Below are 57,671 nucleotides of genomic sequence, written 5' to 3' on the forward strand. Positions count from 1 at the left end.
TGCAAGCTATTCAAAAGATGTCGTTACTTAAATGATGCCCATTTCTTTCCCTACTTTTTCATACTTACGAATTGCTTCATCTAACATTTCTTTCGTATGAGCTGCTGTAGGCATATTACGAACGCGTCCTTTTCCTTTAGCTACAGTTGGGAACACGATAGATTTTGCATATACGCCTTCTTCATTTAAACGTTTACTAAATTCTTGTGTTAATACTTCGTCACCAATAATACAAGGTGTAATTGGCGTTTCACTTTCTCCAATGTTAAAGCCAAGTTCTTTTAACCCTTGTTTTAAATAGCGGCCATTTTCCCATAAACGATCATGTAACTCTGTGCTTTCCATTAAAATTTCAATTGATCGCATACATGCAGCTGCATCAGCCGGTGTTAATGCTGTAGAGAATAAGAATGGACGTGAACGAACTTTTAACCAGTCAATTAAGTTTTGTTTCCCTGCTACATATCCACCAATTACCCCAATTGCTTTTGATAATGTACCAATTTGGAAATCAACTTTATCAGATAGACCGAAATGCTTTACAGTTCCTGCACCTTTTCCAAGTACACCTGAACCGTGTGCATCGTCTACATATGTCATTAAATCTAATTCTTCTGCAATCTCAACAATTTCTGGTAATTTTGCAACATCTCCATCCATTGAGAAGACACCGTCTGTAATTACCATTAATTTATTGTAAAGACCTGATTCTTTCGCCGCGATTGCTTTTTGGCGTAAATCTTCCATATCAGAATGTTTATAAACAATAATTTTTGCTTTTGATAGACGACTACCATCAATAATAGAAGCATGGTTTAATTCGTCTGAAAGAATCGCATCATTTTTATCCATAACGGCTGAAATCGCTGCCATATTACAGTTAAATCCTGATTGGTAAGCAATTGCTGCTTCTGTATGTTTAAACTTTGCAATTGTCTCTTCTAATTTAATATGCAAATCTAAAGTACCGTTAATTGTACGAACAGCTCCTGCTCCAACGCCGTACTTATGAATTGCACCAATTGCTGCTTCTTGCAAACGACTATCTGTTGCTAATCCAAGATAGTTGTTTGAAGATAAGTTAATATATTCTTTTCCGCCAATTGTAATGATCGGTCCATTTGAACTCTCAAGCGGATCAATTACGTTATAAAGCCCCTTTGATTTTAAATCCTCTAAATTTTCTTCTAAAAATTTCGCAAGTGTTTTACTAGACATTGTGAAGCCTCCCATCGTTCATGTAAGCGAATTATTGTCTTAATAGTTCTAATAATCCCTCTACTAGCTTAACACGTTTTCAGGATTTATTATAGAAAAATAGTTTAAAGTAACCGCTTACAATTCTAGATTATATATGATTCATTACAAGAAATCTATCATTTACTTTTCATATTTGGTAGAATAAAAAAAATATTTAAGGGGGCTTCAATCATGGCATTTACTGAATCTGATGTATATAATAACGAAGCATTTTTTGAACAATATATGAAACGAAGATACCGAGAAAATAGCCCAAATGAATCACTTGAAAAACCAGCCTTCTTTCAACTCATTGGTGATGTGAAAGGAAAGAAAATCCTCGATTTAGGCTGCGGTGACGCCAAGTTTGGCGAGGAATTATTAGAGAATGGCTGCCACTCTTACACTGGTATTGAGGGCTCCGAACTTATGTATGAAAAAGCTAAAAAACAACTAGAAAATAAAAATGGAACCGTCCATTGTTTAAACCTCAAAGACTACACATACCCTCCTTCTATTTTTGATTTAGTAACGTCTAGACTCGCCTTACATTATATTGAACATCTTCCTATCATTTTTCAAAATGTGTACGAAGCTTTAAAAACAAATGGAACCTTTACTTTTAGTGTTCAACACCCTGTTATTACCTCTTCATTTGAAAGCTTGCAAACGAGCGGGAAAAGAACGAGCTGGCTCGTCGATGATTATTTTAAAATTGGCGAACGGGTTGAGCCATGGATTGACCAAGAAGTTATTAAATACCATCATACAACAGAAGAGTATTTTACATTGTTACAACAAGCCGGGTTTACGATTACAAACATAAAAGAAGCCACACCAAATCAAACTTATTTTCAGAGTGAAGAAGAATATGAACGACGTTTACGAATTCCCCTCTTCCTTTTATTTTCTTGCCGCAAATAAAAAAGACGATGAATCCTCATCGCCTTTTTTATTTAACTCATTACTTGAGCAACCTCTTTACGTACACGTCTTCCTTTTCCATGCGGGATGCAAAGTGGTGTCCCAAATAACGGATCCGTACTGATTTGACATTCCATTCGGAATACATCACGTACTAGCTTCTCATCTACTACTTCTTCCGGCTTACCTTGTGCATATATTTGTTTATCTTGAATGGCTACAATATTATCTGCATAACGGCATGCTAAATTTAAATCGTGTAATACCATAACAATTGTTCTTTGTTCTGTTTCATTTAATTCGAATAATAAATCTAGCACTTCAATTTGGTGAGTCATATCTAAATATGTAGTAGGCTCATCCAGTAAAATAATATCTGTATCTTGTGCAAGCGTCATTGCAATCCAAGCACGTTGTCGTTGTCCACCTGAAAGAGCATGCACATCACGCTCAGCAAATTCTGTCATACCTGTTGCTGCGAGTGCTTTTTGTACCATTTCCTCATCTTTTTCTGACCATTGCTTCAGCCACGTTTGATATGGATAACGCCCTTGCTTTACAAGTTGCAATACTGTAAGCCCTTCTGGAGCTTGCGGTCCTTGCGGTAAAATTGCCATTTGACGAGCGATTTGCTTCGTTTGCATACTTTGAATGGCTTGATTATCTAGCAAAATGTCACCAGTTGTTGGCTTTAATAATCTAGCTAGTGAACGTAATAAAGTTGATTTTCCACAACCGTTAGAACCGATAAAGATTGTAATTTCGCCTTTTGGAATTTCTAAATTCAACTCATCAATAATAATTGCTTCACCATAAGACAGCGTCAAACGTTTCGTCTCCAATGCTTTTTGCATATTCATCTCCCTTTATGAATTCCGACTTTTATAAAGTAAATAAATAAAATAAGGTGCACCAATTGCTGATGTAAATACCCCTGCTGGAATTTCAAGTGGTGTGAAAACTGTACGCCCGATTAAATCTGCAGCAAGTACTAAAATTGCACCAACAATAGCCGCAACTGGGAGTAATGCACCGTATAAAGAACCAACTAGTCTTCGTGAAATATGAGGTGCCATTAAACCGACAAACCCAATTCCTCCGGCGAAGGCAACTGCGCCACCAATTAAAGCTGTACTCAGTAATAACATGAATACGCGTGACTTCGTTAAAGGAACACCAAGTCCTACCGCAATATCATCCCCTAGCTCTTGCGCATTTAAATGCCTAGCAGCTATAAATGATATTACCGTTAAAATGAGAACCCACGGCGCAAGCACCATAACGTTTTGCCATGAAGAACCGTAAACAGTACCTGTAATCCATACATTCGCTTGACTCGCTTGATAAATTGGCGCTAACAACATAAACAAAGTCGTTGCCGCTTTCGTTAATGCCCAAAAACCAACACCAATTAAAACAAGACTAATCGGTGATAATCCGTCATTTCTCCATGCAAATAAATATACAAAAAGCGCTACAATCGTTGCCCCAGCGAAGGCTGCTAACGGCATATAATGAATGCTTACGGTTAGCGCATTATTTTCATCACTAAATATAGCTAAAAATAATACAACTGCAACACTTGCACCACCTGTAATCCCAATGATATCAGGAGAAGCCAGTGGATTTCGAACGAGACCCTGTAAAATACATCCTGCTACTGCAAGTGCGATTCCTACAAGGATGGCAATTAAAATACGCGGCATACGAAACTTATTTACAACCATATTAGACATCGCATCGCCATTTCCAGTGATTGCTTGCCATACATCATAAGGAGCAATTTTCATGTCTCCCATACCTGCACTCGCAAAAAATAATCCTATTAAAACAACTAGTAAACTGAATAAGACGAGACAAGCTCGTTTATACATTAAAAACGAGAGCCCGCCTTTTCCTATACGAAACGGAATATACTTCTTCATTTGCTAAGCCCTCTCTTACGTGCAATATAAATAAAGAATGGTGCCCCGATAAATGCTGTCATAACCCCTACCGGTACTTCTTGTGGCATAATGACATATCTTGCTGCTATATCAGCTAAGATTAATAGTATTGCACCTAACAACCCGCTATACGGTACTCTCCACCTGTGATCTACTCCAACAAGAAATCTGGCAAAATGCGGAGTAATAATACCAATAAATCCAATCGGACCAGCGACTGCAACTGAACCACCAGACAACAGGACAATAATAAGTAACACGAATGATTTCATTAAAATTGTTCGTTGTCCAAGCCCCTTCGCGACGTCTTCCCCCATCATCAATGTATTTACTTTCCCTGCCATCATAATAGATGCGATCCAGCCTATTAATAAATATGGGAATACAGATTGTAAAATTTCTAACTTTCTTCCTTGCACAGATCCGGCAAGCCAAAATAATACTTCTTCAAGCGCCTTTTCATTTAACACAAGTAATCCTTGTGTTAATGATGAAAATAACGCACTAATTGCGACCCCTGCTAATGTTAACTTAAGAGGCGTTGTCCCTTCTTTTCCTAAAGAACTAGAAGCGAATACAAGGATTGCAGCAACTGCTGCCCCTAAAAAGGCAATCCAAGTAAAAGCTGACAATGATGTAACAGAAAAAACCACAATTGCTACAACTATGAAAAACGCAGCGCCTGAATTTAATCCAATAAAATCTGGAGAAGCAAGTGGATTCTTCGTTAAAGTTTGCATAAGACAACCAGCAATGGCTAAACTAGCACCAACACTAGCTGCAATTAGTGCCCTTGGTAGACGCACATTTTGAATAATAATATGTTCATTGGAACCATTAAAATGGAAAAAAGCATCTAACGCTAATTTCCAACTCGTATTTGTATATCCGAAAATAATACTTCCCCAAATACAAATAATGACTGCAATGATTCCAACAAATAACCCAATCCATTTTGCTTGATATGTTTTTAATAACATGCAGCGTTTCCCCTTCAATGTATAATGATACGTTGTAAGTGTATTTCAACTTAATTCTCATTGTCAACGATAATGAGAACTATTTTCATTGATATGTATTGACAATCAAAAGATAAAAGCTTAATATCATGCTTGCTATTGAAAAAACTTCTCAGTATGTAGGGGGTACATAATGAAATTCGTGCAAAAGAAATCGTTTACAGTATTTGTATTTTTACTAGCCTTTTCACTACTTTTAAGTGCTTGTGGAAAATCAAATACGAAAGAAGAATCAAAAGAAGATACGAAAAAAGAAATGATTACTGTGGAACATGCAATGGGTAAAACAGAAGTTCCCGCTAGTCCAAAACGTGTAGTTATTTTAACAAATGAAGGCACTGAAGCTTTACTCGAGTTAGGTGTAAAACCAGTTGGGGCTGTGAAATCTTGGACTGGTGATCCATGGTATCCACATATTAAAGATAAAATGAAAGATGTAAAGGTTGTTGGTGATGAAGGGCAAGTGAACGTGGAAACAATCGCTTCCTTAAAACCAGACTTAATTATCGGTAACAAAATGCGTCACGAAAAAGTGTACGAGCAACTAAAGGCAATTGCACCTACTGTGTTCTCTGAAACGCTACGTGGTGAATGGAAAGATAACTTCAAATTTTATGCAAAAGCATTAAATAAAGAAAAAGAAGGTCAAAAGGTTTTAGCTGATTACGATAAACGTATGAAAGATTTAAAAACTAAACTAGGCGATAAAGTAAATCAAGAAATCTCTATGGTTCGCTTTATGCCTGGTGATGTTCGTATTTATCACGGTGATACATTCTCTGGTGTTATTTTAAAAGAACTTGGATTTAAACGTCCTGGAGATCAAAATAAAGATGACTTTGCAGAGCGTAACGTATCTAAAGAACGTATTTCAGCAATGGACGGCGATGTATTATTCTACTTCACATTCGATAAAGGAAACGAGAAAAAAGGTTCTGAATTAGAAAAAGAATATATCAATGATCCTCTATTTAAAAATTTAAATGCAGTGAAAAACGGTAAAGCATACAAAGTTGACGACGTTATTTGGAATACAGCCGGTGGTGTAATGGCTGCTAACCTACTATTAGATGATATCGAAAAACGCTTTGTTAAATAATATTTCCTTAACCAGCTCCTCTTCTATGGAGCTGGTTATTTTTCAATTCACTTAAATGTCACATTATTTCATTTTGTATTTTTATTCCCAATATGTTATATTATAAAAGTAAATAGAATATATTTTCTCTATATCAGAATAAATATTTTAATCTAAATTTTCTGATTAATCACTATTTTATTTTCTTTTAGAATTCAATTATTACATTTGAAAACGCTTATCATCTCGTTTTCAGGGCAAAATACAGTAACGGTCGAAGAAAAATAGAACTTTTTCAGAAATTTTCTTTCTATTTCCATATAATTCTATTGACTTCTAAATATTTTGTGAATTAAAATAATTACATAAATATCCGTTATACAGAATTAGGGGGAAACAAACATGGATGCAGCTTTAAAATTAGACAAAGCTGGAGAGCAACAATCACCAAAAAAACATCCACCAGGATTATATTTGTTGTTCTTTACAGAGGCATGGGAAAGATTTAGTTATTACGGAATGCGTGGCTTATTAGTTCTTTATTTAACAACGAGCTTAGTAAGCGGCGGTTTAGGATTTGATAAAGCAGTTGCTGTACAAATATACGGTATTTTCACAATGTTAGTATACTTCACACCAATTATCGGTGGTTGGTTAACTGACCACTTCATTACGAAACGCCATGCCATTACTATTGGTGGTATCATTATGGCAATTGGTAACTTTGTACTATTTTCAATGAACACTAAAACTGGACTATTTTTAGGATTAGGATTATTAGTTATTGGTAACGGATTCTTCAAACCAAATATTTCGACTTTATTAGGTCAATTATATAGCGAAAACGATTCTCGTCGTGATAGTGCCTTCACTATCTTCTACATGGGAATTAACTTAGGGGCTCTTATCGCTCCATTCATTTGCGGTTACTTCGCAGATTATAGATACGGTTTCTTAACAGCTTGTATCGGTATGATCATTGGACAGCTTGCTTTTAATTTCTTAGCACCTCGTTACTTAGGATCTATCGGAACAACTGTTGTCGGTAAACAATCTAAAGAAAAAAATGCAAAAGCAATTGAGAAAAAACCTTTAACAACACAAGAGAAAAAGCGTACAACTGCGATTTTAATTTTAACTTGTTTCGTTGTATTCTTCTGGGCAGGATTTGAACAAGCTGGTAGTTCTTTAACACTTTACACAGATAAGTTCGTGGATCGTACAATTGGTGGATTTACAATTCCAACACCTTGGTTCCAATCTGTAAACCCACTATTCATTATCTTACTAGCATTACCGGTTTCTGCATTATGGATTAAACTTTCAAAAACGAAAAATGGTGACTTAAAAATCCCAACAAAAATGGCATTTGGTATGATTTTACTAGGGATTGGATATTTAGTACTAACTTTAGCTGTATTAAAAACTGGTAGCGATGAAGGTAACATTGCAATGAAAGCAAACTTACTATTCATTGTATTCACTTACATGTTCCATACAATCGGTGAATTATTCTTATCACCAATCGGACTTTCTATGGTAAGTGCAATCGCTCCTGTTAAATTAGCATCATTATTAATGGGTGTATGGTTAGCTGGTACTGGCTTCGCAAACTTATTAGCAGGACAATTAGCTGCTTTCACTCAATCTTTAGGATATTTAGAAGTATTCGCAAGCATCGGTGTTATCGTAATCGTGCTAGGATTAGTACTTCTTATGTTCTCTAAGAAAATTGCACATATGATGGAATAAGAAATAAAAAGACGCTTCTAAACCTTTAGAAGCGTCTTTTCTATTACTTCTCCTCTAAAGCCGTCACGTTCACGTGAACGCTTTCTCCAGGATTAGATACATCATATACTTGAGCAACTCCACTCTGCTCGTCACAGCTCTCAATCCATACTGGTACGCCCTCATATGTAACGTCAATGCTACTTGAAGAAGATAAGATTTGTTTCACACGTTTTACATCCATACTACTATTCCTCCTTTTCCTTACTACACTCCCTTCTATCTTTTCTTTTCCCTTTAGAATATATTCCATATAACAACATGTTAATTGATAGCCTTTTCTTCCTTACATGCTAACATTTACTCTCATATCACCTTTCTGACAAATAAAAAAAGACGTAGATCCCATACGTCTTTTTCCATAATATTCAAATTTTAAGAAAATAATGTTTTTACAACTTCACTTACTTTATCATTATGAATTTGATAATACACTTCTAGTCCTCGTCTTTCAAAGCGCACTACTTTATTTTGTTTTAATTTCGTTAAATGTTGCGAAACCGTTGATTGTGGAATTTCTAACACTTCCTGTAATTGTGTTACGTTACAAGTTCCACGTTGCATTAGTTCCATTACTAGGCGTAAACGTAACGGATGCGCTAACGCTCTTAACATTTGTACATCTTCTTCTGAAATACGACATTCGAATTGATTTTGGCTCATAAAGTTCCCCTCATTTTCGTTTTTATTTTCTTTTTATTTATTTATATATCTGTTCTTATATTTCCTGTTACGACATAACTTTATCAACCTATAAAGCTGAAAATTTTTTCCACCTTTATCAGGAAAGAATTCAGGAAAAATTCCTTGCTGATTTTGAATATTATACTATATGATATAATGAAAAAGCAAAAGTAAGGGCTATGAATACTTTGCTTACAAACGTTGTTTTATCAGGCTTTTTGTTATATTTTCACCTCACTGCAACGTACAGTAATGATATTGTAAAATATCGTCTATAATTGATAACCTTTCGTAACGTATTTGGGTTATATTTAACCTCTTTGTTATGCTAAAAGGAATTTTCAGTAAAAAGAGATACTGTAACATTAAAAATTAACTTATTTCTTTTTAAATTCGTATTCAATAGCTTGAACTGTGATGAAATACTTCCTAATTAAATGCATTTGCTTTCTCTACCTTACTAGATCAACTCGGGCGAGCATGTTACCACCTATCAAAGCTTAAGTATTCCAACACCCTATATACTTGATGTAAAGACGTCATCTAACATATAAAATTAATGATATACGAACAAATAAAACAATATAGAAATAACTTCAAAAAGCAAACTCAAATCTATTGGAGTTTGCTTTTTGTCTACTTTATGAACAAAGCATTTCTTTTAATACTATTATGGAATAATTATACTTTTTTACGTTGACAATAGTGTTGAAGGAGAATATACTAAGCATGTAAGTTGATTGTGAATTGTTTCACAAATAATGTGAATTTCTTCACATAAAATAGATAGGAGTTGTCATTATTATGAGTACTTGGACACAAATTTATGACCCATTAAACAATATTTGGTTATCTGCACTAATCGCAGCACTTCCAATTTTTTGCTTCATCATTTGTTTAATGGGACTGAAAATGAAAAGTTACATGGCTGGTCTTTACAGTGTGATTGTCGCTATTATTCTTGCTATATTCGTTTATAAAATGCCAGCAACCGTAGCTGTAGCATCTGCCGGATTCGGTGTTTTATCTGGATTTTATCCAATTTGTACTATCGTTATCGCAGCAATTTTCCTTTACAAATTAACTGTTAAAACAGAGCAATTCAACATCATTCGTGATAGTATTTCAAGCATTACAAATGATCAACGTTTACAAGTATTATTAATCGCTTATTCTTTCGGTGCTTTCTTAGAAGGCGCAGCTGGTCTAGGGGTTCCAGTTGCTATTACAGCTGCATTACTTGTAGGTATGGGCTTTAATCCATTAAAAGCAGCGGGTATTTGTTTAGTAGCTAACATCGCTGGTGGTGCTATGGGTGCCATGGGTATCCCAGTTACAGTACCAGCACAATTAACTGAGCTAGACGCATTAACTATCGGTCGTCAAACTGTTCTTATTTTACCATTCATTAGTATTGTTTTACCTTTCTTACTTGTTTCAATGGTTGATGGAATTAAAGGTATTAAAGAAACTTGGCAAGGTATTCTTGTAAGTGGTTTTTCTTTCGCTATTACTCAGTTCCTTGTGACTTACTTCTTAGGTGCAGAACTTACTAATATTTTCGCAGCCGTTGTAAGTATGGTTTCTCTAGCATTATTCTTACGTGTTTGGCAACCAAAATCTTCTACTAAAGAAGAAAAACAAGAAAAACAAGAATCTCATACATTCAATCAAATTTTATATGCTTGGTCTCCATTCGTATTCTTAACTGCATTCGTAACAATCTTTAATTTAAAACCAATTAAAGCTTTATTTGCTCCAGATGGTGCACTAGCAAACTTAGTATTTAACATTCAGTTCCCTGGTCTTCATAATGCTGTTATGAAAACTACACCAATTACAAAAGCTGATACACCTTTCGCAGCTGTTTTCAAGTTCGATGTATTCTCTTCTACAACTACTGCAATCGTATTGGCAATTATCGTTTCACTTATCGTGTACCGCGTAAAAGGTAAAATGGTTAAAGAATTAGTAGTAGAAACAATGAAAGAACTAAAAGCTCCAGTATATACAATCTGTAGCGTTATCGCTTTAGCTTACGTAGAGAACTACTCTGGTATGTCATCTACACTTGGACTTGCATTCTCTTCTACTGGTAATGCATTCCCAGTTCTTTCTCCAATCTTAGGATGGATTGGCGTATTCATTACAGGATCAGTAGTATCAAGTGGTTCATTATTCGCACCGCTTCAAGCAGTAACTGCAGATCAATTAAACATCGTTCCTTCTACACTTGTTGCATTAAACGTAGTAGGTGGTACAATGGCAAAAATGGTTTCACCACAATCTGTGGCAGTTGCTTGTGCAGCAGTTGGACTAGTTGGTAAAGAATCTGCCCTATTTAAAACAGCAATGAAATACAGTTTAATCTTCCTAGCTATTATTAGCTTACTTCAATTAAACTCTGTATTTAATATCTTTTAAAAATAAAACACCGATCCAAATGGATCGGTGTTTTTTCACATTACATCTTCTTATTCTTTAATAAAGAAGCTCCAGCAATTTCAGGATGCGTCATTTCGAATGGATCTAAAATAATATCCAATTCTTCTTCTGTCAGTACACCATGTTCTAAACATAACTCCCTAACAGATTTTCCTGTTTCAATTGCTTCACGTGCAATACGAGATGCTGCTTCATAACCAATATGAGGATTAACTGCTGTAATAATTCCAACACTTTTCTCAACATATTGCTTCAGCAATTCTTCATTTGCTGTAATTCCTTTAATACAATATTCAATGAATACACGGAATCCGTTATTCATAATACTAATAGATTGAATTAAATTAAATACGAGTACAGGCTCCATTACGTTTAACTCTAATTGGCCTGCTTCTGATGCTAAGCAAATTGTATGATCATTACCAATTACTTGGAAAGCAACTTGATTAATTACTTCTGCCATAACAGGATTTACTTTACCTGGCATAATAGATGAACCTGGTTGACGAGCTGGTAATTGAATTTCTGCCAATCCAACACGTGGACCAGATGCCATAATACGAAGGTCATTCGCAATTTTAGACATATTCATCATACATACTTTTAATGCCGCAGATACTTCTGTATATGCATCTGTGTTTTGCGTTGCATCAACTAAATGCTCTGCACCAACAAGTGGGAATCCGCTAAATGTTCGTAAATGTTTAACTACTTGTTCAATGTACGTAGGGTTTGCATTTAATCCCGTACCAACAGCTGTCGCCCCCATGTTCACTTCATATAAATGTTGGCGAGACTGTTTAATTCTTTTTATATCACGTTCAAGCACTCGGCTATACGCTTCAAATTCTTGTCCAAGACGAATCGGAACAGCATCTTGTAAATGTGTACGCCCCATTTTAATGACGTGGTCGAACTCTTTTGCTTTTGCACGGAAAGCAGCATGAAGTTCTTCCATTGTAATAAGAAGTTCTTCTAACATCATAAGAGTTGCAATATGAATTCCCGTTGGAAACGCATCATTCGTTGATTGAGCCATGTTTACATGCGTGTTTGGGCTAATTTTCGCATACTCGCCTTTTTCATATCCCATACGTTCTAACGCTCGATTAGCAATTACTTCATTTGTATTCATATTAATAGAAGTTCCAGCACCGCCTTGGATTGGATCCACGATAAATTGATCATGGAATTTTCCATCAACAATTTCTTGCGCTGCTTCTGCAATTTCATGTCCAATGTCTTTAGCTAAGTAACCAGTATCCATATTTGCAAGTGCCGCCGCTTTTTTCACAATTGCCATTGCCGTAATGAGTGACGGATGAATACGATATCCTGTAATCGGGAAGTTTTCTACAGCACGTAATGTTTGTACCCCATAATAAGCTATACTCGGTACTTCCTTTTCGCCTAAAAAATCTTTTTCTATACGTATATCCTTCGTTGCTATCATTTTCATCACCTATACTTTTCATTCTAAATCCTTATCTAAAAAATCCGCCCTCTAAAAATACGAGTATCATTTAGAAGAATTTTTCAGTATCCACCTTCACTATATAGCACCTTTTTTGAAAGCGCAAACATTTATTTTTCTATATATATCTTTTATAAAAATTTATAGAAAATCATTCTTCTACCTTCTTTATTTCCACTCGTTTAATTTGATGCATATCCTTTTCAAGAACTTTAAAAGAAAAGCCGTGTTTTTCAATATTATCTCCTTCAGCAACGATTTGCTTTTGTACCATAATCCAGCCACCGATTGTATCTACATCATCAGCGATTAAGTGTATGCCAAATAAATCATTCACTTCACTAATAAGCACTTTTCCCTCTACGATTTTACACCCTTCACTTATATGCTCTATAGGCGGGTGTTCATCTTCATCGTATTCATCTCGGATTTCTCCAACAATTTCTTCTAAAATATCTTCTAGTGTAACGATTCCCGCTGTACCACCATATTCATCATATAATACAGCTAATGGAATTCGTTTTCTTTGCATTTGTAATAGCAAATCATGAATAGGGATATTTTCTAACACTTCAATAACTGGCCTTGTATATGGCGTAATCGAGCACCCCTCGGCTCGATTACCATCCATATAACGAATAAATAAATCCTTTACATTCACCATCCCGATAATTTCATCTTTATCTTCACCAAATACGGGATATCTCGTGTACTTTTCTTGTGCGATTATTTTAATATGTGTTTCAAATGGTTCGTCCTCATATAAACCTACAACTTCCGTACGAGGTACCATAATTTCCTTTGCTACTCTATTATCAAATTCAAAAATATTATTTACATATTTAAATTCCCTTTGATTAATCTCTCCGCTCTCATAACTCTCGGATAAGATTAATCGTAATTCTTCCTCCGAATGAGCAACTTCATGTTCAGAAGCCGGATGTAATCCGAATAACCCTGTCACAAGCCTTGCAGAACCATTTAAAGCCCAAATAAACGGATACATTACTCGGTAAAAGTAAATAATTGGCTTCGATAATAATAAGCTAACTTGCTCTGCCCTTTGTATAGCGAGCGTCTTCGGAGCAAGTTCACCAATGACAACATGTAAAAACGTAATAACTGCAAAGGCAATAATAAATGAAACTGTACTTGCAATTGCAGGAGATAGGTGTAGTTTTAAAAACAATGGCTCGAGTAAATGTTTTATAGTCGGCTCGCCTAACCACCCAAGTCCTAAAGCAGTAATTGTAATACCTAACTGACATGCTGATAAATACTCATCTAAATTCGAAGTTACTTTTTTTGCTGCTAATGCTCCTCGTCGTTTCTCACTAACGAGTTGATCAATACGACTGCTACGCACCTTAATAATTGCAAACTCAACAGCCACAAAAAATGCTGTTAACGCAATAAGGATGGCTACCATCAATAATTTTAAAATATCCACATATGTCCTTTAGCTTTCTTAGCTAAAGTTACACCTCCTTTAAAAAAGAAGTTTCACTTTAGTTTCTTCATTTATTTGAAAGCAACCCTATATAAAATTCACCAATTTCAAGCCTCATACAATTCTAAAGGCAAGCCATCAGGATCTTGGAAAAAGACAAATTTTTTATCCGTAATTTCATCCATACGTATCGCTTCAGTCTCCACACCGCATTGTTTTAAATGGTTTACAGCTTCTTCTATATTTGTAACAGCAAATGCTAAATGTCTAAGTCCAGCTGCTTCTGGAAAACTTGGGCGCTCAGGTGGACTAGGAAATGAAAATAATTCAATTTGATACTCTTCCCCTACACATAAATCTAACTTATAAGAATCTCGTTCTTTTCTATATACTTCATTTATCGCTTTAAAACCTAATATCCGAGTATAAAAATCCTTTGACAGTTCATAATTCGAACAAATAATTGCAACGTGGTGCACTCTACATATTTTCATGCTCTCTCTATTCCTTTCTTTACCAAAGATGCATATTCTCCCTTGAAATGAAAAACATATATAGCAGAATATCTCTTTTAGGGGGCTTACTATGAAATTTATTACTTTTTTCGTGGGACTTATCGTTGTTTTCTTCCTTGCTTATATTGCTAGCAACAATAAGAAACATATTAAATTTAAACCAATTTTCATCATGCTTATTATACAGTTGATTTTAACCTATTTATTATTAAATACAGAAATCGGCCTCATACTTATTCGGGTCATTTCCAGTCTGTTTACAAAGCTACTCGAGTATGCTGCTAATGGTATAAACTTTGTATTTGGCGGTCTTGCAAATAAAGGTGAAATGTCATTTTTCCTTACTGTATTATTACCAATTGTCTTCATTTCCGTCTTAATTGGTATACTACAACATTTCAAAATACTACCATTTTTTATTCATTGGATCGGTTACTTCCTTAGCAAAATAAATGGTCTTGGGAAATTAGAATCTTACAACGCTATCGCCTCTGCCATTGTCGGCCAATCAGAAGTTTTTATTACAGTTAAAAAGCAATTAGCTCAAATTCCAAAACACCGTCTTTATACACTTTGTGCTTCTGCCATGTCAACCGTATCTATGTCTATCGTAGGTGCCTATATGACAATGATCGAGCCTAAATATGTAGTAACCGCACTCGTTCTCAATTTATTTAGTGGTTTTATTATCGTACTCATCATCAATCCTTACGACGTTAAAGATGACGAAGATATTTTAGAAATTAAAGGCGAAAAGCAAAGCTTTTTTGAAATGCTTGGAGAATACATTCTAGATGGCTTTCGCGTAGCCATCGTTGTCGGCGCTATGCTCATCGGATTCGTCGCATTAATTAGCTGCATTAATGACCTATTCCTCATTATATTCGGTATTACTTTCCAGCAATTAATCGGCTACGTATTTGCACCTGTTGCATTCCTTATCGGTGTACCAAGTTCTGAAATTGTCACAGCTGGTAGCATTATGGCAACGAAGCTTGTAACGAATGAATTTGTAGCAATGATGGACCTTAGTAAAATTTCTAATAGCCTTTCTCCCCGTACAGTGGGAATCATTTCTGTTTTTCTCGTTTCTTTTGCCAACTTTTCTTCTATCGGCATTATTTCAGGTGCAGTAAAAGGATTAAACGAAGAACAAGGAAACGTCGTTGCCAGATTTGGCCTTAAATTACTATATGGAGCTACCCTCGTTAGCATTTTATCTGCAATTATCGTAAGCATTATGTTGTAATTAGGTAAAATTTTATCATTTTCTTATCCCTATCTTTTGTATACAATAACGAATAGATGTCTTATAAATAATCAAGACATCTATTTTTTATACATGTACAATCGCTTTTTTTTAGCGTACAATATTTTTTATGTGTTTGAATGTGCTTCTAGATGTATACACTTTGATAGCTTTAAAGGAGAAAAATGATGAAATCCGATATGAACAAAGACACCCGAGCCAAAAAAGGACACTCAAAGAAAAAACGCCTACTCTGGTTCCTTCTTATTCCATTACTGATTATAGCACTTGGAACAGGAGGTTACTCCTTCCATATATACAGTAAAGCAAAGTCTGTATTAAGTAATGCCTATTCCGAACTGGGCCGCGGGGATAAATCCAGCAAACGTGAAAAAGCCGTGAAACCTATGACTGACAACATTTCCGTACTTATTATGGGTGTTGATGAAAGTGATATTAGGGACAAGAATTACGGAAAAGCAACTCGTACGGATGCGCTATTACTTGCAACAATTAATAAAAACGATAAATCTGTTAAACTTGTCAGCATTCCACGTGACTCACGTGTCTACATTAAATCACGTGATAAATACGATAAAATTACACATGCGCACGTATTCGGTGGTGTGGATAGCACAATTGATACCGTGGAGAAATTTTTAGATGTTCCAGTTGATTACTATGTAAAATTCAACTTTAAATCATTTATCAAAATTGTCGATTCTCTTGGTGGTATTACTGTCGATGTTCCGGTTGAGTTTACAGAACAAAATAGTAAAGACGAAGCAGATGCTATTCATCTGAAAAAAGGACGTCAACATTTAAATGGAGAAGAGGCATTAGCATTAGCTAGAACTCGTCATATCGACAGTGATTATATGCGCGGTCAACGACAACAGCTTGTTTTAGAAGCTATTGCTGCAAAAGCACTTTCTCTTAATTCTATTAATAAAATCGGTGGCCTATTAGACGCTGTCGATAAAGACCTAAAAACAAATTTAACTTTTGATGACATGATGACAATTGCCAAAAATTCAATGGATTCCAACTTAAAAATGGACAAACTGCAAGTAGAAGGTACTGATAAATATATAGGTGGTATTTATTATTACGTTCCAAATGAAACAAGCGTCAATAATATTTCGACAACACTACAAGAACACCTCGGTGTTACGAATAAAAATGAACATAAAAAATTATAATAAAAAGGCTGCTAGATCTTTCTAGTCAGCCTTTTTATTATAATTTTCAACATATTTCTCGTGCATATTGTGACAAAAAGAGACAATTATTACAACAGTGTAACGTTTTTTATAAAAACATTACACACATAGTGGAAATAATAGTATACTAGTACGTACATAATGTTATTTTCATCATTTTTATACAAAAAATGTAATACATATATTTATACAAAAATTTCTGGGGGGAAATACATGAAGCTAAGTAAAATACTGATTGGTTCTGCAATTACTGGAGGCATATTACTTTGTGTAGGCGGTGTTGGTGGATATCAATATGTATCCAAACTAAATAATCAATTAGATACTACTGCATTACCAAATACTACATTTGAAGGTATTTCTCTCGATGGAAAAAATAAAAAAGATATTCAAGCAATTATTAATCAAAAGGTAACTGAATTAGACCAAAAATCTCTTACCTACATATTCCAAAATGATAAACAAACGTACACATGGAAAGATTTAGGGATAAATTATAAGGAAAAAGATATTATTGACAAAATCTTTAAAGAACAAGAAGGAAACGCAATGAATCGTTACCAAATGCGGAAGCAGGCCGAAAACGGTGAATTAAAACGTGACTATAAATTAACAGCTCAATTAAATACAACTGCTTATGAAAGCTTTATGAAGGATAAATATAATGACACATTAAAAAATCCTGTTAATGCAGAATTAAGTGTTGAAGGCTCTACAGTACATATTAGCCAAAGTCAAAATGGAGAAAAAATTGATAAAGGAAAATTAACTGATTTAACGCAGCAGGCCATTACTTCTGGCTCATCGGACGTTACATTACCAGTTACACTCTTAAAACCTGAGCGTTCTACAGAAGATATACAAAAAATGGGGATTAAAGAAGTAATTGCTGAATATTCAACTCCAATGGCTGGTCGGAATGGAAACCAGTCCTATAACGTAAATAAGTCAGCTAATACTTTAAGTGGAGTTATTGTCGCACCTGATGAAACGTTTAGTTTTAATGGCCGCGTTGGAGTAACGGATGCTGCCCATGGTTATAAATCCGCAGCAGTATTTTCACAAGGTAAAGTTATACAAAGTGCAGGCGGAGGCGTTTGCCAAGTTAGTAGCACTTTGTATAGCGCAGCTTTAAGAGCAGATTTAGGAATTGTTTCTCGAAGCAATCATTCTATGCCCGTAAATTATTTACCACTTGGGCAAGATGCAGCAGTGGCAGATTATGGTCCGGATTTAAAATTTAAAAACAATACAGGCAATCATATTTATATTCAAGCATTTTCAAATGGCGGTAGTATTACTACTCGCATTTTTGGTACAAATACTGGTAAAAATGTTGAAGTTTCTTCTCAAGTAGTTAGTAGAACTGGTGATAAAATAACAGCGGTTACGTATAAAAAGGTAACACAAAACGGTGAAGTAGTATCAAATGGACAAATTTCAAAAAGCGTATATAAAAGTGCCCCAACACAATGAGACACCATCAAATTGGCAAACAAAAAAGGCGTGATCTATTCACGCCTTTTTCTTTTGCAATAATAGTAAAAAAGCTTCAAGATGGTCTTTCGTTTCTTCTAAAGACCACATGCGATTTCCTTGCTTCGCAGCTAATACGCACGCCTCTTCCCAAGCGTTCTTTTTCTTCATATATAATAATTCATCGCGTAATTTCAAAACAATTTCTTCATCTTCTTGCTCTATAAACTCTTCCATCACGCCTACTATTTCATCCTCATGGATACTTAGCGTACAATACGATTTGAGAAAATATTGTAATGTCGTATACATATTTACTCCCCCTTCTTATTTATCAGATGGATAAGAAGTAATGATCTTATATCCTAAATCTCCTGACTTATCTCTCGCCAAAACAGTAACAGTTTTTACTAACTTGTCTTTTACATTCATATTTTTCTTTATTACCGTTTTTCCAACTGGGAATGAATGAGTTGTATTTAATACGAGACGAGCCTCTTTAGAATTTTTTAACCAATCTTGAATTTCCTTATCATGCTGCTTCAAACTATCTTTTACAGCTTTCGTCGCTGTTTCCTTATCATAGTATGTACTTGCCGCTGATACTTTATCTGTCTTCAAGCGATTCTTCAAATCCTCTTCTGATTTTCCTACATGTCTTTCAATCGTATGACCATTTTTAGGTGGCCCTTCCATTTCATCTAAAATATTATCACTAATTTTTTCTACTGATGTCGATTGATTCCCTGTTTGTTTCTCTGTTTTTTGTTCTTTTCCTGCACATCCACTTAAGATCAGCATTAATGCCAATAAACTACTCAAGAGAAGACTACTTATTCGTTTCATCATATCACCTCTTCCATGATTATTATCGCAACTTCACTAAAAGTCAATTTCACAACGAAAAAACATATACATTTTTAAAATTCCTCATCAATTTTGCCATATTACCACCCTAATTTCATCAAACCACTATTTTGGAACTTCTCCGAAATATACCCCTATATTTTACCGATTATTTCCCGACTTAAAACACCACTTAAAAAACCGAGAAAATCCTGTAAATACAGGGTTTGTTTAGTGTTTTCCAAACCAGAAAAATATACCCCTCATTTTATATACCTAATACCTATATAAGGTATATAAACAGTGTTTTATCAACAGTTTCCTACATTATGTAAATTTGCACTTGCCTACACAATAGAAATATGGTGTAATGCAAAAAAAGATAAAGGATTTTAAACAATGGCTGCAACAATTCAAAACTTCTTAACAGACTATTATTCAATCGCAATTCCACTTAGTATCTTAATTAACATCATCATCAGTCTTTTAGGTTTTATCCCTAGTATTTTTTTGACCGCTATTAACATACAGCTCTTTGGTGTAACAAACGGAACCATTATTTCGATCGCAGGTGAGGCATTAGGGGCTATTATCTCGTTTTATATTTATCGTATAGGCCTTCAGAAATTCACTCACAACAAAGTAAATAAGTATCCAAAGGTAGAACGCCTACTTTATGTAGAAGGTAGAGAGGCCTTTCTACTCGTTCTATCGTTTCGATTCATACCTTTCATCCCATCAAGTATCGTTACCTTATTTGCCGCTCTAGGCAAAATGTCACTACTCTCTTTCAGTATTGCCAGCACAATAGGGAAAATACCTGCCTTATTGATTGAAGTATATTCTGCCTACCACGTCATAAATGGAACGAATGAAGCAAAGTGGATTGTAACAATCGCAGGGTGTGTTGGATTGTTTTATTTGTGGAAAAAATGGAGAAAAAAATAAAGAAGGAGCATAGGCTCCTTCTTTATTTTTGAAGTATTTTATTAATAATACTCTCTTAAACCCTTAGTTTACACCAACAGCACTAAATGATTGCTTCACTGCTGCTACTTCCGCAGAAGTCGCACCATATAAATCAGCTGCAGCTTGTACTGCACCAGCACGAGCTTGGCTAAATGTAGTAGATTGCGTGAAATATTGTGTGTTTGCACGGTAATAAATTGCACCTAACTTATCTTTACCAATACCAGTTACAGTTACACCAGAATGCGTACCGCCATTTGCTAATAAATAAGCTTGTTTGTTAATGATACCACTGTTCGTATGAACTCCACCGTTATCACTTGAACCAGTGTAACGCTTAGAATAATGGTCTGGGTCACCATATTTCGCCGGATCACTCATAGAACGAAGCGAATCTCCTGCTTTACCAGGCGTATAAATATCTTCACCAATCTCCCAATCTGGGTTTCGGTTATCATAGAATTCTACTAAAGTACCAAAAATATCAGAAATTGCTTCATTTAGCGCTCCTGATTCATTTTGATAAATTAAATCTGAGCTGTTTTCCGTAACAGCATGCGTTAATTCGTGACCAATTACATCAATTCCACCAGATAATGAAGTAAACGTTACACCATCTCCATCTCCGTATACCATTTGTGAGCCATTCCAGAACGCATTATTATACTTACTTCCGTAATGAACTGTCGATTTTAACGGAGCTCCTGCATCATTAATAGAGTTTCTATTAAATGTAGCTTTATAATAATCATATGTTCTACCTGCATAGTAATGAGCATCTACTGCCGCTGCATCATACGCTGCATTGAAAACATTATCTGCATCTGCCCATAATGTTCCTGGTAATGTTGAACGATTTTTCGCATCATATGTAAAAATCGTTGCTCCGCGCGTATTATCTTGCAAGTAGTAAGATGATCCAGATAACGTTGTATTAAGCGACTTTGTATCTCCTAATACCCCTTTACCAGTTCCCACTTTATTTGTCCCTGTTACAGGCTTTACAACCGCCTTCGCTTCTTGTTTAGGAGCTTCTTGCTTAACTGGTGACTTATCTTCATTTGCTACATGATCAAGTTTATTATATTTATTTAACACTTTACCGCTGTCTGCTTCAATGAAATAATAGTAGTTTCCTGGATTTGGATCTAAGAAGTTTAGATTTACAACGTATGCATATGTTGTTTCTTCACCATTTTGATATACATATAAGTCCGCTTTTGGTTCTACCTCATATTTCGGTGTTACACCTAAATCTTGCTGCGCGATTTCAATTGCTTTTGCGCCTTCAATCTTATTTTTATTTTTCAGCTTTTCCTTTTTGTCTAAATCAGGCGCAACTGTTCCAGACAATACTTTTAAAGAACCATCTTTACTTACGTGAGCTACTTGCGTAGATCCCCATACAGGTACTCCTTCGTATACTTGTTGCATACGTACTACTGTTGAATCAGTTACAGCATCTTTCTTCACTTGTTTCACTTTGAAAGAATCTTGCGCACTCTTTTCCCCTAACTTGTAATCACCTTTTGCCGCGTTTAAGTAATCAAACACAACAGATTCTGCTTTCTTACCAGTTGCTCCAGTTAAATCACCAGAAATAAACTCCGGTGACTGTACTGTCTCATTGTACTTCTTCGTAGAGAGCACATTTTTAGAATCTGCAAACGCAGAGCCTGTCCCTCCAAACGTTGTAACTGCCATTCCTGCCGCTAACACTAACGCTAAACTTTTCTTTTTCATGAACCTTCCCCCTAATAAAAATTTTTTTTGAAAAAGAGTAGTTTTATCGTAGCACTATGTTTCCACTATTAATATACTAAAAATTCAAATAATTTTTTTCTCAAGTTTTGTAGGATTTTGGAGAACAAATATTGAAAAACCCCTTTCCGATTGGAAAGGGGTTTTTCAATATTTTCTTAACCATAAATATCTGGATTAGAATAATTTATGAAACTTTTTTCTGAAAAATTAAAGCCATAAATATCCGGATTAGAATATTGTATATTCTCCTCTTTTACAGACTTCAATCCATAAATATCTGGATTAGAGTAATTTACTGATCCTTCTTTTAAGGATTTTACTCCATATATGTCTGGATTAGAATAATTAACTCCTAAAGAAAGAATCGCTACTATTCCCAATCCTACTACACCATATATACGTTTTTTCAATTCAATTCCTCCCTTTCTTCCAAAACTTTAATAACTTCTTTATAATATTTATTGCTTTCCTCGTACTTAAATTCATTCTCTAAGTACATTGCTAATTCTAAATAGGCATTTTTTAATTCTTTCATACTACCCACACTCTTAAAGAATGGAATAGCCTCATTCTCTAAAAATCTCTTAAACTCTTGGGATTCCCCAAAATATTTATACTTAAATATACAGAATGAATAAATCATTTTATTATATTTTTCATCACTACGTGAACACTCAATCCCTTTTTCTATCCATTTCTGTGCTTCTTCATAACATTTAAGATGAATAGATTGTTTAGCCAAACCATAAATTGTTTCAATATAATTCATATTGACAGTCTGCTGTAATTGGAAACTTTGAAGAAAATAGTTTTTTGATTTATCATGCTCATTCTTATAATGGTATAATTCTCCCATATTATTTAAAGTCATAGCTTTAATCATGTCTTTTTCCGCAAAAGAATCCACTTCTCTTAATATACTTTCATAAATCTTTAGAGCTTCTTCATACTGTGCTTTTTCCACATAACTTAAAGCAATAATCGTTTGACAATTTATTACATAACGGAATTTGTATTCGTTACGGAACCCTTCCATGGCAATGTTAGCAAAGTGCATGGCTAAATGTGGTATATTTAGGTGACTATACGCAAGGCTCAAGTTATAATATATACCAGTTTCATAATACCCTTGCTCTTTAGCCATTTCTTCCGTTTCAATTAAATACTTCAAACTTTCCTTATGCTTATATTGCAGACTAAGTAACAATGCCTTACTGTACGTATACAACATCTTCTGAAAAGGTGAATATTTCTTGTAAACTTTTTTCAATCTTTCCAACTCTTCTTCAACAGCAAGAAAATCTCGTTTCATAATTAAATAACGCGTATAAAGCAGTTTATAATAATTTATAATTTCAAAATCCAAAACATGCTTCATTTCACCTTGCAACTCTTCATATATGCGCTCTACTTGTGGCTTGTCCAAATGAACTAGTGCATTCAACCATTCATCTAGCTTCCCCTTCACATCTTCTTCTACATCTCTCAAATCCGTCACGGCAATTTCTAACCTTGTGCAGAGCAATTGTAGAATTTCTTCTGATGCCTCGATCTTTCCATTTTCGATTTTACTTAAGTATGAGACAGAACAAATGCCCTGACATAATTCTTCTTGTGTCATTTTTTGCTGTAGCCGTTTATAAAAGACTTGTTTGCCTATTTTTTCTAATGTTTGTTGCATTGTCCTCCTCCATTCTCATTACCCCATTACTCTAATAATACATAAAATCTTGAGAAATATAAATTGATAAATGTTAATTTTCTAAAAAATATGCATTATTTCATTTTTTTCCCTCTTGACTATACTTTCATATCCATTCTTTGCTACGAGCGGTGAAAAATTGATATACTATAACCAAATTATGGAGGTGTTTTCGCGATGACTTATTATAAAGACGATAGCTATGCCTTACATACAGATTTATATCAAATTAATATGGCTTATACATATTGGAAAGATGGTATTCATAATCGCCGCTCGGTGTTTGATTTATATTTTCGAAAACTTCCATTCGAGAACGGTTATGCTGTTTTTGCTGGCCTTGAAAAGATTGTAGAGTACATAGAAAACTTCAGCTTTACCGAAAGCGATATCGCTTATTTAGCAGAATTACAATTTGAAGAAGAATTCCTTCATTATTTACAAAATATGAAATTCACTGGGACGGTTCGAAGTATGCAAGAAGGTGAAGTTGTATTTAATAACGAGCCTTTATTACGTGTTGATGCACCGCTCGGTGAAGCACAAATTATTGAAACTGCCCTGTTAAACATTGTGAATTACCAAACATTAATTGCAACAAAAGCTGCTCGTATGAAGCATGCTGCAAATAATGATGAACTTTTAGAATTTGGTACAAGACGAGCCCACGAGTTTGATGCAGCTCTTTGGGGCACACGTGCTGCCTTTATTGGTGGATTTTCGTCTACGAGTAACGTTCGTGCTGGAAAACGCTTCGGGATACCTGTAGCCGGCACACACGCTCACTCTTTCGTTCAAGCGTATCGCGATGAATATGTCGCGTTTAAGAAATACGCTGAAACCCATAAAAAATGTGTCTTTCTCGTTGATACATACGATACTTTAAAATCAGGTGTTCCAAATGCAATTCGCGTCGCGAAAGAGTTTGGAGATCGTATCGATTTTTACGGCATTCGCCTTGATAGTGGTGATATGGCCTATTTATCTAAAAAGGCCAGAAAACTACTAGACGAAGCTGGGTTTACACATACAAAAATTATTGCTTCTAGCGATTTAGATGAATACACAATTATGCATTTGAAATCTCAAGGAGCAAAAATTGATGTATGGGGTGTTGGAACAAAATTAATTACATCCTTTGAGCAACCGGCATTAGGGGCTGTTTATAAACTAGTGGCGATTGAAGATACGGATGGAAAGTTAAATGATACAATTAAAATTTCATCTAACCCTGAAAAAATTACGACTCCAGGACTGAAACGAATTTATCGCATTATCAATCGAGTTAATGATCATGCAGAAGGCGATTATATTGCATTAGATTCTGAAGAACCTGGAAAAGAAGAACGTTTAAAAATGTTTCATCCTGTTCACACGTATATAAGTAAATTTGTAACAAACTTTGAAGCTCGCGAACTGCATAAAGACATTTTCGTTAACGGCGAAAGAACATATGAACTACCAGGTATATTAGATATTCAAAAATATAATGAACAGAGTCTCGCACTATTTTGGGAAGAGTATATGCGAACTTTAAATCCCGAAGAGTACCCTGTCGATTTAAGTCAAGAATGTTGGGATCATAAAATGAATTACATTCAAACTGTTCGAGAACAAGTTGAAAAAAATATACAAAAATAAAACAGAGAAGCTTCTCCTTCTCTGTTTTTTCAATACGATATGTATCTTTGTGAAAAATATATTAAAATAGTACGACAAATATTTTTTATTTGTAAATTTAAATATTACGTTATTCATTTATAAAATAATATTTGTTATTATTTTATTGAGTCAATTTCAACAAAATAACCTAAAAAAGAGGACGCAAGTTGCGTCCTCTTTTTTATAAATCTTTCACTCGTAGTACACGCATTGCATTTAACACTGCAAGTAGTGTCACACCGACATCTGAGAAGACAGCTTCCCACATTGTTGCAATACCAAAAGCACCCAGTAATAAAACTAATCCTTTTACCCCTAATGCAAAGATGATATTTTGCCATACAATGCGTCGTGTACGTTTTGCGATGTTTAAGGCTGTTGCAATTTTTGAAGGCTCATCAGTCATAATAACGATGTCTGCTGCCTCAATCGCTGCATCTGATCCTAAACCACCCATCGCAATACCAACATCTGCTCTTGCTAATACCGGTGTATCATTAATACCATCACCAACGAAAGCAACTTTTTCTTTTCCGCTCTTCGCCGCATCAATTTTTTCAATCTCTTCTACTTTTTGTTGCGGTAATAGTTCTGCGTGGACTTCATCTAAACCTAATTCCCTACCGACAGCTTCACCAACTGCTTTTGCATCACCAGTTAACATGACTGTCTTCTTAATACCTAGTTCTTTTAATTTTTGAATTGCTTGTTTTGAATCTTCTTTTACCTCATCAGAGATAACGATATAACCTGCATATTCCCCATCTACGGCAACGTGAACTAATGTACCTACCGTTTCTGGTTGCTTAAATGTAATGTTTTCTTTTCTCATTAATTTAGCATTACCTGCAAAAATTTCTTTTCCTTGTACTTTTACGAATGTACCATGACCAGAAATTTCGTTATACTCATCGATTATTTTTTCATCAATTGATTTTCCATATGCTTTTCGAATCGATTGTGCAATTGGATGATTAGAATACACTTCAGCAAATGCTGCATACTCTAATAATTCTTCATTTTTAATGCCTTCGCTTGGTTCCATTTTTGTAACTTTGAAGACACCTTTTGTTAATGTTCCCGTTTTATCAAAAACAATATATTTCACATCATTTAAAGCTTCTAAATAGTTACTTCCTTTTATTAACACACCACTTTTAGATGCACCACCAATTCCTCCAAAGAATCCAAGAGGAATTGATACAACTAACGCACATGGACAAGAGATTACTAAGAACACTAAAGCTCTATAAATCCATTCTGAGAATGTAGCTCCTTCTAAAATAAGTGGTGGAATAAACGCCATAATCGCTGCTGTAATAACTACAACTGGAGTATAGTAACGCGCGAACTTCGTAATAAAGTTTTCTGTTGGCGCTTTTTTACTGCTTGCATTTTGAACTAAATCTAAAATTTTTGATACAGTTGATTCACCAAATTCTTTTGTAACTTCAATTGTTAATACACCATTTTGGTTCACAAAACCACTTAATACATCATTTCCAACTTCGACTTCACGTGGTACAGATTCACCAGTCAATGCTGAAGTATCTACCATTGATGTTCCTTCAACTACTTTTCCGTCTAATGGTACTTTCTCACCAGGCTTCACGATAATATAATCGCCGATTTGTACATCTTCTGGTGATACTTGTTTCGTTTCATTTCCAACCTTCACATTCGCATAATCAGGACGGATATCCATTAATGAAGTAATTGACTTTCGGGAGCGATTGACCGCAATACTTTGGAATAGTTCCCCTACTTGATAGAATAACATTACCGCAACAGCTTCTGAATATTGTTGAATCGCAAAAGCTCCTAGTGTTGCAATTGCCATTAAGAAGTTCTCATCGAACACTTGGCCGCGAGTTATGTTTCTTACCGCTCTCCAAACGATATCTCCGCCTATTAATAAATACGCAAGGACGAATAACGGAATTGTTATCATTTGTGGTAAGCCAGCTAATGCAGCAATTGCTGTCAAAATTCCGCCGACCACTAATCGTCCTACCATCTTTTTCACATTTGCTTCACCATGGTCGTGACTATGTCCGTGGTCATGACCACCTTTTTCTTCACGAACAACTTTCACATCTGGTTCTAACTTTTGCACGACATTCGTTATATTCGCTACAGTCGCTTCTAATTCTCTTTTATTCGCTACTTCAACTCTTAATTTCTTCGATACGAAATCAACAGTTGCTGCTGAAACAGCCGGCATTTCCTTCACTTTATTTTCAATCTTCATCGCACAATTCGCGCAATCTAAACCTTCTAATATAAATACTTCTTTTGCAACTTTATTTTTTTGTTCTTCTTGTACTTTAATATGCGGTTCTAATTTTGTAACGAGTTGTTTTGCTTCTGTAACAACTTCACTTTCTTTATTTTGTGCTGTTTCTAAAACCATTGTTTTTGTGGCGAAATTTACAGAGCAAAAATTTACTCCTTCTATATTCCCAACGCCTTTTTCAATTTTCATTGCACAGTTCGCACAATCTAAACCTTCTAACACCAGTTTCTTTTTCACTAATGCTTCAGCCATCGTTCTCCCTCCTCGCGTTCTTTTTATTCTTCCTCGTTTACGTGTTCAAACGCTTGCTCGAAGATATGAATTACGTGCTGGTCAGCTAATGAATAATAAACGACCTTTCCTTCTTTACGATTCTTTACAAGTTTCGCTTGCTTTAACACACGAAGCTGATGCGAAATAGATGATTGTGTCATTCCTAATAAATAAGCTAAATCACAAACACACATTTCAGCTTCAAATAATGCATGTAATATTCTCGTCCGTGTACGATCGCCTAATACTTTAAATAATTCTGCTACTTTACTTAAACTTTCATCAGTTGGAATTGTTTGTTTTACTTGATCAACAACTTCTTCATGAATTATCGTTTGAGAACATGTCTCTTGTGGTGTTTCTACTTTATTTCCAGCCATTATAGCTCACCTCTTTATTTGAACATATGAACAATCATTCATATATCTTATACTCTTATTATATGAGCGTCTGTTCATATGTGTCAATGAAATCCCATACATTTTTCCGAACATTTTGTTCACATTTTAATAAGGCGTACACATATTTTCTGCATCCATTACATTCTCATACGAAAAATGGATGTACATTTTGCACAAAAGAAAAAAGCCTTGCGCGCTCCCTAGACGCACAAGGCTTACTATCTTATATCCCTTTAATTAGCTTTTTCTAAATTATCTTGCGAACTTCCATCTTCTTTTAGATGACTGTGCTTTTTCGAATATACAAAGTATACAACTACTCCAATTGCTAACCAAACACCGAAGTATATCCATGTTTTTAACGGTAAATTTACCATTAAGAATAGACAACATGCAACTGAAATAATCGGTAAGATTGGTACAAGTGGTACCATAAATCCGCGTTGTAATTTCGGATGTGTTTTACGAAGAATGATGACAGTTACACCCACCATCGCAAATGTTAATAACGCTCCAATATTCGCTAAATTTGACAATTCTTTTAAATCGATAAATCCAGCAATTAATGCACTACCAATTCCTGTTAACCAAACTGAAAATGTTGGTGCTTCTGTCTTTTTATTAATTTTTGCAAATGATTTTGGCAATAAACCGTCACGGCTCATCGCGAAGAATACACGTGTTGTTGCATAAATGTAAGCAAAAATTACAGCCATAATACCAATTACAGCTCCAATTGCGATTATACCTGCTACTTTGTCTTGTCCTACAACTTCTAACACATATGCCATAGCTTCTGGTACATCTAATTCTTTATAAGAAACCATACCTGTCATAACGAGACAAACTACAACATAAATGATTGTACAAATGACTAATGAAGCAATAATACCAATCGGCAGATCACGTTGCGGATTTTTTACTTCTTCAGCAGAAGTTGCTAATGCATCAAATCCTAAGAAAGCGAAGAATACTGCTGCTCCTCCGGCGAAAACTCCACTTATGCCGTACGGTGCAAATGGTATCCAGTTTTCTGGTTTCACGTAGAATACACCAACTGCAATGAATAAAACAACAATACCAATTTTAATTAATACCATTATGTTATTCACACGCTTACTTTCTTTTGTACCTCGTGATAATAACCAAGTTATCACCAACGTAACGATAATTGCGGGTAAGTTCACCATACCACCTTGCGATGGAATCGTTAACAAGGCTTTAGGAATTTCAAGTCCTAATCCACTAACTAAGTTATTGAAATAACCCGTCCATCCGCCAGCTACTGCGGCAGTTGTTACGACATATACGGATAACAATGTCCATCCCATTAAATGGGCAACAAACTCACCAATTGTTGCATATGAATATGTGTACACACTACCTGAAACAGGAAGTGTAGATGCAACCTCTGCATAACATAAAGCTGCAAATCCACAAACAATTGCTGCAATCATGAATGAAAAAATAACTGCTGGACCAGCATCTCTTGCTGCTACTAATCCTGTTAATACTAGAACTCCTGTACCGATTATCGCACCAATCCCTAGCATTGTTAGGTCGAATGCCCCTAGCGTTTTCGTTAAAGTTTTACTTTTACTTTCCCCTAACAATTGCGTAACGGATTTCTTTTTAAATAGGTTGGCCACGATGTATGCCCCCTTTTGCCAAGAAGAGCTAAGAGATCTTCACTCTTAGCTCTTATCATGTTGGTTTATATATTGTTCGATTTTGTTTTGTATAATGCTTCTATTAGCAAGATACTGTTTCTGCTTCTAATAATTCTTTAGCACCTTTGTACTCTACACCGTGAGCTTCTGCAACTGCTTCGAATGTTACATAGCCGTCTAATGTGTTAATACCTTTTAGTAATGCAGAGTTGCCTAGGCAAGCTTCTTTGTAGCCTTTGTTAGCAATTTGCACTGCATATGGTACTGTTACGTTTGTTAATGCAAGAGTTGATGTACGTGGAACCGCACCTGGCATGTTTGCAACTGCATAATGAACAACGCCGTGTTTTTCGTAAGTTGGGTTATCATGAGTTGTAATACGGTCAGTTGTTTCGAAAATACCACCTTGGTCAATCGCGATATCTACAACAACAGAACCTGGTTCCATTGATTGAATCATTTCTTCTGTTACAAGTTTTGGCGCTTTTGCACCTGGAATTAATACTGCACCGATTACAAGATCAGACTCTTTTACAGCTTCTGCAATATTGTAAGGATTAGACATTAAAGTTTTTACTTGGTTTCCGAAAATGTCATCTAATTGACGAAGACGTTCTGCACTTAAGTCGATGATTGTTACATCCGCACCTAGTCCAACTGCAATTTTAGCAGCATTTGTACCAGCTTGTCCACCACCGATGATTGTTACTTTACCACGTTTAACCCCTGGAACACCTGCAAGTAAGATACCTTTACCGCCTTTGTTTTTCTCAAGGAATTGTGCACCAATTTGTGCAGCCATACGACCAGCTACTTCACTCATAGGTGCAAGTAATGGTAGAGAACGGTTTTCTAATTGTACTGTTTCGTATGCAATCGCAACAACTTTCTTCTCAATTAACGCTTTTGTTAATTCTGGTTCTGGAGCTAAGTGTAAGTATGTGAATAAGATTAAACCTTCGCTGAAGTGTTTGTATTCGCTTTCAACTGGTTCCTTAACTTTCATAACCATTTCCATGTTCCAAGCTTCTTCAGCCGTATCAACAATTTTCGCTCCTGCTTCAACATACTGAGCATCTGTGAAACCAGATCCTAGACCTGCACCCTTTTGAATGAATACTTCGTGATTGTTACGAATTAAATGTACAACACCTGCTGGTGTCATTGCCACACGGTTTTCGTTGTTTTTAATTTCTGCTGGTACCCCAATACGCATAATGAAATGCCCCCTTATAATTAACAGAAAAAAGAAAGTCTTTTTTCTTTTTGTAATAATTAATAACTTATGTCCTTATTCTAGCATAACTTAAAAATTATGAAAACGCTAACATATCATTTTTTTAAAGTTTATATATTTAGAATAGTGTAAATATATGGAACATTGATTCTATTAGCATCTTCGTTACATTTCATTATCTATCACTCTATTTTTATTATACTCATTAAAAATAAGCAATAATCATTTATTATTCGACAATAATGTAACAATGTAAGAAACCCGAGTGATTCCGTATACATATACAGTTCTTAATTTGTACAATACTTTAGAGATATATTCTTTTCCTAAAAAAACAGCTGCGGGCATCTAGCCAACAGCTGGGTAACTTATAAATAACTTGGAAAATAAATCATCTGTTGTTTCACTAATTTTATCAAACAGATCACTTTCTTCCGCTTCTTGTTCTTTTAACATCTTAATTGTTTCACGTGCATCTTTAGGATAATCGGTAATGATACCATCTACGTTTAATTTATAATATCCCTTTAAACTTTCCATATCATTTACCGTCCATACGTAAATCGGCTTGTTTAACTTTCTTGCTTCTTTTACTAATTTCTTATTTAACATGTATTCTTCTGCTACATAAAAATCAGCCTTCACATTCTTTAAGTTGGCTCTACTTGCATACAGTATATATCCTACTTTTATATTTGGATTTGCACGTTTAAACTCTTTAATAAGCGGATAGTGTAACGTTTGAATGACACATTGTTTCTCAAATTCATTATCTTTAATCACTTTTAATACTTTGTTTACGAAATCTTTTTCGCCACCATGAAGCTTCACTTCAATATTAAGTTTGATTTTGTTCTTTGACAGCTTAATGATCTCATCAAGTGTACTGATTTGTCCTGAAAACCCATCTTGACTAAGGGTAAGCTGTCTTAACTCGTCCATCGTTAAATCTGACACATGAACATTAGCATTTGCAAGACGTTTTAGCTTCAAATCATGTATAACTGCTAGTTCACCGTCTTTCGTTTGCAGTACATCAATTTCAGCATAGTCTGCTTTCGCATCAATAGCCCCCTGCACAGCTTCTTTCGTATTCTCTACACCTTTTGAAATATAACCACGATGAGCCATAATAATTGGTTCTTTATATGTGTTTGTAATAAAGGTAACAATGAAGGCAACAACCATTCCAGCAGTAATAATTCCTACAATATATACGCCAATAAATTTCCAACGATGTTTTTGGAAGAAACATTTATCTGCTTTTGTTTTCGAATAATCTAATCCTTCTTCTAATAAAACATCTTCAACCGGAACCTTTTGTAAATATAATCGTATTATTGCCATAATATAAAATGGCGTCACGATAAAACTAAATAAATACAATGTACTCGTTAAAAATACAGACATTGTTGATTCCGCTAATAATGCAAATGTTCCCTGTGGATTTGTAAATTCGTACATGCCCCATAGACACAATAAATACATTCCAAAAAATACGCCGTACACAATCCCTATTGAAATAAAAAATCCTACTAAAAAGAATAGTACTTTAAAAAAACTTTCTTTTACTAACGTTGCACTTTTACGTGCTGCTGCGCGAAACGGCTTTTGCTCTAAAACAACAATAGGTAGAACAAAAATCCAGCGAAGGTTCAAATATGCAACTACAGCAAAAAATGTGTAATAACCAACTTGTCCCATCGTTGTCTTAAACAGTTCTCCTGTAATAAAGTTAGGAATTTGAATTTGCGGAATTAACGCCGTTTCATATCCGATATTTAAAAGAGGTAACAATACGACAGCATATAAAATAAATCCTGGTAAGCAATATGTGAACAGAGTAGGTAAATACGTTACAGTTTTATATAAAATCGGACGTAATTTCACCTTTTGTCTTTTATGAGCGAAGTACGAAATAATAATAAGTACCGCAAATTCCGTAAAGATAAGAAACAGGGCTAACAATGATAAAATTACGATTGCCAAAATGCCGTATGGTGTCTTTAAAAACGCTAATAATTCATCATTCGTCGCATTTGCATAACCACCAAAATACAATAACTTATTAAAAATAATCCCAAATAGCGGAACAAATACAATCGCTGCTAATAATTTATAAGCAAGTTGAAAGGTTAATACATTCCAAAAAGCAAACCTAACTGTTTGAAAGGAATGTCCCATTACCCCTGGTATAGATAGTCTTTTACGGTGTTGCATATATTCCTCCACATTCTAAAACGATATTTGAGATGGATTCCATATTTCCATTTCCAATCCATCTTTTTAATAATAATATATTCCGCTTAACATGAACACTCTTATACATGCAATGAAAAAAGTGATGGCTACTTCCCATCACTTTTTTCATTTACTCTATTTTTTCTCTAATCCTTGCCCAAATGCTTTCAAGAAGCTAAAACCGAATGTAATGGCTCTATTGATATCTGGATCTTTTAACACTTTAAAGAAATCCATCACTTTTGTTTTTTTACCACTATTTAATTCATCTGTAGCAAATTGCAATCCAGTGACTAAACTCGATGTGATTTGCTTCGTTACTTCTGGGTCAACTGCGGATAGCGCTTCCCCCGCCCCCATCATATTGTTGAGTGCATTTTTAACGGGTTCACGATTTAATTGCTCCACAGCGATTTTTGAAACATCTTCCTTCGCAGCAAGTAAACTAATCGCCGCATCTAATATACCAGCCTTCTGCAACTGTGCTAAAAGCTGCATCGTTTCTTCTACTGCTTCACGATTATTAGATAACTCATTTAGAAGTTCATCTGCTACTTGCTGTTTCTGCTCTTCCTCTGTTACAACTTTCTTTTTTATTAACGTAATTTCTTTCGCCACTATCTCCGCCCCCTAGTCCACAAGTGATACGTATTGTTTTCTTTGCCATTTTTGCTCGATTTCAACACCATTTTGCGGATTACGCTTTTTATCTCGCGGGTTTGAAGATGGTAACGGACGATTTCCTTTTTCACGTAACACACGCATTTTCACCATCGTTTGTTTATATGCTGGTGTACACGTATAAAGGTCTGTTGCCGTCCCCGTTAAAATATTAATCGCTTCTTCATTTATCGTTGCATGCATCGGTAAATATAGCTCTTTCCCCGTTACACGGTCAGTAATAAGCGCTTGTACTTTAATTTTTCCAAATGGTGATGCTAATTCTACAAGACCACCATCTTTCACATTGCGCTCTATAGCGAGTTCAGGTGAAATTTCAACGAATACTTCAGATACTTTAGATAAAATACCAGCTGATTTATTTGTCATATTCCCTTCATGGAAATGTTCTAGCATGCGTCCATTATTTAACAGTAAATCATACTCATCTGGCGCTACAACCGGTGGTACCCATTCATCTAATGATAAACGAGCAAGTTTATCTGGGAAGTTAAATCCGTCTACATATAATAGCGGTGTATCGCTACCATCATGACTACCCCAACATAAACTATTCCATCCTTCTAGACGGTCATACGTCGCTTGAGAGTATAACGGTGCAAGTGATGCGATTTCGTCCATAATTTCACTTGGACTTTCGTAATTCCAATCCCCGCCCAGTGCACGAGCAACTTTTTGCAAAATCCACCAGTCTGGTTTGGAATCACCTAGTGGTTTCAATACTTCATATAATCTTTGAATACGGCGCTCTGTATTCGTAAACGTTCCTTCTTTTTCTAAACTTGGTGCTGCCGGTAAAATAACATCAGCAAAACGAGCTGTTTTTGATAAGAACATATCTTGAACAACGAGGAAGTCTAAATTCGATAAAATGTGTTGCACATGGTTCGCATTTGAATCGACTAAAGCCATTTCTTCACCCATGACATACATACCGCGTAGTTTTCCTTCTTCCGCTGCAAGTAACATTGCAATATTATTTAATCCTGGTGCTTTCGGAATAGTTGTACCGTATGCTTTTTCAAATTTCGCACGCAGCGTATCATCTGATACTGCTTGATAACCAGGAAGCCAGTTTGGTAATGTTGCCATATCACAAGCACCTTGTACGTTATTATGTCCTCGTAATGGGTATGCACCTGCACCAGGACGACGATAGTTACCCGTAACAAGTAGTAAATTTGAAATTGCTGCTGATGTCGTACTTCCTCCTGTATTTTGCGTTACACCCATTCCCCAAAGTATACAAGTACCATCTGCTTCATATACCATACGGGCCATTTCTTTTAACTGAGTTTTAGAAATCCCCGTAATTTCTTCTGTATAATCGAGCGTATACTTTTCTAACATTTTGCTATATTCATCAAAGTTCTTCACATTTTCAGCTAAAAACTTTTTATCGTGCCAATCTTGATCAATAATATATTTCGTAATACCAGCAAGCCATACGTAATCCGTACCTTGGCGCGGATGAATAAATAAATCCGCACGCTCTGCCATTTCATGTTTACGAAGGTCTGCTACAATCAGTTTTTGCTCGTGTAATTTATGAGCACGTTTTACTCTCGTCGCAAGTACAGGGTGTCCTTCTGTTGGATTCGCACCAACGATAATAACAAGGCCTGCTTCAGCTATATCTTTCACTGTTCCAGCATCCCCGCCCATACCGACAGTTTTAAATAAACCGTCTGTCGCTGGAGATTGACAATAACGAGAACAGTTGTCCACATTATTCGTTCCATATATTTGTCGGGCTAGTTTTTGCATAAGGTAATTTTCTTCATTCGTTACTTTCGATGAAGAAATGAACCCAAATGCATCGCTGCCATATTCAGATTTAATATGCTGCATGTTAGAAGCAACAACTTCTAATGCTTCTTCCCATGAAGCTTCAACAAACATATCCCCTTGGCGAATTAATGGCTTCGTAATTCGATCTTCACTATTTACAAAGTCCCATCCAAATTTACCTTTTACACATGTGGAAATACCATTAACAGGTGCATCTGAAACAGGTTGCACTTTTAATATATGGCGATCTTTTGTCCATACTTCAAAGGAACAACCGACACCACAAAATGTACAAACTGTTTTTGTTTTATTAACTTTCGTCTTACGCATCGCAGCCTCTACTTCTGAAACCGCTAAAATACTACTATATCCAGGCTCTACATCCTTTACAAAATCAATCATTGGATCTAACACATCTGATTTTAATCCAGTCATAAACCCAGCTTCACCTAGCATTGTTTTTTCCATTAACGCATTACATGGACATACTGTTACACACTGCCCACAACTTACACAAGATGAGTCATTTATGCTTACACCATGATCCCATATAACACGTGGACGATCTAAGTTCCAGTCTATCGATATAGTTTCATTAACCTGTAAGTTTTGACATACTTCTACACACTGTCCACAAGCAATACATTGATTTGGATCATACCGATAAAACGGATGTGACATATCCACTTCACAAGCACTTACTTTCGGCTCATACGGATATTTCTGTTCTTCAATTTCCATCATATGTACCGTGTTATGGACTTTACAGTTACCATTATTGTTATCACAAACGGTACAATACAATAAATGATTCTCTAATATTCGATCCATTGCCTCAGTCTGTGCCTCTTTCGCACGCTGAGACTGTCTTTCGATATGCATACCGCTCTCTAATTTCGTTGAACAAGCACGTAATAACTTCCCATTTACTTCTACAATACACGTATCACAAGTTTGAATTGGATCTACTTCTGGTACATGACAAATTTGAGGATGTTCCAAATTACTCTCGTTAAATAATTGTAGTATCGTCTTTTCACCCGATGTGGAAAATTCTTTACCATCCACGGTTACACGGACTGTCTGTTCTGCCATAGTTTCCCCTCTCCTTACAACCAACTGTACAACACAATTATGAATCCGTTTTCAAAATCGCATTACTGTACATATTTTTGAAACGCTCTGCCCGAATACTTTTCTTATGAAGCCGATTCTAGATGTTATAAGGTATAACTACGAAAGCCTGAAAATATCACTATTCTACGGTTCTATTATATCGTACATATACAATAATAACCAAAATAATCTGTGATTTCCTTGCTAATAGGTGTTTTTATTTCCCCATTGTTTTATGATAAATATGGGAGAGAAATACATATAAAAGGGGAATTAAATATGGGGCCTACGCAAGAGACTTATACAATTGTACGCTATCAATCTGGTACATTTTCAAAACAACTGGATGAGATTGTTACAGAATCTCCTATTACCATTAAATTAAATGGTGAAGAATATGTAACAGTTGTATGCACACCAAATTATATTGAAGATATGGTAATTGGTTTTTTAATTTCTGAAGGAATTATTGCTTACTATAAAGATGTTGAAGAACTATGGGTGCAAAAAGATAACGGAATTGTCCATGTAACATCATCAAAAATAAATCCACTCTATCAAACTTTATATAATAAACGATACATCACTTCTTGCTGTGGAAAAGGTAGACAAGGCTTTATTTTCGTTAACGATGCAGCAAAAGCAAAAGATTTACATGATATACATGTAAAAATTACTCCTGAAGAATGCTTTTACTTAATGAATACTTTACAACAATCTTCCACTACCTTTCGCCAAACCGGCGGGGTTCACAATACCGCGCTATGTGATCGAAACAATATCCTCCTATCAAGAATGGATATTGGAAGACATAATGCATTAGATAAAATATATGGTCATTGTTTACGCAACGATATATCCGTTAAAGGAAAAATCATCGCATTTAGCGGGCGTATTTCATCCGAAATTTTACTAAAAGTTTCAAAAATCGGATGTGAAATGGTTCTATCTAAATCCGCTCCAACAAAATTAGCATTACAACTCGCTCATGATTTAGGCATTACAGTCGTAGGATTTATTAGAAATGAATCTTGCAATATTTACACACATCCACATCGAATTGATGGTTATCAATCGAATAACTAAAATAACTCCTCGGTTGAGGAGTTATTTTAGTTATAAAAATGTAATATATTAAAGACTTGAATAGTTAATGAAGTTAATATATAATTTCATTACATATTAAAAATAAAACATTGTAGCATATATCTTTTCATTCTTTTACAAATTAAAAGAGACTGCTAACAAAACGCATACACAATCTTATAGAAGTAATGGATTTATTTTATTTGAAATCGACCAAGGAGGTTATAACTATGGAAATTCGCTTATTAACGACAGAGGACGCAGAAATATATTTAAAAGTTTGTATGGAAGGTTTAACGAAGAACCCAGAAGCTTTTAGCTCTTCTTATGAAGATGTTCTTAAACATGAGGATCCTGTAGCTGCTATGGCAAAACGATTAAGCAATCCGGATAAGTATACTCTAGGGGTCTTCAAAGATAACGATTTAATCGGCATTTCTACTTTAGAAACAAAGCCTTTCATTAAACAAGAACATAAAGCAAAAATCGGTTCCGTTTTTGTTTCCCCAAAAGCGCGTGGCCTTGGCGCAGGACGAGCTCTAATTAAAGCAATTATTGAAAATGCCGATAAACTACATGTAGAACAACTTATGCTCGATGTTGTAGTTGGTAACGATGCGGCAAAAAAATTATATGAGTCATTAGGTTTCCAAACTTACGGCGTACAGGAACGTTCATTAAAACATAACGGTCAATATTGGGACGAGGAACATATGGTTCTATTCTTAAATGATTAATACTTCAATATAGTTAAAAGCACCTTTTGATTAAGAAAGGTGCTTTTTTCATTACAACAATGTAATCTTCATGTCACCTTTATCGATCGTACCAAACCTTTCCATTCATTATACTAAAAGTATAAAGTGAAACTTTAATTAGTAAGGCATCAATTATGAAATGAACGTATAGCATTCAATTGATAGGTAGAGGAGAATGTGACATGAAACAAAACAAACGAGCTATGCTTTTAATATTTACTACAGCAATTGTAACTTCTGGGTTAGCAATTTTGCCTTGGTTTATTATATAGAACTATTTCCCTAATAATGAAAAAAGCTTATTGCTTCTTAAGAAGCAATAAGCTTTTTTATATTATAAAATCCCCAAAATTTTATTTACACAACTTATAATAATAACCATAGATACGGCAATGCACATGACAACCGTATTACGATCTTGCTTTTCTTTTTTTGAAATTTCTTCTTTTGGATTCATGTGTATGATCTCCTTTTAAAAAAAGTGTGAGATAGGAAATTTTTCTTATCCGATGCGAGGTGAATACGAAAACCCTCTCTATCTCACATACACAATAGAATGGAATTGTCATTTTATAAATAAAATGACATGACGTTATGTCGCAACATAGGGTATTTTGTGTCGCTACGTTTTCTATTATAAAAAATAGTTGTGCAAAACTAGTGCATTTTTTATGTCAATTACTCTGAGCGAAAAATAACTCTTCCACTCAATCACATAAAAAGAGTTTTTTATTATTTTCATGTAAACTATACAAGTAGAATGAACAGTTTGGGGTGCACAAGATAATGGTAAAAATTTTATTAGTAGACGATGAAGAACGCATGTTACGATTATTAGATCTTTTCTTAAGCCCTCGCGGCTATTTTTGTATGAAAGCTACCTCTGGCCTTGAAGCACTAAAGTTAATAGAACAAAAAGACTTCGATATTATTTTGTTAGATGTTATGATGCCGAATATGGATGGATGGGATACTTGCTATCAAATCCGTCAAATTTCCAACGTTCCAATTATTATGCTAACAGCTCGTAATCAAAATTACGATATGGTGAAAGGCCTCACTATGGGCGCGGACGACTATATTACAAAACCATTTGATGAGCATGTATTAGTCGCAAGAATCGAGGCTATATTACGTCGTACAAAGAAAGACGGCTTCGTTAGCTTCAATGGTATCGAGTGGGATAAAACGAAACATACTGTCACAGTTTATGACGAAAAAATCTCACTAACTCCTATTGAATTTTCGTTACTTGGACTATTTTTACAAAATACAAACCGTGCTTATAGCCGAGATGATTTAATCGAGAAAATTTGGGGCTATGAAACAGACATCGAATATAGAACAATCGATTCACATATTCGCAATATCCGTGATAAATTACGTAAAAAAGGATTTCCAATTGAAAATTACTTAGAAACCGTCTATAAAGTCGGATATAAATGGAAATGTGAATAATTACTTCGGTCAGTGGAAATACCATACCACTGACCGTTTATTATGAATAAGGTATGGTGAGAAAATGAGTAAACTTTCCCTTAAAATTGGGACATACTTTTTAATATTAGCTTTATGTATTGAAACAATTGCTTTCGTATCTTTTTACAAAAGCATTTCAACAATGCGGATTGAGGAAGAAACACTTGCTCTTTTAGAAAAAGGTAATCGCTATAGTAAAAAAATTACAAGCCGCACAAAGTGGAATGCAATTGCTAAAGAAAAGCAACACCCCGAACGCGCTGAATACAATAAAAACCCTAACCGTCCTATGTATCCAGATTTCGATATCGCGGATGCAGCTGCACACTTAGTAGAATCAGAATTAATTGCTAACTCTGATATAGCTATCATACTAACAGACAATAATGGCAAAATTATTTCCACTTCAGAACCCGTAACAAAGGCAATGCAGAAACAACTTACTTGTAAAACAGAACCTATTCCAAAAGGCGGATTAATTGTCGAAAAGAACTGGAAAAAATCAAAATTCATCACAACGGTAAGCCCACTTAACACAGAAGAGTTTCAAGGAAAGTTATATATGTTATTAAAAACATCTTTCTTAGAAAATATGTTACTTAAACTCATGAATCAATTTCTTATCATTAGTGTTGTGACAATTATTTTAACGACTATTTCTGTCTTTGTTTTTTCTCGTGTTATTACAGAACCACTTATAAAAATGAAGAGGGCAACAGAAAAAATGTCAAAATTAAATACACCAATTCAATTAGGTATTAAACGGAATGATGAGCTTGGCAGCTTAGCAAAAACGATCGAAGATTTATCCAGTGAACTGACTTATATGAAAAAAGAAAGAAATGAATTTCTCGCTAGTGTTGCCCATGAACTATTAACTCCATTGACCTATATGAAAGGTTATGCGAAGGTAGCAAAGAGGGATTCTTTAACGAAAGAAGAGCGTGAAGAATACTTACAGATCATTGAGGATGAAACAGATAGTGTAACCGATCTCGTCCAAGATTTATTTATGCTAGTGCAATTAGAACAACATCAGTTTGTTATAAAAAAACAAAAAGTGATCCTTAAACCATTTTTAGAACGAATGGTTGAAAAAACAAAAACAACATTAACTAACAAACAAATGCAACTCCATGTATATTGCAAAGATGATTTAGAAGTTTGCATAGACGAAAGACGTATGGAACAAGTTATGTTAAATTTATTACACAATGCTTATCAACATTCACCAGAAAACACATCTATTACGATACGTGTACTCACGGAAACAGATTCTTTTACAATAAATGTAGACGATGAAGGAGAAGGTATTCCTGAAGAAGATATCTCACATATTTTTGATCGTTTTTATCGTGTTGATAAATCCAGAACGAGAGCTACTGGAGGAAAAGGTATCGGGCTAGCTGTTGCAAAAGAAATTGTAGAATTGCATAACGGTTCCATTCTAGTAACAAGCCAATTAGGAGTAGGGACAAACTTTAGAATCAAGCTACCATTTGAATAAGATGCGTGTGAAAACACCAGTAGTAGTAAACACTACTGGTGTTATTTTGTTCATAAAATCAGCTCATATAAGCTAACCTTTTGAAATTATTCTTATTTCAATATAAAATAAAGTTACATTTGCAAAGATTTGGAGGGTGATATAATTGGATATCCATGTATTAACAAAAGACGAAGCAGAAATTTACTTAGAACTTCGTGTAGAAGGATTAAAGCAAAACCCTGAAGCTTTCAGCTCTTCTTATGAAGATATTATTAATAAAGAGTGTGCGATTGAATATAAAGCACAAAAATTAGCACAAGATGAAAACTATACGCTAGGTGCATTTAAAGATGGACAATTAATCGGAGTTGCAACGCTGGAAACGAAACCATATGTAAAACAAGAACATAAAGCTAAAATTGGTTCTGTATATGTGTCTCCAAAAGCACGCGGACTTGGAGCAGGAAAAGCACTTATTAAAGAATGTCTTGAACTTGCTAAATCTTTAGAAGTAGAACAAGTTATGCTTGATGTTGTTGTTGGCAACGATGGTGCGAAGAAACTTTATGAATCATTAGGATTTAAAACATTCGGTGTGCAAGAACGTTCATTAAAATATAACGGACAATATTGGGACGAAGAGCATATGGTCTTATTCTTAGATGAAAATAAATAATAAAAAACATCCTCATGCTTGGAGGATGTTTTTTTACTTTCTTGTATACCATGCCTTATGTAATAATTGAATCGCTTTCGCCATTTCTTCTTCTGATAAAATCGCAAACCCAAGTAAAACTACATTTTCAGGCGCAGTACCGTCTTTATAGTACGTAGAAACAGGATATATTTTAATACTATATTTCGCAGCTTCTTGAATTAGTTCTTCTTCTCGCATTCCATTATGCACTTGTAATAAAATGTGTAATCCAGAATCTTCTCCTATCACTTCAACACGATTAGAGAAATACTTCTCTATTTCAAAAACAAGTCGATCCCTCTTTTTTCGGTAAACGACACGCATTTTATGAATATGTTTTTCCCAATAGCCTTCATTGAAAAACCTTCTTATCACTTCTTGGTCCATTCTTGAAACACTTTGCGTATAAAATAAATATTCCTTTTGATACTTTTCAATTACATTCTTCGGTAATACGATATAACTCATCCGTAATGAGGGTAACAACGCTTTTGATAGCGTCCCCATATAAATAACTTTCCCATCTGTATCTAATCCTTGCAGTGCCGGAATTGGCTTTCCTGAATAACGAAATTCACTATCGTAATCATCTTCAATAATATACCTGCCTTCTTCTTTCTTCGCCCATTGTAAAAGCTGCGTCCTTCTCGTAATAGGCATAATCATTCCATATGGGAATTGATGAGAAGGTGTAACAAATACAACATTTGCATCGCTATTTTCTAAATCTGCCATACAAATTCCGTCCCTATCTAAAGACAACATTTGAACCTTCTTTTCTCCCTGTTCAAAAACGACCATTTTCCTATGATAACCCGGGTTTTCAACCGCATAGTTACTTCCCTTCAACAACTGAAAAAGTAACTTCACTAATATTTGTGTTCCCGCCCCTAATACAATTTGACTAGCTGAACAACGCACACCTCTAGATTCATACAAATAGCTCGCAATTTCCTCCCTTAAGCTCAATTCCCCTTGAGGGTGTCCAAGAAAAAGCAACTCATTATTATGCGGCTGCCATACATCATTTATAAGCTTACGGTACATAGTGAACGGAAAAGTATTCGTATCAACTCCTGTTTGGGTGAAATCAAATTTATAGTTCTCCTCCCGAAACGGTACTTCTTCTACTTTCGCTTCGCTTCCTTCTACATAAATCATTTGTTCAATTTTACATACAAAATAACCTTTTCTCGATGCCGATTCAATATAACCTTCTGCAAGTAATTGCTCGTAAGCTGCTTCTACTGTATTCTTACTCACTTGTAAATAGCTCGCCAGCTTTCTTTTAGCAGGTAATTTTGTAAAAGCCGGAATCGTTCCATCTTTAATCTCTTTTTTTATATACTCATACAATTGCACATACAATGCTATTTTACTTTTCGTATTTAAATTAGGCGTTAATTCTAACATAATATCTGACCCCTTAATAAAACTAAAATCTGATACTTTTTACAGTACCAGAAGTTATATATAATTCCTTGTATCATGTCACACATAAAAAATCAAATACTCGAGAGGGGATGCATGATCATGAACAACAATAGACGGATTGGACTCATTATGATTATTACAGGAGCTACCTTATGGGGATTATCTGGCCCGATGATTCAGTGGCTATTTCAACATACTAACGTATCATCAATTGATTTTTTAACAATTCGCTTGTTGCTTGCGGGAATATTTATTTTATCTTTCTTACTTATAAAGAAACAAAACATATTTCAAATTTGGAAACATCCGAGATATGCTATACAACTTATTATTTTCTCTATTCTCGGTATGCTCGGTGCACAATATGCCTTTATCGAAACAGTTCATATTAGTAATGCGGTCACAGCGACATTATTTCAATTTCTAGGTCCTGTTCTTATTACCATTTATGTCGCATTTGGACAAAGAAAATTCCCTGCTTCTATGCAACTACTCGCAATTATAACTGCCCTAACAGGAACGTACTTTATTATTACAAACGGTTCAATTGAAAATATTGTTTTATCGAAAGAAGCCATTATTTTCGGCCTATTAACAGCAATTGGCTTTGCATTTTATACCCTTCATCCAGCTTCTCTTATTAAAGAATGCGGAACAACTGTAGTAATTGGCTGGGGGATGTTAATCGGTGGCATTGCCCTACTTATTTGTAATCGCTCGTTTGAATGGAATCAGCTTTCACAAACTTTTACACCAAAAACTTTTTCTATGCTTATTCTTATCATCATAAGTGGCACTCTTTCTTTCCTCCTTTATATCGGTAGTCTGAAATATTTAGCAGCAACAGAAACGAGCATTTTATCTAGCATTGAACCACTTGTAGCTGCCATCGTGTCAATCGCTTGGCTAAATGAATCCTTTGGAGCATATCAATTATTAGGCGGCGTATGTATCGTTCTTTCTGTTATTTTCTTAACGATGCCGCAAAAAGAAAATGAACCGACTTTTACAACTGAACAAATATAGAAAATGTCAAAAGAGGTCGTACAAAACTTACGACCTCTTTTTATACTTTAAAGGAATTGTCCCGCTTTCTAGCAAATACAATTACACTAACAATAAAAATTAGGAGTGTGACACCATGAAAAAAATCGGAACTATGCTACTTTTCTCTTTTCTCATCGCTGGATGCACACAAGCGCAACCTGATTCAGAAGCACCTAAAAAAGAAGCCATCGCAACGTCATCCACTCAAGTTAATGCACCTTCCTTCTTTCATCTTAGCGTTTTAAAAGATGTAAATTGGGAAGAAACACCCTCCTTCATACAAGAAAAAATACCTTTAAAAGGCATCGAAGAAAAAATCGCAATGGCTGATAGTCCTATTATCGCAAATGAAAAAAATGAAATGATGTGGTACTTTTTAGATACTGAAATGCCAACTGGAAAACTATCTATTATTGCACTAAAACAAGGATCAATAACTCCAACACCCGTACTCTTTCAACAAAAAACTTCCAAACCAACTTGGACTACTTCAAATACAATTGATTCTACTACAAACGAACTCCCTCTCACTATGTCACTACCTTCATCTGGATTATGGGTATTAAATATATATGTGAATGAAAAATATTATGATCAGTTTGTAATTACCGCTGAGTAAAGTTACAAAACTAAAACACTTTCTTACAACAATGTAATTTCTACGTCATATACTTCGATAGTGTAAGTATCTCTCTTCTCTTATACTTACAGTAAGAAATGACACAAGGAGAGATGAAAAAAATGATAGAAGTGATCGTAGCAGTAACTGAGGTTTTAGTAAATGGTAAACAAGTTGCAATGGAATTAAATAAATAGTGAAGACACACAAATAAATAATTTTACACTTCTTCATTATTTTGATTTCTTATCTCAAAAAAGCAGTGCCTTTTTAGGCACTGCTTTTAGCTATTAATAGCTTGGTATTTTCATAATTTGCGCCACACCTGAATCAATAGCTGCTTTCGCTACAGCTTCCGCAACACTTGGAACAATTCTTTTATCTAACGGATTCGGGATTACATAATTCGCATTACGTTCTTCGTCCGTAATGATGTTAGCGATCCCATATGCTGCCGCTAATTTCATCTCTTCTGTAATATCAGTCGCGCGCACATCTAACGCACCACGGAATATCCCTGGGAACGCCAATACATTATTTACTTGATTCGCATAATCCGAGCGCCCGGTTCCTACTACAGCTGCCCCAGCCTCTAATGCATCCTCTGGGAAGATTTCTGGAATTGGATTCGCCATAGCAAACACAATTGCTTTCTCATTCATCGTTTGTACAAGTTCTTTCGTTAATACGTTAGGAGCAGATACGCCAATAAAAATATCAGCTTGATGAATCGCTTCTTTTAACGTTCCACGCACATATTCTCGATTTGTCTTTTTTGAAACTTCAATTTGCGCTTCGTTCATCCATGATTCACCTTCACAAACAATACCTTCTAAGCTAACTAACGTAATGTGCTTTGCACCAGCCTTTAATAATAATTTTCCAATTGCAATCCCTGCCGAACCCGCACCGTTAATAACAATTTTCACATTATCCATTTGTTTGCTAACAACTTTTAATGCATTAATAACAGCTGCTAAGACGACAATAGCGGTTCCATGTTGATCATCATGGAATACCGGAATATTCGTTTCTGCTTTTAATCGCTTTTCAATTTCAAAACAACGTGGTGCCGCAATATCTTCTAAGTTAATTCCTGCAAACGTAGGCTCTAAATTTTTCACAAGGGTAACGATTTCATCCACATCAGTCGTACCTAAACATAACGGGAAAGCATCTACATTCGCAAATTTCTTAAATAAAATACTCTTCCCTTCCATAACAGGCATAGCTGCTTTCGGTCCAATATTCCCTAAACCAAGTACCGCTGTTCCATCTGAGACAACTGCCACCATATTACCACGTGCCGTATAGTCATACACTGCTTCTTCATCCGCCGCAATTGCTTTGCAAGACTCCGCTACACCTGGTGTATATGTCAGGCTTAAATCATCCGCTGAATTTACTTCTACTTTACTTGTAATTTCAATTTTCCCTACTAATTCTTTATGCAGTAACAATGATCTTTCATTAATTTGATTTTCTAACATACTTATAATCTCCCCTTAATTTGACAAGCTAGCTATATGAATATAGCTAGCTTGTTTGATCATGAAAACATTTTTAATAAAATTGTCGCTGTTACAACCATTGCTGCCCCGCCTAAACGTGTTGAAATTTGCGCAAACGGCATTAATTCCATACGATTTGAAGCTGATAAAATAGCAACATCTCCAGTTCCACCTAAACCACTATGACATCCAGTTACAATTGCTGATTCAACTGGATACATTTTCATCACTTTCCCTACAAGAAAACCTGATGCTACCATTGTAAGAACAACTGATGCGCACACAACAACATATCCTACTGAAAGAACTGCTGCTACGTCTTTTAACGGAATATATAGCAATCCTAGTCCAACCATTAACGGCCAAGTTAAATTCTTCGAAATGAATTTATATAAATGGAATGCTCCTTGCTCCATTTTTGCTGGCATTAATTTAAAGTATTTCACAAGTGCTGCTGAGAAAATCATAATGATTGCCCCAGGAATACCGATGAACTTAGAAGCAAATCCTCCGAAGATAAAGAACGTACACGCAATTAATAAACCTGCTCCCATTAATGAGAAGTCAATTGGCTTCTCTGTATTTTGTTCTTTTAATAACTCTGCTTGATTGTCTGTTTTCACTAATACACCGTTACCACTAAGCTCCGGTTTCTTCTCACCTAAACGCTTCATATACCCTGCACTCACGATTGCGAACATATTTCCAATAATAGCCGCTGGAATAAGCTGTGATACAAACGTTGCTGATGATTCATTTAAAATATCACTATAAGCTAGCGACAATGGTAAAATCCCTTCCCCTATACCACCACTCACAATTGGTACGATGATAAAGAAGAATGTTTGCTTCATTTCAAATCCAAATAGTGAACCGACCAATAATCCTACTGCTACCGAAGCTAACGTCCCTACTACTAAAGGTATAAACATACGAACGAAACCTTGTACTAACACTTTACGATTCATTCCTAAAATACTTCCGACTACTAAACAAGAAATATATAAATATAAAAAGTTCGATTTTTTCATTAACATAGTCGCAGCTTCCATTGAAGCTGGATTCATCCAGTTAAAAAATACAAGTAATGATGGAATAAATAACGAAAGTATTGCCGGACCGCCGATATTTTTTAAAATTGGAATTCTCATTCCAATGTCGCCTAAGAAAATACCCATGATCATAATAACTGCAAATCCACCAATCATATCTGCTGGCAATTTATTATATACAGATGCCCCATAAATAATAGCAGCCAATACTACATATAACGGTAAAGGTATAACACCGATTTTTACATTCATAATTTTAGAAGCGAAAGATTCTCTTTGTACTTCATTTCCTTCAGAAAATGATACCGCTTCCACATTCTTTTGAATTCCCATATGGCACCCCCTTGTTTTCTTAATAACAATATTAAAACGCTTTCAATAGTAAAAATAGTTTTTGTAAGTTTTGTAATTGATTTTGTAATTAAAAAAAGTATAAGCGACTTATAATAAGTCGCTTATACGTAAAACTCTATTTTATTTTTGTCAATACATCTTAATTTACTCACTGGTCTTCCTACGTGTTGATACACCATTTCGTTTTCTAATACTCCAATTTCAGTCAAAAACATTACATACTTTCGAATAGAAACTCTTGAAACTCCAACTAATTGCGCCATTTCATCTGTTGTAAACGCTCGTCCATTCAGCGACTCGATCTTCTGCCAAATTAATTGCATCGTTTGCTTCGTTAATCCTTTCGGAAGCTCTTTAGTGACCGTAGGCTCTCTTTTTTCTTTTTGCAAAATTAACGAATCTAATTCCGATTGACTAATTTTTTGTTGTTCTTTCATGAAAGTAAGTTTTTCTCGATATATAGTTAATGCCTTTTTAAATCGTTCAAATGTAAATGGTTTAATTAAATAATCTACTACACCATATTGTAATGCTTTTTTAATACTCCCCATATCATGTACAGCTGAAATCATCATAATATCGATTTCTTTTTCTTGGTTCCGAATATACATTAAAAGCTCAAATCCAGTTTCTTCAGGCATAAAAATATCAAGTAATACTAAATCTACTCGTGATTCCTCTAATACTTCTATCGCTTCTTTAACGGAGTTAACTGCTTGAACAAGTTCAAACCCTCCTACTTGCTCTAAATAATGCGTATTTAACATTGCTACCATCGGGTCATCTTCTACAATTAAAACTTTAATCATATTTACCTCTCATCCCTACCTTTAGGTATTTCAATTGTTATCGTTGTTCCCTTTCCTACTAATGAATGCATATGAATTTCCCCATTTATTCGCTGTATACTTTCTTTTACAAGATACAAACCATAACCACGGTTATCTCCCTTTGTGGAATAACCTTTCGTAAATAATGCCCCTATTTCTTCTTCTGGTATACCTTTCCCCGTATCTTGTACTGTAATGATTAATGCATCCCCATATTGTATCTCAAGTTCAACTTGCTTCTTCTCACAATTCGTCACTGCCTCTAATGCATTATCAATTAAATTTCCGACAATCGTAATCAGTTCATGAGTAATACTTTCATCATCCATTTCTGGCATGTAAGAATCTTCACTTATGATTAATTTTATGTTTTTCTCTCTAGCATAGCTAAATTTCCCAAGTAAAAAGCCAGCAAATACTGGACTTTTTATTCTTTTCATAACCCCACCAATTTCATATTGATGCTCTGATACCATACCGCTTATATACTTTTGTAATTCTTCATACTGCTTCATATGTGTAAGCCCTAATACGACATGCATTTTATTCATAAATTCATGCGATTGTGCCCGTAATGCTTCCGCATATAGCCTAATACCAGTTAATTCTTCTGCTAATTTTCTAATCTCTGTTTTATCACGAAATGTTGCAATTGCACCAACTATTTCTCCTTTTACATATAAAGGAACACGATTCGTCACAATCGTAATTCCATAAATATTTTGTTCTTCGTTTAATTGTACCTCTCCCGTTTGTAATATTTCTTTTATACGTGAATTAGGCATATACAACTCAACATCTTTACCGATAAAATCTTCTTCAAGTCCACTTTTCTTAAACAATCGTTTTGCCTCATTATTTATTAAAGTTACATTGGCTTCCTTATCTACAGCAATAATACCTTCCTTTACAGATTGTAGCATCGTATTTCTTTCTTCAAGAATCTTCGCTATCCTGTGAGGTTCAAGACCGAATAAACTTTTCTTTATATGTCTAGCTAGCAATATTGCTCCTATAATTCCGACTAGTACTCCAACTCCGACACCAATGTAAATGATATGTCTACTTTCCTTAACTCTCTCTTTTACATTATCTGCTGAAATACCAACGGCCACCGCTCCAAGTTGTTCACCTGTTTCAGAAAATACAGGTACAAACACTCGCATTGAAATACCTAAAGTTCCTTCTGCCAGCGATACATGTTCCTTTCCTTTCAATGCAGGCCCTTCATCTCCCCCAATAAAATGATGGCCTATTTTTTGAGGATTTGGATGTGATTTTCTTATTCCATTCATGTCCATAACTACAATAAATTGAACACCTGTGTTTTTTAATATTCTATTTGTATACGTTTGGATTGCAGAAGTATCTGCCTTCCCAATCAAACCATCGATTACAATTGAATCATTCGCCACAATGTGTGCAATTGTTTTTGCTTTCTCTGCTTGGCTATCCTCCGTCGTCCGTTCTACATTATGACTAATTAATATATCTGTCACAAGTAAAGAAAAAATTACAACTGTACAAACTAACAATGTAATCGTTTTCCATAAATTCCATAGTCTTTTTCTTTTTTTCATCCCGTTAATGACTCCCCTAATTGCTGAATAGAAAAATAAGTAAGGTGAAAATAATATCACCTTACTTATCTGCTGTTATTATACTTTAAATTTACTAGTCATCGCTTGTAGTTCTTCGGCCATCCCAGCTAAGTTTTGCGAAGCTGAACTAATTTCTTCCATTGAATTCACTTGTTCTTCTGTTGAAGCAGCAACACTTTGCATACTAGCTGTATTTTCTTCTGCAGCCGCTGCAATTTCATCAATAGCATTTGTCACTTCATTTGCATCTCCAGCAATTCTCTTCGTTGTTTCTACCATTTGATTAACTTGAGAAACAATATGTGTAGTAGAACTTAAAATTTCCGTAAAACTTGCTTTCGTTTTCGTTACAACATCAAGGCCTTGTTGAACTTCTCCATTCACATTATCCATTGCCTTAACAGTATGTTCAATATCCGCCTTAATTTCTGCAATTAAATTTGCAATCTCTCCAGATGATGCTCCTGATTGCTCCGCTAATTTTCTAACCTCATCAGCTACAATAGCAAACCCTCGGCCCTGTTCACCTGCTCTTGCTGCTTCAATAGCTGCATTTAAAGCTAATAAGTTCGTTTGAGTAGCGATGTTTTGAATCGCTTCAGAAATAGCTCCTACCTGCTTTGATTTCTCATCAAGAAGTTTAATAATAGCATCTGAATCGGATACCGATCTAGAAATAGACTGCATTTGTTTTGCTGTTTGTTCAACCAATTCTTCCCCTTCTTCAGCTCTTTCTCTCGCATGTAATGAGGAGATAGAAATTGATTCCGCGCTTCCAGTTACATCTTGAATTGCTGTATTTACTTGTTGTAATGTAGCCGCACCTTCTTCAACACCTTGACTTTGTGATTCAGCCCCACCTGATACTTGTTCCATTGCAATTGTAATTTGATCTGTCGCATCATTTGCTTGCTGTACGCTCGCTGTTAACTCTTCAGCCGATGCAGCGACATGTTCTGCTGAAAAACTAATTTGAGTAATCACATCTTGTAAAGAGGCAGACATTTCATTAAATGAATTCCCTAATTTCCCTATATCATCCTTGGAATGGATTGTAATTTTCTCTGTCAAATCTCCCTTACTAATTTTATGGGCCGAGTCAGCTATTTTTCTTAATGGTCTTGTAATAGACTTTGTAATGAAATAAATTAATACACTACCAAATACAATAGCGATAGCAATGACAATCAAAGTTTTATAAAACACTGGATTCGCAGCTTGGGTAATTTCTTCATCGAACATAACCCCAACTACTTTCCATCCTGTTTTCTCATTTGTTGCAAAGATTAAATTCTTTTTATCACCTTGTTCTGTATAAGACACATTTCCTTGTTTTTCTTCATAAATTGGTTTAATCCACGGATCAGTAACTTTTGCACCTGGTTTTCTAGATGGATGACTAACAATTTGCTTATTTTGATCTAGAATAACTGCATAACCTTTTTCACCAATGTTAATCATTTTGGAAATTTTTAAGATGTTATCTAAATTTAAGTTAATTCCTATAACACCTTTACCATCTTTTACTTCTTTAGCAATTGTCACTACCATATTTTTAGTAGATGCTGATTGATATGGTGCAGTAACAATTACTTTCCCTTTATTTTCATGTGCTTCTTTATACCAAGATCTATCTGTTGGATTATACCCATCAGCCATTTTGATAAATGGTTCTCTTATAAACTTTCCCGTCTGTGTTCCAATATAAATACCTTCTACTTCTGGATGAAGTTTTATATATTGCGCTAACTTCGTTCTTACTATTTCTTCTTGTCCGTTTGGATATGTATCCTCTGTTAAGACGTCTGCAAAATACGCCGCATCAACAAATTTCTCTTCTATATTTTGAGAAATAACAGTATTTAAAACAGAAATATTTTCCTTTGCTTTACCTGTAATTTGTTGTTCAAAATTTGTTTTGGCAGTTTGATATGAAACACCACCGATAATAAGTCCTGGTATAGTTAAAATAAGAAAAAATGAAATGATTAATTTTTTCTTGATACTCATACATTTAACCCAGTTAAATATTTTTTGCATAATAAGCCTCCTTTATGTAATGTGAATACTTGTGTAATTTTATACAATTAACATATATAAAACAATATATAATGATAACATGTAATTTTTTTGTCAATTATGCATTTTTTCATATTCATTACTTCTAAAGATTTAATCATAAAAAATAAGAGAACTTCAGCTTATATAATAAGCTGAAGTTCTCTTATTTCTTGACAAAAAACACCCACAAAAACTCCTCTTACAGTTCCTTACATCTATTTCCTTACTAATTCATTTAGAGCTTTTCACATAACTAATCGCCTGACTCCCCATTTGCATCCATGCCTTTTCAAATTTTCCTCTCGGCACTTTTACATCTAGGCTATCCTCGAGAGGATCCCGAATATATACAAATTCTTCATCGTATCCAATCAGTACTACACAATGTTCATTATACGTAATAGAAACATCTCCGCTATTTGTTTCCCATGTAGTAAATTCATCTTCATCTAATGGCGCAAATGTTGCATTCGTAATCATAACTACCGGTTGTCCTGATTTTACACTCTTATAAAGTTCTTCTATACTCTTCCCTGTTAAGTCCACAGCTTTATTAGGTAAATACTTTTTCGCTAATTGAAAAAGTGGTCCGTGATATACACCATATCCAGATTCAGAAAAGGTATAAATATTTCCTACAAATCCTTCATTCGGATTCCCACGTACACCATCGTTCATAAAATCAACTTTCTTTATTTCATTTGCTAATTTCATCTTATCCACTGTAATGCCTGCATATTGTAACATCATCGCTAAGCTAGTCACTTCACAGCCTCTATCTAGCTCTGGTAATTGCTGAATTAAAGGTACATTTGATAAGATGACCTTTTCATCATTATTACTAAAATCTGCTTCTTTTCCGCTTTGTATATTGAAGAATGTTAACTTCTCCACATACTTTGTAATGCCATTTGTATATACATTCCATACTGCTATAGCTAGTAAAGCCATACATATATACCACTTCCATCTCCGTATCACTCTCACGCCCTTTTTAGTTCGTTAAATAAGAATAAAACGCGTCAGCATCCGTGCGAATCACCGGTACAAAATTTAGTTCTTTTCCTTTTTCAGGCTGATTTTTTTTAATTTTTTCTGCTAATTCTTGAACGTTCATATTCGTTTTATCCATATTAAGCTCATCTGCCATTTGTAACACTTTTTGTTCATTAATTTCGCTTAATACTTGATATATATCTTTACCATACAAATCAATCTGATATTTTTTTGCTTCTTCCTGCACTTTTTGTTCGTACACTTCTTGCGCTAACGCTTCTATCTCTTTTCCTTTTTGTGAAATACCTAACTTCCCTGCTTCCTCTCTTACTTTCGTTCCATAGATTTCTTCCGCAATGTCCTCTATTTCTTTTCCATTTGTCGAAATACCTAATTTATCCGCTTCATCGCTAATTTTAATCGTATTAATTTGAGTAATTAAATTTACAATCGTTGTATTCTCTATAGATATGCCTAGCTTTAACGCTTCTTGCTTCACTTTTGTTTCATAGATTTCTTCTGAAAGAGTTCCAACGTCTTTTCCTTCAATCGAAATTCCTAACTGTTCAGCTTCTCTTCCTACTTCCGTCTCATGAATTTCTTTTTCTAGCGTAATTTGTTCTTTCCCTTCTGTTTCAATACCTAGATTCTCCGCCTTTTCTTCTGTATGCACCGCATGTATCTTCCCATTATTTAATTGTTCTTTACTGCGCTGCGTGTAATTTGTCTTTCCTTTTGATGTTTCAGAAGGAGAGGCACCCCCTAATATGCTTAGGCTCATTACTCCAATAGTGAATACCGTCATCATTTTCTTTTTCAAAATTAATTCCTCCCTCTTACACTTTCTTTTCCATCATTCCCTATACATAATCGAAATAACATTATGATCGATATAATCTGCTCAAATACCTTTTTATAATCGCTTCTTCATAGGGCGAACTTTCTGTATATCATACATGTTATAAATAGTTTCTTAACTTTCCCTTAAAAAAAGACGACCTTGTAAAAACAAGATCGTCTTCTCACTTATATTCTTTGGTTTTTAGGGAAATTCACTTCAAAACAAGTACCCTCTCCCCATTTGCTCTCTACTAATATTTTCCCATAATGCTTTTCTACAATCCAATTTGCGATTGAAAGGCCTAATCCCGCTCCTTCTGACGCACTTCTCGCTTTATCACCTTGATAAAAACGATCAAATAATTTTGGGATGTCCTCATCTTTAACCCCTATCCCGTCATCTTTCACCCGTATACGAATTGAGCTGCTCGTTTGCGTACAATCGATTTGAATATGCCCGCCCCCATTTGTATACTTCATCGCATTATCTAACAATATGACCATCATTTGATGAATTCTCTCTCTATCACCCATAAATGATATGTCATGTTCTACTTTCAATATCATCTCTTTTTCTTGATATGAAGCAATTTCCTTATATGGATCTACTATTTCTTCTAACAATTTATCCATTTCAAATGTTTTCTTATCCATCTCAATTTGATTAGAATCCGAACGTGCTAACAATAATAAATTAGTTACAAGCTTAGATAACCGTCTACACTCCTTTGAAATCGTAGAAATATCCATCGCTTTTTCTTCTATTGTCGCAGATGGTGACTGAAATAACACATCCGTTTTTGATTGAATAACTGCAAGTGGTGTCCTTAATTCATGTGATGCATCCGAAACGAATTGCTGCTGTTTTTCCCATGAATTTTGAATGGGTATGAGTGCCCTGCCAGCTAAGAAAAAGCCAATTCCTATTGCACATAAACTTCCTACGCTACAACCTATAACAAGAATTAAAAATAAAGTATTTAGCATCTCTTCTTCAGCTGTTGTATCGCGTACAATTTGAACTATTTTCCCATCTTCTTTAAACGCAAAGGTTCTAAAATATCGTCCTTGCACTTCAATATCTTGCAAATCCCCTAACTTCTTTGGGAAAAACTGATCCAAATTCCCTTCAAAGCTAGAACGAAATTTATGGTTATCTCCCTCTATCTCTACTACTTTCCCATTCCAAGTTATTTTAGTTATCCGGGGATCTCCAATTTTAATGTTCTCCATACGTTTTCTTGGTAATATTTTAGCATCAAATTTTTTTCCAAACTGAGCCTTCATTTTTATAGATTGATCCACTTCATTATAAATACGATTATATGTGTATGAATAAATGATACTGCCTAATACACCTATCAAGATAATAAATACTAATGAATTCAATATAGTCAATCGAATGCGTGTTTTCTGAAACATGCTTCCCTTTTTCATTGTTCTTTTAATATATATCCAATACCTCGAACAGTTTGAATATCTTTCTGATAACCGAATGGCTCTAATTTTTTACGTAAATGATGTACATACACTTCTACAATTGCTACTGTCGTATCTGAATCAAATCCCCAAACACGATCAAAAATTTGTTCACGCATTAAAATCTTTCCGCTATTTTGAACAAGGTACTCTAGAAGCTCATATTGTTTTAATGTTAACTTCATGCTTTGTCCATCTACTTGAACGTCTTTATCTTTTCCGAACAGTTCAATCCCTTTATAACGAATAGTCTGCTTTGTTGTTAAACTACCGCTTCGTCGTAATAAAGCACGAATTCTCGCTTTTAACTCTGGAGCCTGAAATGGCTTAACGATATAGTCATCCCCACCAAAGTCCAAGCCTTTCACGCGATCTTCTAAAGAATCTCTCGCTGTCAAAAATAGGACTGGTGTTTCAATCTTTTCATCACGTATTTTTTGAATTACTTCAAAACCGTCCATTTCTGGCATCATCACATCAAGCAAAATGGCGTCATATATATTTTGTAATGCTAGAAATAATCCATCTTCTCCATTCAATGCTGTATCTACTTCAAATTCATCGCGTAATATTTGGACAATAGACTCTAATAAAGAAGCATTATCTTCTACTACGAGTAAGCGCATATTCTCACCTTCCACCATATCGTTCAATCCTATTTATAATTATATTTTAACGTTTTTCTCAATATAAAATTTGAAAGATTTATTATAAAAATTCTTCCTTAAATTTTTCTTAATAAAAAATTGAAAGAAATAAGATTCCCCTTATCTCTTTCAACTTTTTACTACGTACACCTTTTTACTCGGCAATTCTAAACAATTTAACTGGCCACCATATACAGCACCGCCATCAATCCCTATAATACGATTACTCCCAAAATACACGCCACAATTCTCACTACCATGAAACGTTTTTGTTTCCGTATGACCAAATACAACAACCTTTTCACCACTATACCCACTATGAAACTCATTACGTATCCACATTAACGTATATGGTTCACATTCCGAAACTCGCTTCAATGGCTCAACACCGGCATGTACAAATATATACTCTTCTGTTTCAATGTAATGATCTAATTCTTGAATAAATTTTACATGTTCCTCTAAAACATGCGATTGTAAAATTGGTTTTTGGAAGGCTTCTTCATTAACTACAATATCTTCATCTACA

The 57,671-nt window shown here is 34.9% G+C and carries 50 protein-coding genes and 1 pseudogene (1 of these 51 only partly in view); 16 read left to right on the forward strand and 35 right to left on the reverse strand.

What is annotated here, in order from left to right; genetic code table 11:
* Positions 1-27 precede the first annotated feature (27 nt).
* Positions 28-1,218 (reverse strand): glycine C-acetyltransferase, encoded by a 1,191-nt coding sequence (locus ILS93_RS24815; RefSeq protein WP_000095903.1) that lies wholly within the window; start codon positions 1,216-1,218, stop codon positions 28-30.
* Positions 1,219-1,431: 213 nt separating this feature from the next.
* Between ILS93_RS24815 and ILS93_RS24820 the strand changes: the two genes are divergently transcribed.
* On the forward strand, positions 1,432-2,163 hold the full coding sequence (locus ILS93_RS24820) for a class I SAM-dependent DNA methyltransferase (RefSeq protein WP_222661571.1): 732 nt from the start codon (positions 1,432-1,434) through the stop codon (positions 2,161-2,163).
* A gap of 32 nt (positions 2,164-2,195) precedes the next feature.
* Here ILS93_RS24820 and ILS93_RS24825 read toward each other — a convergent pair whose 3' ends face one another.
* From ILS93_RS24825 to ILS93_RS24835, 3 genes are read right to left on the reverse strand one after another with little or no spacing between them, the layout of a single operon-like run.
* Positions 2,196-3,017 carry an ABC transporter ATP-binding protein gene (locus ILS93_RS24825; RefSeq protein ID WP_001167945.1) on the reverse strand — a complete coding sequence of 274 codons (822 nt, stop codon included), beginning with the start codon at positions 3,015-3,017 and terminating at the stop codon, positions 2,196-2,198.
* A 12-nt stretch (positions 3,018-3,029) separates the two neighbouring features.
* Positions 3,030-4,088: a FecCD family ABC transporter permease gene (locus tag ILS93_RS24830; protein ID WP_222661572.1), complete on the reverse strand. Its 1,059-nt coding sequence runs from the start codon at positions 4,086-4,088 to the stop codon at positions 3,030-3,032.
* Positions 4,085-5,089, reverse strand: coding sequence for a FecCD family ABC transporter permease (locus ILS93_RS24835; RefSeq protein ID WP_154131632.1), 1,005 nt, complete (start codon positions 5,087-5,089; stop codon positions 4,085-4,087). The genes ILS93_RS24830 and ILS93_RS24835 overlap by 4 nt, the downstream gene beginning before the upstream one ends.
* Positions 5,090-5,261: 172 nt before the next feature.
* Between ILS93_RS24835 and ILS93_RS24840 the strand changes: the two genes are divergently transcribed.
* Positions 5,262-6,227, forward strand: a complete 966-nt coding sequence (locus ILS93_RS24840) for an ABC transporter substrate-binding protein (RefSeq protein WP_000673897.1) — start codon at positions 5,262-5,264, stop codon at positions 6,225-6,227.
* A gap of 381 nt (positions 6,228-6,608) precedes the next feature.
* A complete protein-coding gene (locus ILS93_RS24845) occupies positions 6,609-7,958 on the forward strand; it encodes a peptide MFS transporter (protein ID WP_048562865.1) in 1,350 nt (449 codons plus the stop codon).
* A 43-nt stretch (positions 7,959-8,001) separates the two neighbouring features.
* Here ILS93_RS24845 and ILS93_RS24850 read toward each other — a convergent pair whose 3' ends face one another.
* Both ILS93_RS24850 and ILS93_RS24855 read right to left on the reverse strand, forming a co-directional pair.
* Positions 8,002-8,181 carry an acid-soluble spore protein H gene (locus ILS93_RS24850; protein WP_000382688.1) on the reverse strand — a complete coding sequence of 60 codons (180 nt, stop codon included), beginning with the start codon at positions 8,179-8,181 and terminating at the stop codon, positions 8,002-8,004.
* Positions 8,182-8,372: 191 nt separating this feature from the next.
* Positions 8,373-8,660, reverse strand: coding sequence for an ArsR/SmtB family transcription factor (locus ILS93_RS24855; RefSeq protein ID WP_000081429.1), 288 nt, complete (start codon positions 8,658-8,660; stop codon positions 8,373-8,375).
* 825 nt (positions 8,661-9,485) lie between these two features.
* Here ILS93_RS24855 and ILS93_RS24860 point away from each other — a divergent pair.
* The gene (locus ILS93_RS24860; RefSeq protein WP_098110854.1) at positions 9,486-11,105 is read left to right on the forward strand and encodes an L-lactate permease; all 1,620 of its coding nucleotides are present in this window, start codon (positions 9,486-9,488) and stop codon (positions 11,103-11,105) included.
* 40 nt (positions 11,106-11,145) lie between these two features.
* Here the strand turns inward: ILS93_RS24860 and aspA are convergent, their stop codons facing one another.
* From aspA to gloA2, 3 genes are all read right to left on the reverse strand, one after another.
* Positions 11,146-12,579 (reverse strand): aspartate ammonia-lyase, encoded by a 1,434-nt coding sequence (aspA, locus tag ILS93_RS24865; RefSeq protein ID WP_222661573.1) that lies wholly within the window; start codon positions 12,577-12,579, stop codon positions 11,146-11,148.
* 172 nt (positions 12,580-12,751) lie between these two features.
* On the reverse strand, positions 12,752-14,050 hold the full coding sequence (locus tag ILS93_RS24870) for a hemolysin family protein (RefSeq protein ID WP_064477113.1): 1,299 nt from the start codon (positions 14,048-14,050) through the stop codon (positions 12,752-12,754).
* A 107-nt stretch (positions 14,051-14,157) separates the two neighbouring features.
* The gene (gene gloA2 / locus ILS93_RS24875) at positions 14,158-14,544 is read right to left on the reverse strand and encodes an SMU1112c/YaeR family gloxylase I-like metalloprotein (RefSeq protein ID WP_064477114.1); all 387 of its coding nucleotides are present in this window, start codon (positions 14,542-14,544) and stop codon (positions 14,158-14,160) included.
* 91 nt (positions 14,545-14,635) lie between these two features.
* On the opposite strand from gloA2, the gene ILS93_RS24880 reads away from it, so the two are divergent.
* The 3 genes from ILS93_RS24880 (at position 14,636) to ILS93_RS24890 (ending at position 18,513) form a co-directional block, all read left to right on the forward strand.
* The gene (locus ILS93_RS24880) at positions 14,636-15,814 is read left to right on the forward strand and encodes a NupC/NupG family nucleoside CNT transporter (protein WP_064477115.1); all 1,179 of its coding nucleotides are present in this window, start codon (positions 14,636-14,638) and stop codon (positions 15,812-15,814) included.
* A gap of 185 nt (positions 15,815-15,999) precedes the next feature.
* Entirely contained in the window at positions 16,000-17,016 is a 1,017-nt protein-coding gene (locus tag ILS93_RS24885; protein WP_304362739.1) for an LCP family protein, read from the forward strand.
* A 234-nt stretch (positions 17,017-17,250) separates the two neighbouring features.
* A complete protein-coding gene (locus ILS93_RS24890; protein WP_098103379.1) occupies positions 17,251-18,513 on the forward strand; it encodes a VanW family protein in 1,263 nt (420 codons plus the stop codon).
* Between the two features lie 39 nt (positions 18,514-18,552).
* On the opposite strand, the gene ILS93_RS24895 is transcribed toward ILS93_RS24890, so the two are convergent.
* Both ILS93_RS24895 and ILS93_RS24900 read right to left on the reverse strand, forming a co-directional pair.
* Complete coding sequence (locus tag ILS93_RS24895) at positions 18,553-18,825, reverse strand: hypothetical protein (protein WP_000288799.1); 273 nt, start codon at positions 18,823-18,825, stop codon at positions 18,553-18,555.
* A gap of 15 nt (positions 18,826-18,840) precedes the next feature.
* Positions 18,841-19,359: an RNase A-like domain-containing lipoprotein gene (locus ILS93_RS24900; RefSeq protein WP_064477118.1), complete on the reverse strand. Its 519-nt coding sequence runs from the start codon at positions 19,357-19,359 to the stop codon at positions 18,841-18,843.
* A 399-nt stretch (positions 19,360-19,758) separates the two neighbouring features.
* Here ILS93_RS24900 and ILS93_RS24905 point away from each other — a divergent pair, with 399 nt between their 5' ends.
* Positions 19,759-20,307, forward strand: a complete 549-nt coding sequence (locus ILS93_RS24905; protein WP_064477119.1) for a TVP38/TMEM64 family protein — start codon at positions 19,759-19,761, stop codon at positions 20,305-20,307.
* Between the two features lie 63 nt (positions 20,308-20,370).
* Here ILS93_RS24905 and ILS93_RS24910 read toward each other — a convergent pair whose 3' ends face one another.
* From ILS93_RS24910 to ILS93_RS24920, 3 genes are all read right to left on the reverse strand, one after another.
* Positions 20,371-22,071 (reverse strand): M4 family metallopeptidase, encoded by a 1,701-nt coding sequence (locus ILS93_RS24910; protein WP_064477120.1) that lies wholly within the window; start codon positions 22,069-22,071, stop codon positions 20,371-20,373.
* A 176-nt stretch (positions 22,072-22,247) separates the two neighbouring features.
* Positions 22,248-22,502 (reverse strand): Phr family secreted Rap phosphatase inhibitor, encoded by a 255-nt coding sequence (locus ILS93_RS24915; protein WP_064477121.1) that lies wholly within the window; start codon positions 22,500-22,502, stop codon positions 22,248-22,250.
* Entirely contained in the window at positions 22,499-23,773 is a 1,275-nt protein-coding gene (locus ILS93_RS24920) for a helix-turn-helix domain-containing protein (protein ID WP_064477122.1), read from the reverse strand. The genes ILS93_RS24915 and ILS93_RS24920 overlap by 4 nt, the downstream gene beginning before the upstream one ends.
* A gap of 198 nt (positions 23,774-23,971) precedes the next feature.
* Here ILS93_RS24920 and ILS93_RS24925 point away from each other — a divergent pair, with 198 nt between their 5' ends.
* Entirely contained in the window at positions 23,972-25,435 is a 1,464-nt protein-coding gene (locus tag ILS93_RS24925) for a nicotinate phosphoribosyltransferase (RefSeq protein ID WP_064477123.1), read from the forward strand.
* A gap of 202 nt (positions 25,436-25,637) precedes the next feature.
* Here the strand turns inward: ILS93_RS24925 and ILS93_RS24930 are convergent, their stop codons facing one another.
* From ILS93_RS24930 to fdhF, 8 genes are all read right to left on the reverse strand, one after another.
* On the reverse strand, positions 25,638-28,004 hold the full coding sequence (locus ILS93_RS24930; RefSeq protein ID WP_064477124.1) for a heavy metal translocating P-type ATPase: 2,367 nt from the start codon (positions 28,002-28,004) through the stop codon (positions 25,638-25,640).
* A 23-nt stretch (positions 28,005-28,027) separates the two neighbouring features.
* On the reverse strand, positions 28,028-28,405 hold the full coding sequence (locus tag ILS93_RS24935; RefSeq protein WP_000918377.1) for an ArsR/SmtB family transcription factor: 378 nt from the start codon (positions 28,403-28,405) through the stop codon (positions 28,028-28,030).
* A 254-nt stretch (positions 28,406-28,659) separates the two neighbouring features.
* Positions 28,660-30,075: an amino acid permease gene (locus ILS93_RS24940; RefSeq protein ID WP_064477125.1), complete on the reverse strand. Its 1,416-nt coding sequence runs from the start codon at positions 30,073-30,075 to the stop codon at positions 28,660-28,662.
* 103 nt (positions 30,076-30,178) lie between these two features.
* Complete coding sequence (ald, locus tag ILS93_RS24945) at positions 30,179-31,312, reverse strand: alanine dehydrogenase (protein ID WP_001219749.1); 1,134 nt, start codon at positions 31,310-31,312, stop codon at positions 30,179-30,181.
* A 369-nt stretch (positions 31,313-31,681) separates the two neighbouring features.
* A complete protein-coding gene (locus tag ILS93_RS24950; protein WP_222661574.1) occupies positions 31,682-33,553 on the reverse strand; it encodes a glycerophosphoryl diester phosphodiesterase membrane domain-containing protein in 1,872 nt (623 codons plus the stop codon).
* Positions 33,540-33,704 (reverse strand): hypothetical protein, encoded by a 165-nt coding sequence (locus ILS93_RS24955; protein ID WP_222661580.1) that lies wholly within the window; start codon positions 33,702-33,704, stop codon positions 33,540-33,542. Before ILS93_RS24955 ends, ILS93_RS24950 begins: the two co-directional genes overlap by 14 nt.
* Before the next feature lie 5 nt (positions 33,705-33,709).
* The gene (locus ILS93_RS24960; RefSeq protein ID WP_001040525.1) at positions 33,710-34,192 is read right to left on the reverse strand and encodes a helical membrane plugin domain-containing protein; all 483 of its coding nucleotides are present in this window, start codon (positions 34,190-34,192) and stop codon (positions 33,710-33,712) included.
* A 12-nt stretch (positions 34,193-34,204) separates the two neighbouring features.
* Positions 34,205-37,141: a formate dehydrogenase subunit alpha gene (gene fdhF, locus ILS93_RS24965; RefSeq protein WP_064477127.1), complete on the reverse strand. Its 2,937-nt coding sequence runs from the start codon at positions 37,139-37,141 to the stop codon at positions 34,205-34,207.
* Between the two features lie 300 nt (positions 37,142-37,441).
* On the opposite strand from fdhF, the gene fdhD reads away from it, so the two are divergent.
* Positions 37,442-38,248 (forward strand): formate dehydrogenase accessory sulfurtransferase FdhD, encoded by an 807-nt coding sequence (gene fdhD, locus ILS93_RS24970; RefSeq protein ID WP_098275189.1) that lies wholly within the window; start codon positions 37,442-37,444, stop codon positions 38,246-38,248.
* A 230-nt stretch (positions 38,249-38,478) separates the two neighbouring features.
* On the forward strand, positions 38,479-38,985 hold the full coding sequence (locus tag ILS93_RS24975) for a GNAT family N-acetyltransferase (RefSeq protein WP_000405878.1): 507 nt from the start codon (positions 38,479-38,481) through the stop codon (positions 38,983-38,985).
* A gap of 355 nt (positions 38,986-39,340) precedes the next feature.
* Here ILS93_RS24975 and ILS93_RS28840 read toward each other — a convergent pair whose 3' ends face one another.
* Complete coding sequence (locus tag ILS93_RS28840; protein WP_001068388.1) at positions 39,341-39,463, reverse strand: hypothetical protein; 123 nt, start codon at positions 39,461-39,463, stop codon at positions 39,341-39,343.
* Positions 39,464-39,792: 329 nt separating this feature from the next.
* Between ILS93_RS28840 and ILS93_RS24980 the strand changes: the two genes are divergently transcribed.
* The 3 genes from ILS93_RS24980 (at position 39,793) to ILS93_RS24990 (ending at position 42,650) form a co-directional block, all read left to right on the forward strand.
* Positions 39,793-40,464 (forward strand): response regulator transcription factor, encoded by a 672-nt coding sequence (locus ILS93_RS24980; RefSeq protein WP_064477129.1) that lies wholly within the window; start codon positions 39,793-39,795, stop codon positions 40,462-40,464.
* Positions 40,465-40,528: 64 nt separating this feature from the next.
* Positions 40,529-41,992: a sensor histidine kinase gene (locus ILS93_RS24985; protein ID WP_064477130.1), complete on the forward strand. Its 1,464-nt coding sequence runs from the start codon at positions 40,529-40,531 to the stop codon at positions 41,990-41,992.
* A gap of 145 nt (positions 41,993-42,137) precedes the next feature.
* Positions 42,138-42,650 carry a GNAT family N-acetyltransferase gene (locus ILS93_RS24990; RefSeq protein WP_000351216.1) on the forward strand — a complete coding sequence of 171 codons (513 nt, stop codon included), beginning with the start codon at positions 42,138-42,140 and terminating at the stop codon, positions 42,648-42,650.
* A 33-nt stretch (positions 42,651-42,683) separates the two neighbouring features.
* Here the strand turns inward: ILS93_RS24990 and pdxR are convergent, their stop codons facing one another.
* Complete coding sequence (gene pdxR, locus ILS93_RS24995) at positions 42,684-44,084, reverse strand: MocR-like pyridoxine biosynthesis transcription factor PdxR (RefSeq protein ID WP_222661575.1); 1,401 nt, start codon at positions 44,082-44,084, stop codon at positions 42,684-42,686.
* Between the two features lie 120 nt (positions 44,085-44,204).
* Here pdxR and ILS93_RS25000 point away from each other — a divergent pair, with 120 nt between their 5' ends.
* The gene (locus tag ILS93_RS25000; RefSeq protein WP_064477132.1) at positions 44,205-45,131 is read left to right on the forward strand and encodes a DMT family transporter; all 927 of its coding nucleotides are present in this window, start codon (positions 44,205-44,207) and stop codon (positions 45,129-45,131) included.
* A gap of 115 nt (positions 45,132-45,246) precedes the next feature.
* Positions 45,247-45,771, forward strand: coding sequence for a DUF4871 domain-containing protein (locus tag ILS93_RS25005; RefSeq protein WP_222661576.1), 525 nt, complete (start codon positions 45,247-45,249; stop codon positions 45,769-45,771).
* A gap of 290 nt (positions 45,772-46,061) precedes the next feature.
* Here the strand turns inward: ILS93_RS25005 and ILS93_RS25010 are convergent, their stop codons facing one another.
* The 11 genes and pseudogenes from ILS93_RS25010 to ILS93_RS25055 all read right to left on the reverse strand — a co-directional run.
* Positions 46,062-47,261 (reverse strand): NAD(P)-dependent malic enzyme, encoded by a 1,200-nt coding sequence (locus ILS93_RS25010; protein ID WP_064477134.1) that lies wholly within the window; start codon positions 47,259-47,261, stop codon positions 46,062-46,064.
* A 59-nt stretch (positions 47,262-47,320) separates the two neighbouring features.
* Positions 47,321-48,667 carry a 2-hydroxycarboxylate transporter family protein gene (locus ILS93_RS25015; RefSeq protein WP_000512725.1) on the reverse strand — a complete coding sequence of 449 codons (1,347 nt, stop codon included), beginning with the start codon at positions 48,665-48,667 and terminating at the stop codon, positions 47,321-47,323.
* A 122-nt stretch (positions 48,668-48,789) separates the two neighbouring features.
* The gene (locus ILS93_RS25020; protein WP_048541629.1) at positions 48,790-49,497 is read right to left on the reverse strand and encodes a response regulator; all 708 of its coding nucleotides are present in this window, start codon (positions 49,495-49,497) and stop codon (positions 48,790-48,792) included.
* Positions 49,498-49,499: 2 nt separating this feature from the next.
* Positions 49,500-51,098, reverse strand: coding sequence for a sensor histidine kinase (locus tag ILS93_RS25025; RefSeq protein WP_064477137.1), 1,599 nt, complete (start codon positions 51,096-51,098; stop codon positions 49,500-49,502).
* 78 nt (positions 51,099-51,176) lie between these two features.
* Positions 51,177-52,124, reverse strand: a complete 948-nt coding sequence (locus tag ILS93_RS29215) for a methyl-accepting chemotaxis protein (protein WP_433777887.1) — start codon at positions 52,122-52,124, stop codon at positions 51,177-51,179.
* Positions 52,116-53,159: pseudogene (locus ILS93_RS29220) on the reverse strand (HAMP domain-containing protein); the annotation flags it as partial. The gene ILS93_RS29215 and the pseudogene ILS93_RS29220, both read right to left, overlap by 9 nt.
* A 252-nt stretch (positions 53,160-53,411) precedes the next feature.
* Positions 53,412-54,161 (reverse strand): C39 family peptidase, encoded by a 750-nt coding sequence (locus ILS93_RS25035; RefSeq protein WP_139326537.1) that lies wholly within the window; start codon positions 54,159-54,161, stop codon positions 53,412-53,414.
* 13 nt (positions 54,162-54,174) lie between these two features.
* Positions 54,175-54,996 carry a hypothetical protein gene (locus tag ILS93_RS25040; protein ID WP_064477140.1) on the reverse strand — a complete coding sequence of 274 codons (822 nt, stop codon included), beginning with the start codon at positions 54,994-54,996 and terminating at the stop codon, positions 54,175-54,177.
* A 206-nt stretch (positions 54,997-55,202) separates the two neighbouring features.
* Positions 55,203-56,453: a sensor histidine kinase gene (locus ILS93_RS25045; RefSeq protein ID WP_078183463.1), complete on the reverse strand. Its 1,251-nt coding sequence runs from the start codon at positions 56,451-56,453 to the stop codon at positions 55,203-55,205.
* Entirely contained in the window at positions 56,450-57,121 is a 672-nt protein-coding gene (locus tag ILS93_RS25050; protein WP_001238626.1) for a response regulator transcription factor, read from the reverse strand. The genes ILS93_RS25045 and ILS93_RS25050 overlap by 4 nt, the downstream gene beginning before the upstream one ends.
* 150 nt (positions 57,122-57,271) lie before the next feature.
* A protein-coding gene (locus ILS93_RS25055) for a metallophosphoesterase family protein (protein ID WP_078183462.1) crosses the window boundary here: on the reverse strand, positions 57,272-57,671 show its 3' portion. Its footprint extends 305 nt past the window's final position; the window shows 400 of its 705 coding nt (coding positions 306-705); the start codon falls outside the window, past its right edge; it ends in the stop codon at positions 57,272-57,274.

Source organism: Bacillus sp. 16GRE42 (genome assembly GCF_019837435.1).
GTDB classification, from domain to species: domain Bacteria; phylum Bacillota; class Bacilli; order Bacillales; family Bacillaceae_G; genus Bacillus_A; species Bacillus_A wiedmannii.

Coding starts and splice junctions, on each gene's coding strand:
- ILS93_RS24815 (WP_000095903.1), bottom strand. CDS start 1,218: ATGTCTAGTAAAACACTTGCGAAATTTTTAGAAGAAAATTTAGAGGAT.
- ILS93_RS24820 (WP_222661571.1), top strand. CDS start 1,432: ATGGCATTTACTGAATCTGATGTATATAATAACGAAGCATTTTTTGAA.
- ILS93_RS24825 (WP_001167945.1), bottom strand. CDS start 3,017: ATGCAAAAAGCATTGGAGACGAAACGTTTGACGCTGTCTTATGGTGAA.
- ILS93_RS24830 (WP_222661572.1), bottom strand. CDS start 4,088: ATGAAGAAGTATATTCCGTTTCGTATAGGAAAAGGCGGGCTCTCGTTT.
- ILS93_RS24835 (WP_154131632.1), bottom strand. CDS start 5,089: ATGTTATTAAAAACATATCAAGCAAAATGGATTGGGTTATTTGTTGGA.
- ILS93_RS24840 (WP_000673897.1), top strand. CDS start 5,262: ATGAAATTCGTGCAAAAGAAATCGTTTACAGTATTTGTATTTTTACTA.
- ILS93_RS24845 (WP_048562865.1), top strand. CDS start 6,609: ATGGATGCAGCTTTAAAATTAGACAAAGCTGGAGAGCAACAATCACCA.
- ILS93_RS24850 (WP_000382688.1), bottom strand. CDS start 8,181: ATGGATGTAAAACGTGTGAAACAAATCTTATCTTCTTCAAGTAGCATT.
- ILS93_RS24855 (WP_000081429.1), bottom strand. CDS start 8,660: ATGAGCCAAAATCAATTCGAATGTCGTATTTCAGAAGAAGATGTACAA.
- ILS93_RS24860 (WP_098110854.1), top strand. CDS start 9,486: ATGAGTACTTGGACACAAATTTATGACCCATTAAACAATATTTGGTTA.
- aspA (WP_222661573.1), bottom strand. CDS start 12,579: ATGATAGCAACGAAGGATATACGTATAGAAAAAGATTTTTTAGGCGAA.
- gloA2 (WP_064477114.1), bottom strand. CDS start 14,544: ATGAAAATATGTAGAGTGCACCACGTTGCAATTATTTGTTCGAATTAT.
- ILS93_RS24880 (WP_064477115.1), top strand. CDS start 14,636: ATGAAATTTATTACTTTTTTCGTGGGACTTATCGTTGTTTTCTTCCTT.
- ILS93_RS24885 (WP_304362739.1), top strand. CDS start 16,000: ATGATGAAATCCGATATGAACAAAGACACCCGAGCCAAAAAAGGACAC.
- ILS93_RS24890 (WP_098103379.1), top strand. CDS start 17,251: ATGAAGCTAAGTAAAATACTGATTGGTTCTGCAATTACTGGAGGCATA.
- ILS93_RS24895 (WP_000288799.1), bottom strand. CDS start 18,825: ATGTATACGACATTACAATATTTTCTCAAATCGTATTGTACGCTAAGT.
- ILS93_RS24900 (WP_064477118.1), bottom strand. CDS start 19,359: ATGAAACGAATAAGTAGTCTTCTCTTGAGTAGTTTATTGGCATTAATG.
- ILS93_RS24905 (WP_064477119.1), top strand. CDS start 19,759: ATGGCTGCAACAATTCAAAACTTCTTAACAGACTATTATTCAATCGCA.
- ILS93_RS24910 (WP_064477120.1), bottom strand. CDS start 22,071: ATGAAAAAGAAAAGTTTAGCGTTAGTGTTAGCGGCAGGAATGGCAGTT.
- ILS93_RS24920 (WP_064477122.1), bottom strand. CDS start 23,773: ATGCAACAAACATTAGAAAAAATAGGCAAACAAGTCTTTTATAAACGG.
- ILS93_RS24925 (WP_064477123.1), top strand. CDS start 23,972: ATGACTTATTATAAAGACGATAGCTATGCCTTACATACAGATTTATAT.
- ILS93_RS24930 (WP_064477124.1), bottom strand. CDS start 28,004: ATGGCTGAAGCATTAGTGAAAAAGAAACTGGTGTTAGAAGGTTTAGAT.
- ILS93_RS24935 (WP_000918377.1), bottom strand. CDS start 28,405: ATGGCTGGAAATAAAGTAGAAACACCACAAGAGACATGTTCTCAAACG.
- ald (WP_001219749.1), bottom strand. CDS start 31,312: ATGCGTATTGGGGTACCAGCAGAAATTAAAAACAACGAAAACCGTGTG.
- ILS93_RS24950 (WP_222661574.1), bottom strand. CDS start 33,553: ATGCAACACCGTAAAAGACTATCTATACCAGGGGTAATGGGACATTCC.
- ILS93_RS24955 (WP_222661580.1), bottom strand. CDS start 33,704: ATGAAAAAAGTGATGGGAAGTAGCCATCACTTTTTTCATTGCATGTAT.
- fdhF (WP_064477127.1), bottom strand. CDS start 37,141: ATGGCAGAACAGACAGTCCGTGTAACCGTGGATGGTAAAGAATTTTCC.
- fdhD (WP_098275189.1), top strand. CDS start 37,442: ATGGGGCCTACGCAAGAGACTTATACAATTGTACGCTATCAATCTGGT.
- ILS93_RS24975 (WP_000405878.1), top strand. CDS start 38,479: ATGGAAATTCGCTTATTAACGACAGAGGACGCAGAAATATATTTAAAA.
- ILS93_RS28840 (WP_001068388.1), bottom strand. CDS start 39,463: ATGAATCCAAAAGAAGAAATTTCAAAAAAAGAAAAGCAAGATCGTAAT.
- ILS93_RS24980 (WP_064477129.1), top strand. CDS start 39,793: ATGGTAAAAATTTTATTAGTAGACGATGAAGAACGCATGTTACGATTA.
- ILS93_RS24985 (WP_064477130.1), top strand. CDS start 40,529: ATGAGTAAACTTTCCCTTAAAATTGGGACATACTTTTTAATATTAGCT.
- pdxR (WP_222661575.1), bottom strand. CDS start 44,084: ATGTTAGAATTAACGCCTAATTTAAATACGAAAAGTAAAATAGCATTG.
- ILS93_RS25000 (WP_064477132.1), top strand. CDS start 44,205: ATGAACAACAATAGACGGATTGGACTCATTATGATTATTACAGGAGCT.
- ILS93_RS25005 (WP_222661576.1), top strand. CDS start 45,247: ATGAAAAAAATCGGAACTATGCTACTTTTCTCTTTTCTCATCGCTGGA.
- ILS93_RS25010 (WP_064477134.1), bottom strand. CDS start 47,261: ATGTTAGAAAATCAAATTAATGAAAGATCATTGTTACTGCATAAAGAA.
- ILS93_RS25015 (WP_000512725.1), bottom strand. CDS start 48,667: ATGGGAATTCAAAAGAATGTGGAAGCGGTATCATTTTCTGAAGGAAAT.
- ILS93_RS25020 (WP_048541629.1), bottom strand. CDS start 49,497: ATGATTAAAGTTTTAATTGTAGAAGATGACCCGATGGTAGCAATGTTA.
- ILS93_RS25025 (WP_064477137.1), bottom strand. CDS start 51,098: ATGAAAAAAAGAAAAAGACTATGGAATTTATGGAAAACGATTACATTG.
- ILS93_RS29215 (WP_433777887.1), bottom strand. CDS start 52,124: ATGTCTGCCTCTTTACAAGATGTGATTACTCAAATTAGTTTTTCAGCA.
- ILS93_RS25045 (WP_078183463.1), bottom strand. CDS start 56,453: ATGAAAAAGGGAAGCATGTTTCAGAAAACACGCATTCGATTGACTATA.
- ILS93_RS25050 (WP_001238626.1), bottom strand. CDS start 57,121: ATGCGCTTACTCGTAGTAGAAGATAATGCTTCTTTATTAGAGTCTATT.